Consider the following 57,671-nt stretch of genomic DNA (forward strand, 5'->3'; position numbering starts at 1 on the left):
GATTTCTCCAATTGATTTTCCGGTGTAGCGGTTTCCGACGTCTCGGAAAACCAAGTAGTTCTCTCAAAGTTACTTTTATTAACGGCTCTGATTTCATTTCCTTTAGAAAAAAATGGTGTTTTTTTGGAATTATTTAAAAACCAATAAAAAACAACAACTTAAAGAGGGATAAAAACTAAGATTACTGGATTTAAAACTAAGAAATGGAACTATTATGAAAATATGGTCTCAAGTTTGAGATAAAGATTGGCACGTTTTAAGTATATTGAGCGAGTGACATTAGGGGGAAAGGTACAATTGGTAGAATGCCAGAAAGAGAAAAGCCCCTTTTCCTTTGAGAGAACCGGGGCTGGTTGGTAATCAGATCCTATGAGGAGATCATCGAGAAATGAACATATTATCGTCTTACCGAGTGCATCCTTATCGTAAAAACAAATAGCGGTGAGAGATGAGAGGCTAATTATTCAATAATAAGCACGCTTGCCGAAGTTTCCCTTGCTGAATACCCACGTCTGAGCATGAACAGCAAGGTCAACCAATAACTACTGCAATAGTGACATCGCAGAGTTAGGCAACTGTTTAGCTTGGGCAAGTATCGAAGTACTTGCTTGCTGCAATATTTGAGCTTTCGTCATTTGCGTCGTTTCTTTCGCAAAGTCAGTATCTTTAATACGGCTGTTAGACGCGTCAACATTCTCTTGAACGTTCGCCAAGTTATTAATACTGTGGCTTAATCGGTTCTGTTTCGCACCTAAATCCGCACGTTGAGAATCCACATACGTCAGTGCTGAATCTAGAACACTAATAGCATTTTGAGAGCCAGCGACAGAAGTTAGGTCAATATCTTGAACAGTCGTATCACGACCTTCACTGCTAATACCTAGTTCAGATGCCAAGCCGCCAGAAATCGACATTGGGCCTTCTAAATCTGGTTCAGCAACGAACACTTGTAAGCGTCCATCTTCTGTGACAGAAGCGTTCACTAGGTGCGACTGACCATTAATGTATGTCGCAAGTTCTTCGATATCGTCACCAGCTTTGGTTTGGATATCTAGGCTGATTTCTTCACCTGCTTTGGTTGTGAATTCGAACTTCAAATCACGAGCGTTAGCAGGTACCTGCCAATCTTTATCTTTACCATTTTCAGAATCGAACGTTGTACCACCCATACGGAAGTCATCAGCACGGATACTGGTTAGTGCCATAATCATAGCTTCACCAGAGTTAGAACCAATCTGGAATGACGCTTCGCCGAATGAACCATTAAGAAGGCGTCGACCACCGAAAGACGTGGTTTCTGCAATACGGTTAAGCTCATCTTGAAGTGCCATAGACTCTTCATTCAGTGCTTCACGCTCAGCTGGTGAGTTAGTACCGTTAGCGGATTGAATCGCTAAGTCACGCATACGTTGAAGTACACTCGTTGACTCGTTCATCGCACCTTCTGCGGTTTGCGCAATTGAGATACCATCGTTAGCATTTCGCATCGCTACGTCCAAGCCACGTGACTGTGCTGTCAATCGGTTGGAGATCTGCAGGCCCGCTGCATCATCTTTTGCACTGTTAATTTTATGCCCAGAAGATAAACGCTCCATAGAAGTGTTTAACTCACTTGAGGCTTTATTTAAGTAACGTTGCGCTGTCATAGCGGATACGTTGGTACTTACGGTAATAGCCATTTTGCTCTCCTTATGAGTTCGCAAGCTTTCTGCGAAGCGGCCAGCTTTACTCTCATTTGGATAAGCACTGACCGTAAATTACTCGCTAAATCCCCTACGGGAATTTAAAAACTAGGTAAATATGTTCTGTTTAATATACATACAAGTTGTATGCCAAGTTTTAAAATAAGTAACAATAAAAAAATTAACCCTTTATATCAGGGAGTTATCATTCTCAATGATGATACAACTACACTTAATTTTGTTGTTTCTCACTTAAGGGGCAACTGCCGCTTCCCCAATTGCCGCTTTTTGCCGCTTTGGTTCCTAATCTCTATTCAAGGAACCAAAACATATGGCTTAGTTATCTCTATGCTCTTAAGGCTTTGCACATAAGGCGTTTAGAAATAATCCGAAGCGGCTTAGATATAATTAAACAATGTCAGGTCTTTGGTTTTACCAAATGCCTGCTGTGAAGCTTGTAATGCTCGAGAGTTCTCATTGAATTCAATGATGGCTTTTGAGTAGTCCAAATCTTCAAAATTACTTTTTGACTTAGCTAGAGATACTTTAAAGTCTTCGTGTTGCTGCTCTTGAATATCTAAAGTACTTAGCCTTGCACCTACATCCGTTCTCGCTTTGTTTAAGTGAATAAACGCAGCGTGAAACTCCTCTGTGGCTTGATGAAGCTTCGCAGTTGCAGACGCATCCGCAACCGATGAGTCCGCCCACTTCATCGCATCCTGGAACGTATCAAAAATGGTAAACGTTTCACGAGGCTCCAAAGTGATAGAGTCACCTTTGGTTATTTGGCCTTTAAACTGGATATTGATGCCTTCGTACTCGATTCCCGTTGATGGTTCGAATTCTTTGGCATCGACAACACTGCCATCTTTTTCAAGCTGGTAACCAAACTTACCGTTCTGCATATCTACAAAGGTGACTTTGTAAGTCGAGGGATCTTGATAAGTCGTGCTAGTGGCACGCTCTAAAAGCAATTCAGAGGCGGCCTGAAGATCGTATTGGGGCTCGAAATCACCGTATGGATTGTCAATTTCCATAAAGAGCTTGCTTCCAGGATCGTTCATCGCCATCTCAAAGCTGCTAGCGACACGCATTTTCCTCTGATAATCATCTCCAGCGTAAGTCACGTTACCTTCGTTATCTCTAAAGAAAGGCTGACTTTTCGGTTTGGTACCAGCAAAGGTGTAGTTACCTGACTCATCTTGCGTATTTGCTAGGTTCAAAAAGTTATTCGCAATTTCTTGAATCTCACGTTTCTTCGCGTAGCGGTCTTCCGGAGATAACGCACCATTAATCATTTCCATAACGGTACGCTTTGCTTCATCCGCAAAAGTTTCTGAGTTCGCAATAATAACTTCGTGATGCTCTAGACGGTTTCGAACCAAGATAATGGCATCAACGTACTGCTTTAACTGTTCAGACTGCTGCCCGATATTTTGCAGATAGTGTGTCGCAAGTGGATCATCACTTGGCGACATCAACTTTTTACCAGACGCGAGTTGCGCTTGATTATGATGCACTTTGTTCTCTTGTCGGCGCAGATCATTTTGTACCGACTGATAGTTATGGAAGCTTGAAATTCGATTTAACATTTAGCCTCCTTATCTCAGTGCCAAAATGGTGTTAAACGTATCGTTCGCCGCCTGCATAATTCTTGAAGACGCCATATAAGCTTGTTGAAACTTCATCATGTTAGCCGCTTCTTCATCAAGGTTTACCCCCGAAACCGAAGCGATACGTTCTTGCGCCGCTTGCTTTTCAAGCTCTGCGATGTCACTCAACCTAGTCGCGGTTGATGCCTTCAAACCAGTGTTGGTGTTGAGGTTGTGATATATGTCTAATACCGTAGATTCGTTGTTATCCAATTTCTTGTCTGTTTGGATATTCTGCAATTTACGCAAGTTACCGTTATCACCTTCCGATGGAACTAAGTTCGCGGTGAATTTATCGTTCGCAATGGCACCTTTCGTTAATTCAAACGTTGTGCCTTGTACTGTTACCGGCTCTGTTGGTGGGTAAGGCTGAGGTTGTAATAGCACTCGACCTTTTGTATCTGTCACAGCAAACTGATCGCCTTTTGGAGAAACAATAACTTCAAATTCACGTAAGTCACCGGCGCCTAAAATCTTGAATTTGGCGCTACCTTGAGCAAACGTTGTCGACGCTTCGTAACTTTGCGCTGCGATGGTTTTAGGATCATTCGTTTCCATTTTCATCATCGCTGCCGAGTTACGCGTAGGTCTAAGTAGTACTTTTTCACCAGCTGCAGGAGGATTACGAATCTCTACAAGCATGCCGTCGATATAAAAACCGTTACTACTGGAGTCGGTGGTAACTTTTACGGTTTCACCCGTTGGCTTAGTCACGTAATAATCTGAGCCGTCGTACTTCACACCGTACTCGCCCCCTTTCAATTGAGAGGTATCGGCAATGTAGACGGCAAGATCGGCTTGAGAATTGCCACTCGCGACAACACGAGATTTAGCAGACAGTTCAGAGTTAACATCAGTGAACATCAAGCCACCAATGTTGCCTCGCAAATCTAAGCCTTGTGATTGATAGCTGTTTACTTCGTGCGAGAAGGACAGTGCCAAACGGCCAATTTCGTCCATCACGCCGGGTATCAGATTGTCACGCATGTCTAGCATGGCACCGATTTTTCCATCGATATCTTTACTCGTGATAGGCTTAAGCACTTTGCCTTCAACAATCGCGAGGCGCTTTTGGTGAGCATCAGGTTTGCCATCAATCAGCTTTAATTGGCTTGCTTCAGAGCCAGACACTAGAGTATGACCATTGCCGATATGTACATTGTACCCTTCCGCATTCGAGCGAGGGGTAACCGTGACTTTGGTGTATTCAGATAATTCGTTGATCAACTTTTCATGTTGGTCGCGCAAATCATTATGCGGCCCGGGCGTTCTCATCATCAGCCGATGAATATCGCGAATTTCAACCGCCAGTTGGTTCATTCGCTCTACACCCATTTCCAACTTCTTATTGGTCACATCGGATTGCTTACGTACGGTTTCATGGAATTCGTTGACGGTTTGGCTAATCAGCCCCGCTTTTTCAAGTACCACTTTACGAGCACCAACATCATTAGGGGCGTCTGCCAATGTTTTTACGGCATCGAACCATTCATTCAAATGCTCTGGGATTTTCTTGGATGCGACAGAAGACAACATGCTGGAAAGCATATCGATGTTAACTTCCCCATCACTTTTATTGGCGGCATTAGTTGTCGATAGGTTGAGTTCATTAACGGCAAATTGGTCCCATGAGCGGCGAACATTTTCCACATGCACACCCATACCGTAGGTTTGACCACCATACTGACGAGGATCATTCACTCCCTGAATGACAGATTGACGGCTGTAGCCCTCTGTATTCACGTTAGAAATGTTATGACCAGTTGTATTTAACTGTCTCTGAGCAGTAAGAACACTTTGTGTACCTACATTCAGAAGATCCGACGCCATAATGCCCCCAAAAACTTAATAAAATCAGCGTTAACTGACTAACTAAGTATATAAAAGCAAAATATGTGCCAAGCTATAGTTCACAAGGGGTGAGGAGTTAATTTGGATAGAAAAAGACTCGCGAATGCGAGTCTTAGAAGTTATTTCATCTCATCAATTTTAGCTTTCACTCGAAGCACTTTGTCTGCGTAATTCGGGTCCGTTGCATAACCGGCTTTGTGTATGCCATTGATAAAAGATTCTGAACTCGCATTCTGTTGAAGTGCAGTTTCGTATCTTGGGTTCTCGTTCAAGAACTTCACATAATCTTTAAAGCTATCTTCAAATGATTCGTAAGAACGGAAAGAAGCTGATTCTTTGACTGCTGTTTTACCATGGAACTCTAAAGTTTGAGTAGCAACCTTATCGCCTTTCCAGCTACGATCCGCTTTTATATTAAACAGGTTATTGCTGTTACCAAGTGAGTTCTTCACCATTTTGGAGCCCCACCCAGTTTCAAGAGCAGCTTGTGCGATAAGTAATGACGGATCAACACCTAGTGCTTGCGCCGCTTTCTCTGCATATGGACGCATCGAAGACACAAATGATTCAGGCGAATCAAAAGATGCAGGCTGAGCTTTTTGAGCCTGTTTAATATCCAGGTTGGCTGCAATATTACGGGCTTTTTCTTCATCGGTTGGAAGGCGTAACGTTGTATCAAAGGCTTCGTTTCGCATTCTAACTTCCGTTTCATCGGTACCTTGACCGGCACTTAGCTGCGCCACGATCATATCCGCGAGCCCTAAAGAACCAGAAGCACTTAGTTCACTCGACATTTGGTCATCGAGCATTTGACGATAAAACTGCTCATTTTGACTGTTTAGCATGTCTGATTTAAAACTAGAATTCGCGTCGCGCATTGATTTGAACAACATTGAAGTAAAAATAGATTCAAATTGCTTCGCCGCTGCTTTAAGCGCTTCTTGCTCACTGCCATCTTCACCATTTACCGCTTGCTGACGAAGTCGGTCTAAACTGCCAATATCATGGATAAAACCGATGTCATTTTGATTCTTGATCATGTCATCGCTCCTTAAATAATGATCAGTTGACCTTCAATCGCACCAGCATGTTTAAGTGCTTGAAGAATTGCCATTAAATCAGATGGTGCTGCGCCGACTTCGTTGACTGCACGAACGAGATCGTCAAGCGTCAAGCCAGGTTCAAATTTGAACATTGTGCCGTCGCCTTCTGTCACCTCAATATCAGTATCAGGTACAACAACCGTTTGACCACCGCCAAAAGCGTTAGGTTGACTAACATTCAGATTTTCCTTAATCGCAACCGTCATACCACCATGAGTCACAGCAGCAGACTTAAGCCTTACATGCTTACCAACAACGATAGTGCCTGTACGTGAGTTAACGATAATTTTTGCTGAACCTTCGGCCGGATCAAATTCAATATTTTCAACCGCGGATAAGAAAGCAACACGTTGGCTGATTTCGCGAGGGGCGCGAACTCTAACTGAAGTCGCATCCACCGCGGATGCCATTTGTGGACCTAAGAAATTATTAACCGCATCAGCTAAACGTTGAGCCGTTGTAAAATCGGATTGAAGTAGATTAAAAGTAATATGGTCACCACGACCAAATGGCGTTGGTATCTCTTGTTCAACAATCGCACCGCTAGAAATCAAACCTACATTTGGGTTATTACCGACAATTTTTGAACCATCGGCCCCTTCAGCACTAAATCCACTGACCACAAGGTTACCTTGCGCCACGGCATAAACTTGCCCATCCAAACCTTTTAAGAACGTTTGTAACAAGGTACCGCCACGTAAGCTTTTCGCAGAACCAATAGAGGAAACCGTGACATCGACTTGTTGACCTTGCTTAGTAAAGGCAGGTAACTCCGCAGTAACGATAACCGCCGCCACGTTTTTTGTTTTCGGTTTCGTTCCTGGCGGAAGCTGAATACCAAAGTTCTGCAGCATTGCGTTAAAGCTTTGATCGGTAAAAGGAGTCGATTCACCAGTACCTGGAAGACCGGTGACAAGACCATAGCCAACTAATTGGTTACTACGTACGCCAGCGACTTTCGCAACGTCTTTAATACGTGCGGCTTGGGCACTAGTGGCAAGAAACATCATGCCGAGTAGTAGAAGTGTTAGCTTTTTCATAGTCATGACCTTGTGTAAATCTTAAGAGCTGACGTCAAAACATCGACATCTGCATTATCGCTATAAAGCTACATTAAAGAATCGTGCCAAGAATCCAGGCTCTTGCATATCTTGTTGAACGCCAGTACCAGAATACTGGATACGAGCGTTAGAGACGCGGTTAGAGGCAATCGTATTATCGAAGTCAATATCATCAGGACGAATTGTCCCGCTCAAGCGAATGTACTCATCACCCGTGTTAAAGCTCATCCATTTTTCACCACGAACGACCAAGTTACCGTTCGCCAACACTTCGATGACTTCTACCGTAATGTAACCGCTAATGCTGTTACTTTGGTTAGCCGATGCGTCACCAGCAAAAGTGTTAGAGTTGCTTAAATCGTATGAGAAGTTGTATTTATCGATGGTTAACTCTTGACCACCAACAGCCAACGGTTCCATTGATGAATCGTTCGATTTAGACATATCCGCATTGGCTTTTTTAGTCGCTCTAGTATTTTCATCTAGCGTTACTGTAATGATATCGCCAATACCGCGAGGCTTAGAATCGTCATACATGCTGCCAATGTAGTTGACGTTAAACAACGACCCCGTCGCTGCAGCGTAATGCTCCGGCTTTTCCTTTGGATGAATTGGCGCCCAAGCAGGGTCTCCTGCGATTGGATCCGTTCTACCGCGAAGTGTATCGACAATACCTGCACTTTCTTCTGAAGACTTATCACCTTCTACCGCATCCACAATCGTTGTCGCATTTTCAGTTTCCGGAGTTTCGATCGGCTCCAACATGGTACAACCTGTCATTGAAGCAATCATTGCTAAGCAAAGGAGTCGTTTCATAGCGATACACTCTCTGTAGATAAAACTAATCGTTATAGTTGTTGGTTAACGAAACTCATCATCTTATCGACAGATGAAATCACTTTAGAATTCATTTCGTAAACACGCTGTGCTTCAATCATGTTTACCAATTCTTCTGTTACGTTTACGTTTGATGTTTCGAGCATGGACTGACGAATATCACCTAAGCCGTCAATACCTGGGACCCCTTCCTGAGGATCACCACTTGCCCCAGTTGGTAGGTATAAGTTTTGCCCGATAGGCTCAAGACCACCGGGGTTCACAAAGTCAGTAATCGTAATTTGTCCCACCACTACGTTATTTTGCTCACCGCGGATTCGGACCGAAACCTCACCGTCATTACCGACAGTTATCGAAATCGCATCTTCCGGAATAACAATTTCAGGCTGAAGCAAATAACCTTGGCCAGTTGTCACAATTGAGCCGTCACCATTAAGTGTGAACTGGCCATTTCGGCTGTAACCAATATTCCCATCAGGCATTTCTACTTGGAAAAAGCCATCGCCTTCGATCATCATATCGAGGCTATTGGTTGTCGTTTGAGCGTTGCCGTGTGTATGAACTTTTTGAGTCGCCACGACTTTTGAACCAGCACCTAACATTAGTCCGCTTGGAAGTTCAGTATTCTGAGAAGACTGACCGCCAGGTTGGTTAATGTTTTGGTAGAACAAGTCTTCAAACACTGCGCGGCTTTTCTTAAAACCGATCGTTGACGCATTCGCCAAGTTATTTGAAATGGTTGAAATGTTGGTTTGTTGGGCATCTAAACCAGTTTTACTTACCCATAGTGCTGGATGCATAGCAATCCCCTTAAAAAAATCGGTTAGCTCATACGAAGCAGTGAATCAGACGACTTATCCATTTCTTCTGCTGTGCTCATCATTTTGACCTGCATTTCGAATTGACGCTGAAGGTCAATTAAGCTGGTCATCTCGCCTACGGCATTGACATTACTGCCTTCTATCGCACCAGTCAGCAGCTTCACTGCCGCATCTGCCTCGTATGCCTGATTTGGATCTTTTGAACGGAATAAACCATTCGTATCTTTAAAAAGAGTTTGGTTATCCGGTCGCACTAATTTAATGCGACCTGCAATTTCTAGCTCTTCAGCTGGAGCACCTTGAGGAAGAACCGAGATAGTACCGTCGGTCCCTACTTCAACTTTGCTCAAAGGAATAGGAAGTGTAATTGGAGCGTCGTTGTCACCTAATACCAAATGGCCGCTGCCATTGGTTAACAACCCGTTTTGGTCAATTTTGAGATTACCATTTCGGGTTAGGCCTTCTTGGCCAGTTTTATCCATCACCGAGATCCAACCGTCGCCTTCAACGGTAACATCTAAGTCACGACCAGTAGTCACAACACTACCCTGCGAGAAATTATGTCCTGGGCGTTCAGTCATGCTAAACACTCGAGTTGGCATGCCTTCACCATACGCCTGCATCGAACGAGCTTGTGCTAGATCTGCACGAAATCCCGTTGTGCTTACGTTAGCCAAGTTGTTTGCGCGTAACTGCAAAGCTTGCATATTTTGCTTTGCGCCACTCATGGCAAGAAACAGTGCACGATCCATAATTTGCTCCAAAAAAACATCTTCTGAAGGCTAAATAAGCAATAGGCATGCCACGTTTTACAATCTGTTGTATTTCAAACAGTTATGTAAAATTAGAGATAGATGTGAGGGTGTTCGAAGAGAATTATTGGAACTGAGTTGCCAGAGGCAATTAGGTGCGGCAATAGATTGCGGCAAAACCGTTCATAGCAAAAATGAACGATACTATGAGACGGTACTTGGCTTATTAAAGAAACCAAGCACCGCATTCGCAGATAATTGCTGTCAGAAAACGATTAACGAATCTGAAGAATATTTTGCTGTAGCTGGTTATGAACTTCCAGTGAACGCGAGTTCGCTTGGAAGTTTCGCTGAGCAGAGATAAGATCAACTAACTCTTGAGTCATATCGATGTTTGACTGCTCAAGGGAGCCGTTGTTAATGCTACCAAATGAGCCTTTATTCGATTCACCCCAGATTTTATCACCAGAGTAATTCGTTGAGTCCCATTGTGTACCGCCTTTCTTATCTAGACCTTGTTCATTTGGAACTCGAACCAAACCAACACGCCCTAGAATAACGTTTTCGCCATTCGAATAAGTACCTAAAACGCTACCATACTCATCGAAGTCGATTTTCGTTAAAAAGCCAGTTGTTGCACCATCTTCGTTGAACTTAGTCAGCTCAAACGGAGCCGCAAACTGAGTTGAAGAGTCTAAGCCAAAGTTCAGAATTTGTGTCACATCCGCACCATTTAGGTTAATAGGGTTTGCACCCGCACCTAGCGCTTCAGATGTAATTGGTTGGCCATTGTTTAGGCTTGCCAATGTACCATCGTTGTTAAACTTCATCGTATGTCCAACGTGACCCGTTGCATTCGCAGCATCACCACCCGTGATATTAAGTGGTTTCTCACCTACATCATCCGTCATAGTGTAATACGTTTGCCACGTATTTGGCTGTGTTGAATCTTTCAAGTAGTAGGTCGTTAACTTGTACGATTGACCCATTGAATCGTAAACCGTCGACGAAGTCGCGCGGTTGAACGTGTCTGGATCTTGGAAGTTAAACAGTGCTGGATCTTTCAAATCACCATTTGCTGGTAAATTCACCCCAACATCGATGTTTTCTGTCTGCTTTGGTTTACCAAACTCAGCAGGAATGTCTATAGGCTTTGGCGCATAAGACAGAACTTCACCACTGTTAGGATCTACATCATAGCCCAAAAGAAACTCATCGTTACTAGTAACCATGTAGTTATCTTTATTCAAGTGGAAGGCACCATTACGAGTCAGTTCATTGATCTCTGGAACCATACGATCTTTCGCAACTGCGAAGAAACCAGTACCGCTCACTCTTAAGTCCATTGGGTTATTCGTATAAATACTTGAACCTTCGTGGAATTGTTGAGCTACTTTGTTTGCTTGCGCACCGCCACCTGGGGTGGTTTTAGCATTAGTAAACAAAGAGCTAGAGTAAACATCGCCGAACTCAGCACGCGACTCTTTAAAGCCAAACGTGTTTGCGTTCGCAATGTTGTTACTGGTTGTATTCAGATCTAACTGAGCGGCGGATAATCCGCTTAAAGCAATATAAGACATTCCAAAATTCTCCTAAATCTAGCTAGCATAATTACTCGGTTAAGAGCTACGCTTTGCCAACTTCTAGTACTTCAGCAAGTCGAACTGGCGAAGAAAAACCAGCCAGATTGAGCAGTACGTTGCCATCACCTTTACCAAGAAGCACGCTGTTCACGTTCGCATAAGTCGAAACAGGGAACTCAGCAGTTTCTCCATCTAGTAAACCCGCAGCTTTCACATTGTATTTACCAGCCGGCAATGGATTACCGTTTTCGTCATTTCCGTCCCATTCAACACGTGTATCACCTGCAGGTTGAGCGCCCACTTCAAAAGTACGCACTAACTGGCCAACTTCGTTTTCAACACGGACCATTAAATTGTCCATCGCTTGAGGAAGTTTCACCATTGCCGCCATTCCAGCATCTGCCTGTTTCACACCCGCCGCACCAGGAACCAATACATCTCTACCAACTAATGAAGAAGCCTGTAATGCTTGGTTAGAGGTCATCGATGAATTCAAGCTTTCAAACTGTGTATTCATTTTCCCGATGCCATCAACGGTCGCAAATGAAGCCATTTGCGCAATCATCTGGTCATTACTGACCGGCTTAAAAGGGTCTTGTTGTGCAAGTTGCTTGGTCAACAACGATAAGAAATCTTCTTGATTAAGATCCTGCTTACCTGTTGTTTCGTCTGGCTTCTTGTTGTCTTGAAGACTTTTAAGCTGATCAACATAGGACAAGCCGCTTTGACCAACATTATTGATTCCGGCCATATGCTACCTCCTTATCCTTATTGACCCATCTGCAGCGTACGCAGCAGCATTTGTTTACTCGAGTCTGCTACCTGCACATTCGTTTGATATGCGCGAGAGGCAGAAATCATATTTGCCATTTCTTCCATAACATTAACGTTAGGTTTGTAAATGTAGCCTTCGTCATTTGCTAATGGGTGATCAGGGTTGTACTCCGCACTCAGCGGTTTATCACTTTCTACAATACCCAATACTTTTACAGGCACCGTGTGGTCACCGTTGTAACGCGCTTTGTTTAACTCAGCACCAAACACTGCATGGCGAGCTTTGTAAGTATCTTCAGCTGAACTACTTACGCTGTCTGCGTTTGCAAGGTTTGAAGAGGTCGTATTTAGACGAACAGACTCAGCACTCATCGCAGAACCAGTTACATTGAATACATTAAATAAGCTCATCTAATTATTCCCCTTTAATTGCTTTCGTTAAGTTCTTAAATTTACTTCCTAAGAAGTCCAGCGACGCTTGGTGTCTAATTTGGTTTTGCATGAAAAGGTTTCTTTCCAAATCCAAATCAACGGTGTTGCCATCACCAGTATCAGGTTGTGTAGGAATACGATAAAGCGTTTCCCCAGGCACATTAGTAGAGGCAGAAATATGCCGACCGTCCGTACGACTAAGACCAATGCTTGCCCCCGAACTTGCCGCTTGCAGAGATTTCTGAAAATCCATTCCCTTTGACTTGTAGCCGGGCGTGTTAGCTTGCGCGATATTGGTGGAGATCACCTCAGCGTTGCGCTCACGTACACCAACTGTGTGTTGGTGGATGCCTAATGCATTGTCAAAAGAAATAGCCATGTAAACCTCAACTCAAGAACTGACTTTCATAAAATAACTAAAGCAATCTTCATACCAACTTTAAATACAACAACTGATATTTAATGATTACTTCAATTTCACAGTGCAGCCTGCAATATGCAAGCCAAAAATTAGAGCTCTTTTGGAATGTCACTCTTGTTTAAAGATATATCGAATCCTACAAAAAAGAAAACCCAGCACTAGGCTGGGTTCATTTTTCTTACACTGAAGTGATTATTTTAACTTATAAATAATACCTGGATTACAACGTACCATTTCAAATCGATCGGTTAAGCCAGTCAATGACTCTGAAGCACCTAACAGTAAGTAACCACCAGGGTTCAAGCTATTTGCCATTTGGTTAAGCACTTTTGATTTCATATCAGGAGAGAAGTAAATCAATACGTTACGACAGAAAATAATGTCGAATTTACCAAGCAACGCATAACTATCCATTAAGTTCTGTGGCCTAAAGTTAACCATGCGCTTGACGTTATCTTTTACTTTCATCCGGCCATCACCTGCATCTTCAAAGAAAGTACGACGACGTTCAGGAGAAAGGCCTCGCCCAAGTGCTAGGTTGTCATAGATACCCGCACGGCACATATCCAACATACTTGCTGAGATATCCGTTGCGGTGATCGATACATTGGGCAACATACCAGGTTTACGCGATTGAGTTTCCAAAATCGTCATGGCCATTGAGTATGGCTCTTGGCCTGACGAACTCGCCGCCGACCAGATTTTGATTGGGCGCTTATTTGCCGCTATTTCCGGCAATAACTTATCCGCCAACACAGCAAACGGGTAAGTATCTCGGAACCAAAGTGTCTCGTTTGTTGTCATTGCATCTACAGCGGCAACACGCAACTCACGGTTTCTTCCTGTTACTACATCTCTTAGTAAGTCAGACAGCGAAGCCAATTTAAATTTTGCAACTAAAGGACTTAGTCGGCTACGAACTAGGTATTGCTTACTATCCCCTAACACGATGCCACATTGAGATTCTAAAAAACGGCTGAAATCGCGATATTCTTGATCACTTATTGTTATAGCAGTCATTAATGTCTCTTTTAGTTAGTTAACGCAGCTTTTACTGCAGCACCAAGCTCATCTGGATTGAATTTAGCAATGAAGGAGTTCGCTCCAACACGCTCAACCATAGCTTGGTTAAATACACCACTTAAAGAAGAGTGCAAAATTACGTATAAATCTTTGAGTTCTGCATGGCGTCTAATTTCGGCAGTTAATGTATAGCCATCCATTTCCGGCATTTCGATGTCTGAAATAACCAACGAAATTTGGTCATAGATGCTGCCTTCACCTGCCATCTCCACCAATTTTTCGTATGCTTCTTTGCCATCTTTCGCAGAAACCACTTCAAAGCCAATGGACTCAATCGCACGCTGAACTTGTTTACGTGCAACCGTTGAATCGTCAGCAATTAAAATACGACGAACAATTTCTTTTTCTGCTTCCACTTGCGCTATTGATTCACCAATAGATGCATCCATGGTTTCATCAACTGGCGAGATTTCTGCCAAAATCTTTTCTACATCAAGAATTTCTACAAGTTCGTTGTCAATATTAGTCACGGCTGTTAGGTAGTTTTCTTTACCAGAACCATCAGGTGGTGGAAGAATCGCTTCCCAGTGCATATTCACAATACGGTCAACAGAACTCACCAAGAAAGCTTGTATCGTTCGGTTAAACTCAGCAATAACAACAAAGCACTTATCAATATCCGTTGTCGGACGCCCACCAACCGCTAAACTCAAATCGATAACAGATACGGTTTGACCACGAATGTGCGCCACACCTTTAACTAAATGGTGTAGATTCGGCATAAGTGTCAACTTAGGACACTGTAATACTTCTTTTACTTTAAAAACGTTGATGCCGTAGCGCTGACGCCCCATTAGGCGAAAGGTTAATAATTCCAATCGGTTTTGACCGACGAGTTGTGTACGCTGATTCACCGAATCAAGAATACCCGACATAAGCTCATCTCCATATCAAACTTTTATGAGAAAAAGTGTTAGTCTACTACAGGCTACGAACCACCAGAGAAACAGAATGATGTATTATAATTCAAGTCTACATCCTTTTTCCATAACTAAGTGTAGAGCTTTCTATAAAACTTTTGCTAAGTCTATCGGCATTTTAGCAATTTTGTTTAGTTTTTTTGCCAATGCAGCGACTTCAGAACAGGTGGATGTGATCCGTGCCGCGGCAGAACAGCATATACTGGATACTGTCGAGCAACCTTTTGGTGGTGAGCTAGTGATTACTGCCGCAAACATCGATTCTCGCATCAAAGCAACTGATTGCCCAATTCCTTTAGAAACAAGCGCCTCTACAACCAAAGCAACAAGAAGCAGTATCACGGTTCTTGTTCAATGTATTCCCGATGAATGGCGTATTTATGTGCCTGTTCGCCTATCTATGTCTGTTCCTTTAGTCACCGCCAATCGCTCAATCGTCCGCGGTGAAATAATCGGACAATATGATGTCACTATGACAATGATCGAACTAAAACGATTCAGACGCGAAGGCTTTTCACTACCAGAGCAAGTCGTCGGAGCAAAAGCTAAGAAGAATATTAGACCAGGGAATGTCATCGAACGGGGTGACGTTTGTGTGGTATGTCGAAATGAAAAGGTTGTGATTCAAGCCGTGAAAGGTGGTATGACGATCACAACAAAAGGGACGGCACTCTCTGATGCCTCCGCTGGAGACCAAGTTAGAGTGAAAAATGATAAGTCTCAGCGTATAATTGAAGGAATAGTAACGGGGATTTCTGAAGTTACTGTGTATTTTTAGTCTGCCATTACCCAATATTCTTGTGTGGCGCACCGCTTAAAAGCTTGCCACTAATAATGAATGGTGTTTTATTAGCCTCATTGGTTGAATATTTAGCTAAAAAAAGACTAAAGTATTCGAACCTTATGTCGATATTGACTGTACAGGTTCCCATTTTTGTAAATAAGGCTTTTTTATATGGCAGGCATAGATAACATTCGTTCAGGACAAACTTTAACGACAACAAGTCGCAGTCCTGCACGTGCCGATTCAAACAACCAAACGGCTCGTTCAGATACCGCAGCAAAATCCCCGGCAAACAAAGACGCAGTATCTCTTAGCCAACAGAGTAAAGCGATTGGTCAGCTACACCAAGATATGGCTTCACAGCCAAGCTTTGACAGTGCAAAAGTTGCCGCTATCAAAGAAGCAATCGCTAACGGCTCTTATACCGTTGACCCAGAAAAACTAGCTGACAACATGATCAAGTTCGAAGATGAACTTAAAGGCCTTTAAGGCATAAGATTTAAATAGGTTTTGTTATGGCCGCGTTAGCAGATTTAGTCAATTTCCAGCTCCAAAGTGCTCAGTCTCTCGCTGAACTGTTGGAATCTGAAAAACACGCGATAACAAGCCGCAACTCCACTGAAATTGAGAAGATTGCCAAGGATAAAATGGGCTTGGTAAGTCAACTCAATCAGACAGACCAAAGAATAGCTTCCCATTCGAATGTGGCTGAATTATCCGAAAATCCTGAACTAAAAGCCTTAGTTTCACAGATTCAGTCCATCATTCACGATTGTCAGCAAGCTAACCTAGTCAATGGAGAAGCACTCAACCGTGCTCAACTGAGTTTCAATAAACTTAATAATATGATGCAGCAAAGCCACGGTAAGATCGGAATGACCTATAATGCCGGAGGTCAAACTCACACGGTATCCACTTTGGGCACTAATATAAAAGCTTAATTAACAAGTTTTCTTTAGACCGAATACAAAAGCGGCAAAGTAATCACTTACTTTGCCGCTTTTCTTTTTGCTTCATCGATGCGCTATCTGGAGGAGCGCATCGTCGGTAACTAGCTAGCCAACATTAGAATAGAGTTTGTTGCCTTTTCTCTGGTACTTGCTGTACTTCACCATAATCACGTAGCTTTTCCATCTTCTTAATATCAAGCTGCAATTCGGTTACATAGCTGTCGCCAACAGGGTAACTACGGACGACTTCTGCACCACGAATAACGCCATCAACGGCTCCTGACGTCAACTCAGTCCCTAAGCGTTGATCTTCTAATGCTGCACGCCCGCTGACACGCATGCCATAAACTTGTTCAGCGAGTTCACGGTATGCGTCAATTTTTGAAGCTCGCATTGCGCGAATACGTTTTTCTTCATCATTACGCCCAGCTTGTTCGCTAATACTTGCATAACCAACCGCAACCAAAAAGTCATCCGATCTCATGCTTTGTAATGGCTGACAGCCAACGAGCAGTATGGCGGCTAAAACAAATATTACCTTCTTCATGTGACGAACTCCTAAGGGCGAAGAATAACTGTGTATGGCTGTGTAAGCGTTGGATCTGAACGAATAATAACGCCATCTTGAGTACGAATGCTATTTAATGTGTCCAAATCGCGACCTATACGATCGGCAGGCAAGAAGCCTTGTGCAGTAGCAACCACCACTCGGGTTTGCATACCTACAACACGTGCGTTAACCAATACACCACCTTCTTGTCGAAGCATAGTCCCAGTTAATACATATTGTACATCTTGCTCCTGCGCTAGGTTTTTCCAATCACGACTGATGGCAAAATCGCCTTGTTGAGTAACCTGAATCGAGCCTGTCGTTTTAAAGTCGACAACTTTAAATCCACGACGTTGAAATTGATGGATAAAACCTTCAGAGACGGAATTCCCTAGCCAATTCGTTGCATCCATGTTCTGTAAATCAACGAACGAGGTAATCGCAATTGGAGTACGAGCGGAAACACTGGTGTTCGATAAGATCAGATCTTCCGTCATGCTCTCCACAAAGAAATCCATGGTGTGGCGAGGACTGTCCATTAACATAAATTGGCTGCCTGAATATTCAGACTTACCGTTATAGATGGGTGAGTATGCGCATGATGTTATTAGCATCACGGTCACCACAACAAACCATTTTTTCATTGTACTAATCTCCAGATAGTATTTAGTGCTTACCGCGCCAATGAGTTCTCTACATTCGATTCTTCAATGGATTACAATGTTGGAACGGTCTTTGCTTTTCGTTACTTGTCGAGTTAAGAAAAACAACACCAAAATCAGCTTACAAAACATAAGCAATATTTATACCCAACTGGTAACAACAAATGAAAAAAATATTTTCTTTTTTATTTTCAATAACTTTAGTGACCTTTGCATCTTTTGGTGCGAAAGCATCTTGGTATGAAGTTACCGGGGTTGCCGCTATTGTCTCTTCAGAGAAAGCGGCAAGAATGCATGCATTAGAAGATGCATTGTATAAGGCTGTTCAATTTTCTGGCGCAGATATAGGCAGTATTAGCAATATCATGCCCCTTCTAGAAGATGAGCGAGAAGAGTATCAATTCACCAATCATGAAGTTCGTTACATCTTAATTGAAGAAGTGAAGACTCGTGGCGGCAACATGCAGATCAAAGCCAGAGTCGATATCTACCCTTCGGCAAATGGTTGCCATGTCAATCAATACAAAAAAACCTTTCTGGTCGGGAATATTGATGTGGCCTCACCACAGCAAGCGGTAATGGGTAAGATTTACAAAGTAGGTGATGACTTCAGCCATGTGGTTAATCGCCAATTGTCGCAAGAATCTCGCAGTTTTGTTTCGGTAGGCACAACCGACTATGAAATAAACAAGCGCCAACCTGAAATCTTAAAAATGATTGCGCAAGATACCGGTGCCCAATACATCATTGGTGGTGTGATCACCGATCTAACCGCGACAATAGAAAGTAAACTTCTCCAAGACGACATCATTAACCGACAATTTGCCTTGGAAATGCAGGTATTCGATGGAAAAACAGGCCATGAGGTATACAACAAGGCCTACCGAGAAGTCGCAAAGTGGCCGTTCCCTAAGACCAGTGAAGTCGATACCCGAAGCGCGCGTTTTTGGGCGTCCACATACGGAAGCATGATGCTACGTGTCAGCCGAAACATCATGCTAGACCTAGAATCACAAGTATCCTGCAAAATTACACTTCCAGAAGTGTCTGCGGTATTCGGCAATACTGTCACGATGAGCCTAGGACGAATGCACGGAGTGAAAGAAGGCGACAAACTTCAACTATGGCACACCGGCTCTTTTATTGACCAAAATGGCTTACCTCGTAATAAGGTATCGCAAAGTGGCATGACTTTAACGGTGTCACGTGTATACGAAAATGAAGCAGAATTAACCGTTGATAGAGCCAACCTAGCCGCAAGTATTCAAATAGGTGACGTTTTACAAAAGGTCATGTAAATACCACCAGCATGACATCATTCATCAATACAAATAGTGGGCACCTTCAGCCCACTATTTTTTGCAATCAACAGCTCAGCCTACCTGACTGATTTTCCTAGATATAACAATTTACTGACATCCAAATTGCTTACACTTGAAGCAAATTTTTTGGCTAAAGCTATACTTACTAATCATATACGCAATTAGTACGCTTTCCGTTTTACGTGATTTGTCGTAATCTGCTATTAATATAATTGTTAGTTAAATAGATATGAGCCAAAACAACTTGATTGGCAGTACTGGCCACCGATTTATCTCTAAAGGCAAGACAGCCTATAAAATTCACATCCATACACCTGACGATACGGTATTACACCGTTCAGTTGGGTTTGTGCGTATGGGGGAGCAAAAAGCGCTCAAAAAAGCACTCAAAATGAGGAATGAACTCGGAAAAGAAATGTGGGGGAAATTTTGGAATAGAGTGCTTAAAGAGCCTTACCTCATGACAAGATTACCGCATAGCCTAGAGCCCAAAATCGTTTTTAAACCTAACCCCACTCTTGCAGACCCTGAGCATAGGGATGAATGTTATATCGCGAAATGGCGTGTCTTCAGTGAAGATGGGAAATACAAATACAAAACGAAAGTCTGTTCAATTAAGAAACACGGTAAGCTTGCTGCTTATTCTCAAACCAAAAGAGCCCTGCTCGAAGCCTACAAAGATTGTATCGATTTACTGATTTTTATGGGCCGCTTAAACAGCATAGATTTGAAATAGCCGATCTCTCGGCTATTCAATATCTGGTTAGCTGCGACAAACTTCGGATAATGCCGCTAACCGCCGGCGAGACTCTTTCACATAAGGGTTCGTCTGATCCCACGCATAGCCAGCCAAGATCGAGCACACCATTTGCTTAATTTTCGGGTTTGGATCGTCATAGAAAATGACATCTTGCAGTTCACCTGAATACCACCCTTCAACATAAGTTCTAAAGGTATCCACTCCAACCATCAAGGGTTGAGCGTATTCAGTTTGCCAATCGACCGTTTTTCCAGAAAGCTGCTTCACCAGGCACTCTGTCGCAATATCAGCAGACTTCATCGCAATAGTGACCCCTGATGAAAAAACAGGGTCAAGGAATTCTCCCGCATTTCCAAGCAGCGCATAACGATCCGTTGCAAGATGCTTTACATTCGCAGAATAACCACCAATCTCACCAACCGTGTTAGTAAACTCCGCTTTATTCAGCACTTCTGCCAAACCAGGTTCTTCGTTAGCAATTTGTATTAAGGCTTCTTTTAAGTCTGTAGGATATTTTTCAAAGAACTCCGGTTCCCCCACCACTCCAAGCGATGCCGTGCCGTTACTGAACGGGATCAGCCAATACCAAACGTCCGAGTTCTCAGGGTGAACAGAAATCAAGATTTTTTCTCGGTCATATTCAACATCAATTGAATTACAATCGATGTTATCTGTTACATGAGTAAAAATGGCTTTTCTCGGTGGCAAACATGAGGACTCTTCCAGCTGAAGCATGCGTGGTAATACACGGGCAAAACCGCTTGCGTCTAATACGTACTCGGCCTCCAGCAAATAGTCATCCCCACCTTCAACTCCAACTCTAAGCACAGCATGAGATTTCGTGAATGAGATTTCTTTAAGCTCGTGTTGATAGTCAATATCCACACCTTGACGTGATGCCTCATCAGCTAAGACTTTATCAAACGTTCCCCTCTGCACTTGGAACGTCGTGCCAGGCCCTGTAGAAAACTTGTCTGTAAAGTCAAAACTGGTATAAATGCCGCGCTTTCGAAAAGTCGCGCCATCCTTAAATTGAAACTTAGCGCGATTAACCGCCTCGGTCATTCCCGCTTTTTCAATGACTTCCATACAGGCTGGAAGCAGGCTTTCACCTATAGAAAAGCGAGGGAATACGCTTTTTTCAATCACTTTTACCGCGATGCCCTGTTTATGTAACAGTACTGCCGCGACAGAGCCCGAAGGCCCTGCTCCGATAATAACGACCTGAGTTGAGATTTTTTTCATATTCTTGGCCTACGATTCAATCTTTAATTGCGCTTGCAGACAGCTCCAACAACGTGTGTCCAAGACCAATATTGTCTGCTCTTGTACTAACTTTAAAGCCTGCTTCTTCCACGATCTCTAGGAAGTCTTCACTGCGGTAGAAACGGCTATTACCATTCGCCAAACATGTAAAATACAAAGACGTCGCGTTCAAGCTGTACTCGGCTGCATCATACTTTTGCGCATCCCAAAACAGCTCTAAGATGTAAACACGATCACTCTCACCCACGTTGGCTCGAACTCGTTTTAAAATACTTAGGATCTCCATCGGAGAAAAACAGTCTAGAAACTGACTCATCCACCAAACATCGGCGCGCTCAGGCAGAGTTTGCTTCCTATCCAACATGTTGGCAGGAAACGGGGTCACTCGATCTTCAAAGCCATTCGCTCGAGCATTGCTCATTGCCATCTCAAGTTGCTGTGGCAAGTCAACAATCGTGATATCGACACTTTTATCATGGGTGCAGCATTGCATCGCCCATTTTCCGGTATTACCGCCAATATCAACGATCGTTTTAGGCTTATGCTTAAATACCGTTTCTAACAAGATAGGAAATGAACGATCTGAATAGAAATGATCAAATTTGAACCAGCTTTCTTTCGCTTTTTCAGGAAGTTGAGAAAGGCCTTGATAGATCGTTTCCCAATGCCCTAGCTCTTTCAGCCCCGCAGGTTCACCCTTCTCAATAGATTCAGTCAAATGCATCATTGCTGCATAACAAACGTCGGCTGTGAAATCCATATTGGCATTCGTCATTCCATCATGAAGAAGGAAAAAGCCTAAATTGCCCAATGAATAGTTCGGTTTAGTCCACAGCACGATATTGGCGCTAATGGCCATATCAAGCAGCACTTTTACTCCGTATTCTGATACACCCGTTTGTTCAGAAATTTCGGCCGCAGACAAACCGGACTCTCCAGCTTTATCTAACGCTTCAAAGATTTTCAGATCACGTAGGGTTCTTGCGGTATGAAAGACAATCGGCGCAAAAGATAACTTTTGAGCTTCAGTTTTAGCTTCTAGTGCGCTAAATGGATCGATATGATGTTTAGTAGACACAAATAACCTATCTAATTGAGTGGATTACTGGTTTGCAGCTGCTCTAGCCAGTTTATTTTTAATATCAGTGTTCAGGTTATTAATCCAACGGTTGTAATTACGGTGTATATTGCCGTCACTGTATTTTAGGTTTTCAGACTCAACGTAGGTAATTGAATAGAATTTGTCTGAATACATAATATCGATAACCGCATGATGGCTACGTACAAACAACTCACCACGCATAAGCCCTGGTTTGATTTCAGACACTAACCAGCCGCGATCAACCGCAGCATCATAGATAACTGATTTAACTTGTTTACTTTGAAGATTATACGCAACTGGAGTATCCTCAACGTTCAAAACAGGCTGCACTCGCCCACATCCCGCGAGTAATAAAACTAACAGCAGTGATATCGCCACTTTTAAGTGTTTCATATAATTTCCTCATTCGTCTTATTATATAACGCTGTAAGTATTCAGTCAGACTCAAACTAAATCAATATCCTATGTCAAATCAGTCACATTTATTGTCCTTTAATATTGAAAGTTGGAATGCTTGCGCGCTAGAGCTTACAGAGACCACTCAATGGGAAGTCTGGGCCAAGACTTTAGAGTGGCCGAGTGAAGGGAAAATCGATGCGTCGCTTATTCCTCCAATGATGCGACGCCGCATGAGCATTCAAAGTAAGCTAGCAGTACAAACAGCACTGAGCGTACTCAACAGCCAAGATATTGATTATTTAGTTTTTTCGAGTCGACATGGCGAACTGCATCGCACCGTGACCATTATTGAGGACATCCTCAACGGTGAAGACGCGTCACCAATGGCGTTTGCTCAATCAGTCCATAATACGGCAGCAGGGTTAACCACTATTGCCTCGAAAAAGCCTATACCGGTGACCTCTATTGCCGCTGGTGAAAATACATTTCACAACGCTCTACTCGACGCCTTCATTTTTCTTGATGAAAACCCAGAGCGCAAAGTACTACTGATTGATTTCGATCAGCCGCTACCTTCAATTTACCGAGAATTTGAAGAGCAAAGGTTTTCAGATTACGCAATAGGCTGTGTTTTATCTTCCGGAGATCAATTCAAGGTTCAACGAAAAGCCAGCCGCGATAATGCGTCATTCGAAATCTCACCTCTTCCACAAGGGCTACAATGCTTTCAACATTTCCTTCTACATAGCGACTCTTGGGAAGTGAATAGCCCTAAACAGCAATGGTTGTGGAGCCGTAATTCATGATGGTTAAGCTCAATCAATACTGGCGTGTTTTTGCCACAGGGCTTTGTTTCAGTATTTTTGGCTTAGGGGGGCTAACACTTAGCTTTATCGTCATTCCTGTCATCGCCTTGTTTAACCCTGTTGGTGTCACTACCGAATTAAGAGTACAACGCCTTATCCAAATAACGTTTGACTGGTTTTGCCGAGTGATGAGGTTCACCGGCGCCATTGACTATAAAATTTCAGGCGCTGAGCTCATGCAATCGGATCGCCATTGCCTCATCGTCGCCAATCACCCTAGCTTGATTGATTATGTGTTAATCGCCTCTCAATTAAAGCAATGCGATTGCTTGGTCAAAGCCGCTATTTGGTCTAACCCTTTCATGAAGCGCATTGTTCAAGCTGCAGGGTATATCCCCAATAAAAATCCAGATGACCTAATGGCGCGTTGTGATGAACGTTTTAAGCGCGGCAATGTGCTCCTCGTCTTTCCAGAAGGTACCCGAACAACTCCCGGAGCCGAACCAAGCCTACAACGAGGTGCTGCTCAAATCGCAACACGCACTTCAACGGATTTAAGAGTTGTAAATATAACCGTTTCGCCTAGTTTTCTCACAAAAGAGAAAAAATGGTATCAAGTACCAAAAACGAAACCCTTTTTTCATGTCGAAGTCAAAGGTACTATAGAGGTTGAGCCCTTTATTGAGCAATCCAATAATTTAACGACTGCAGCGCGACGCTTGAATCGCCATTTGTCGGAAGTTATTTTCCCCGAAGATTGCCATATTACGAATAAAAAGTAGGTCACAGTGGAAACATTACATAACGAGTTAAAACAATTAATCATTGATGCTTTAAACTTAGAAGATATGTCAATTGAAGAGATCGAAACCGAAGCTCCATTATTTGGTGATGGCTTAGGGTTAGATTCTATTGATGCATTAGAACTAGGTTTAGCAATCAAGAAAAAGTACAACATCGTTATTGATGCTGATGACTCTAATACTCGACAACATTTTGCTTCAGTGGCTAATTTAGCTAATTACATTTCGTCTCAAACTGATAAATAGAAAGAATTTGTTATGACAGCAGTAAACAAACAAGACGTATTCGTACAGGTACAAGATGCACTGGTTGAGCTATTTGAGCTGGAAGCAGACGAAATCACACCTGAAGCGCACCTATATCAAGATCTTGACCTAGATAGCATTGATGCAGTTGACCTCGTTGTTCACCTACAAAATGTGACTGGTAAGAAAATCAAACCTGATGAGTTTAAAGCCGTTCGCACCGTTGATGATGTTGTAGATTCTGTAGTTGAATTGCTTAAGGACGCTTAATGCGACCTGTATTGGCTGCGCTTTCGGCACTGATCCTATTTGCGTATCCACTTGCCGTTTACTTCGGCATTAATAAATTTGGCATTCAGTCCGTTGGAGCGGTGTTAGTCGTTTTCTTTGTTATTCGAATTTTTTCAAGTTCGCAAGCAAAGATCAAAGAACTTAAGCAACTGGCTTGGATTAGTGGACTAGCAGGCATCACGCTGCTTTCCTTAGGGATGCTATTCAAACAACACGGCTGGTTAACTTATTACCCAGTCGTTGTTAGTTTGTATATGTTGGCTGTATTTGCGAGTAGCTTAAAGCAACCACAAACCATTATTGAGCGGCTCGCCAGATTACAAGAGCCCAATCTACCGGAGAGTGGCGTAAGTTATACAAGAACCGTGACCAAAGTTTGGTGCGCATTCTTTATTATCAACGCTTCCATAGCCTTATACACTTGCTTCCAATCATTAGAAGTTTGGACACTTTATAACGGCCTCATCAGCTACTTGCTCGCGGGTTCCCTCTTTGCCATCGAATGGCTTGTTCGTCAAAAAGTACGTCACAGCGAATAACTATGAAATCAACCAATTCTAAATTTTGTACCTTAGATCAGATCATGGTTACGCATCGAGATGTCAACGATGTGGTCTCGTTCGATGAAACCGAACAACAAACCTGGCAAAACTTTTGTCACAGCGTTAGCGAGTTATCGGAACGACTAAGCCAATTACCAACACAGAAATTCGCCATTTGTGCGCAAGACAGCTATTGGTTTGCTGTGGCATTTATGGCCTGCACTCAAGCAAACAAGCAGATCGTGTTACCAGGGAATTACCAACCCTCGGCGTTGGAAGAACTCTCGGTTCATTTCGATGGATTGCTGCATGACCAAGCCGTCGCCCCTATTCCAAACGTTGTTAATGTTGACTTAGGCGACCTATCCAGCAGCAATTCAAACTTTAGATTCAAAGCTCTGGATTTAGAGCATACTTCGTTAACGCTATTCACATCGGGTTCGAGTGGCATTCCAAAGGCCATCTGCAAGTCTCTAAAAGAAATATCTATCGAGTTAGAGCAACTGGAGTCCCAATGGGGAAACCAAATAACAGGTGCTCGTATTCATAGCACCGTTTCTCAGCAGCATATCTATGGCCTTTTATTCCGACTGCTTTGGCCGCTGTGTGCTCGTCGTCCTTTTTCTCGACAGAACTTAGAATTCCCCGAGCAAGTCACCCGAATCGCTAATGACGACTGCGTGCTCATCAGCAGCCCAGCGCTAATCAAACGTATGACCGAAGACGACTCAAGCGACAATATGAGAGCGGTGTTTTCATCCGGTGGGCCATTGAGTCACGACGCGTCCCGCCAGGCTAAAGGCTTGTTCGGCACTCTTCCCTACGAAGTCTTTGGCAGTACAGAAACAGGAGGCATCGCTTTTAGGCAACAGCTGACTCCCACTACGCCATGGACGCTGTTTGATTGCATTGAGGCAACCTTAAATCAAGAACGCTGCTTACGCTTAAAATCCCCCTACATTGATGACAACCATTGGTACCAAACCGCTGATGAATGCGAATTGATCAACGACCGACAATTTGTTCTTAAGGGCAGAACGGATCGCGTTATCAAAATTGAAGAGAAAAGAGTGTCGCTCGTCGAAGTGGAAAAACGTTTGGAGCAATTAGACTGGGTATCTGAATGCGTTACCGTTCCACATGAACAAGATAACCGGTTAATTTTGGCGTCTGTTTTGGTTCTTTCTGAAAATGGTAAAATCAAATTAGAACAACTAGGAAAAGGCAAGTTTTGGCTGCTACTTCGTAAAGAACTACGAGAATGGTTAGAGCCTATCGCCATTCCTAGGCGGTACCGCATACTTGAAGAGATCCCTTTAAACAGCCAAGGGAAACGCTTAATGTCGGTTATAGAAAAACAGCTTACTGACGATTAATAAGACCATTAGCTCAAGTCAATCCACAACCCGAATGATGAAGATTATGAACAAAAGAAAGCCTACACTGCTGTCGCATCAACTCTCTGAGTTTCACGTAGAGTTAGAACTTCGAGTGGATGAAGACATCTTAGATTTCAAAGGGCATTTCAAAGATTTCCCTATCCTTCCAGGGGTGACACAGATCGACTGGGCAATCCATTATGCGAATGAGTTCCTCCAGGTTCCGACAAGCTTCAAAGGGATGGAAGTCATCAAATTTCAAGAGCCAATACTGCCAAACGCCATCGTTGCTTTACGACTAACGTGGGATGCCAGCAAACAAAAATTAGCGTTCCAGTACGCTTCCAAGTCCAAGGCTGACGACGGACATACAGAGACGATCCACTCTTCAGGGAAAATGAAGTTGGGGTTCAAAGGTGAATAGTTTCACTCCGAATGCAGAGCAAGGTTACCACGGGTGTTTTATCATACCTTGCTACAATCACGGCTCCACGATTCAAGCCGTCGTAGACTCACTCGCCACCTTTGAACTGCCCATCATTTTGATTGATGACGGGAGTGACATTGACACTCAAGACGCACTACAAAAGGCATCAAAACCGGATCATATCACTCTGGTGTCTTTAGCCGATAATCAAGGTAAAGGCGGAGCAGTCAAAGCTGGAATTCGCCGAGCTCACGACCTCGGTTTTAGTCATGCAATTCAGATAGACGCCGATGGGCAACATGACATAGAGGCCTTGCCAAATCTTATTTCGATGTCTCAGCAATACCCAGAAGATATGATTTCTGGAAAACCGGTATATGACGAAAGCGTACCGAAATCGAGACTTTATGGCCGCTACATCACTCATGTGTGGGTGTGGATTGAAACCTTGTCACTATCGATTCGTGACAGCATGTGTGGCTTTAGAGCGTACCCAGTTAACCAGACTTTAGAAGCGATTAACCAATACGCCATTGGCCTTCGAATGGACTTCGACACTGAAATCATGGTCAGAATGTACTGGGACGGGTGCGATATTCGATTCATTGACACTCGTGTGATTTACCCTGAAGACGGGATCTCACACTTTGATGCCTTATGGGATAACGTCAAAATCAGCTGGATGCACACGCGCTTGTTCTTTGGCATGCTACCAAGGATTCCCAAATTACTCAGTCGTAAACCGCCGACTCATTCCGAACCAACTGCAGCGGATGCACATTGGTCTCGCACTTCAGAAAAAGGGACGGTGCTGGGGATCAAGTTACTACTTTTCGTCTACTCATTACTTGGCCGAAAAGTCTTTAATGGCCTCCTTCGTCTGGTTATGGGTTATTACCGCATAACAGGCACTCAAGCACGTTTAGCGTCAGAAGAGTACCTAGAAAAATTAACCCATTACGCCAATCAGAATGACGTTAAGCTTCCGAACAACCTAACGACTTATAATCATATGCTTTCTTTCGGGCACACCATGCTCGACAAACTTGCGGCTTGGAAAGGTGATTTCTCGGTAAAAAACCTCACCATTCATGGGCAAGAGCATTTTGAGTCCATGATTGAACGCCAGCAAGGGGTCGTTATTCTTGGCTCACACTTAGGTAATATTGAGCTTTGCCGCGCCCTCAGTCGCAGACATGCCCATATCAAGATCAATGCGTTGGTATTCACTGAGCACGCTGAGCGATTTAATAGCGTGATGAAGGCGGTTAACCCGAGCTCTGAGCTTAACTTAATTCAAGTCAATCAAATGGGGCCTGATACCGCAATTTTGCTACAGCAAAAGCTAGAACAAGGTGAATGGATAGTGATTGTGGGGGATAGAACTTCCACCAGCAAAGAGACTCGCTCCGTATGGGCGAACTTCCTCGGGGAAAAAGCGCCCTTTCCGCAAGGGCCATTCATGTTAGCATCCGTGTTGAAAGCACCGGTTTTCTTACTCTTCGGCTTAAGAGACGACAGTAAAAAAGAGCCACACTTTAATGTATTTTTTGAACGTTTTAGCGACAGAATCGAACTTCCAAGAAAAGAGCGCCAACAAGCTCTAACGCAAGTGGTTCAGCAATATGCTGATCGCTTACAACACTACACTTTGCAAGCTCCACTTCAGTGGTACAATTTTTTTAATTTTTGGAAATTAAGCAGCCAGCACAATGACAACGACCAAACAAAATAACATCATCTTCGGTGCTGAGCGCCTAACCATCGAAGACGTCGTCGCGATCTCTCAAGGCGCGACAGCGAGCATGAACCAAGACCCTGAGTTTATTGGGAAAATAGACCGAGGTGTCGCTTTCTTAGAACGCCTTCTCAAAGAAGAAGGAGTGATCTACGGGGTCACCACAGGTTACGGAGACTCGTGCACAGTCGCCATTCCACCAGAATTGGTGGACGAATTGCCGCTTCATTTGACTCGTTTTCACGGCTGCGGCTTAGGAGAGATCCTTGATCACGAGCAGGCGCGTGCGGTTTTAGCGACCCGTTTATGCTCACTTTCTCAAGGCGTTTCGGGTGTCACTCACGATCTACTCAATCAAATCGTAACCTTAATCAATCACGATATTTCTCCGCGGATCCCTCAAGAAGGTTCTGTCGGTGCAAGTGGCGATTTGACTCCGCTTTCATATCTTGCTGCGGCGCTGATTGGCGAACGTGACGTCATCTACAAAGATGAAGTTCGCCCGACAAGCGAAGTCTTTGCAGAACTCGGTATCAAACCCATTAAGTTAAAACCGAAAGAAGGTTTGGCGTTGATGAATGGCACTTCAGTCATGACAGCGCTGGCTTGTATTGCTTACAAACGTGCTGAGTACTTATCACAATTGTGTACCAAGATCACCGCCATGGTATCGGTAGGAATGCATGGTAACGACTTCCACTTTGACGAAACTCTGTTTGCCGTCAAACCTCACCCAGGCCAACAACAAGTTGCGGCTTGGTTACGTGATGATTTGCAAGCCGATCGTCCACCACGAAATAGTGATCGCCTACAAGACCGTTACTCACTGCGCTGCGCCCCTCATGTGATCGGAGTGGTTCAAGATTCACTTCCTTGGCTACGCCAAATGATTGAAAACGAACTGAATAGTGCGAATGACAACCCAATTATTGATGGCGACAACGAACGTGTTCTACACGGTGGTCATTTCTACGGTGGTCACATTGCGATGGCAATGGACACTCTAAAAACAGCAGTCGCAAACTTAGCGGATTTACTCGATCGCCAAATGGCTCAGCTCATGGACTACAAGTTCAACAATGGCCTGCCGTTCAATTTAACCGGTGCAGAAGGCGAACGTAAGCCAATTAACCATGGCTTTAAAGCGGTACAAATTGGCATTTCAGCATGGACTGCTGAAGCATTAAAACACACCATGCCGGCGAGCGTTTTTTCTCGATCTACTGAGTGCCATAACCAAGACAAAGTCAGTATGGGCACCATCGCTGCCCGAGATTGTTTGCGCGTACTCGAGTTAACCGAGCAAGTGGCTGCCGCATCACTATTGGCTGGCACACAAGCGATTGAACTGCGCCGACGCCACAAAGAACTCGATGAGCATCATATGAGCGAAAACCTAAAGCACATTCGTGATGCGGTGTTAGAAGAGTTCGAGTTTGTGATTGAAGACCGTCCATTAGAAAACGATCTTCGCCATTTTATTGAGCATATCCGCGCCCAGCGTTGGACGCTTTATTAATCATATAAATCAACAAGGGTCACTATGACTGACATCCTTCATCCTATTGAATCACAAGTAGTCATCACGACATCCTTTCAAGATGCCGATCCTATGGGTGTGATTTATCACGGAAATTACTTCAGATTTTTTGAAGAAGCTCGTCGTGTACTGATGGATCAGCTTCAATACAACTACATAGAGATGAAGGACTCAGGCTATATGTGGCCTATTATTGATACTCGAGTAAAATACGTTAAAGCCATTCCTTTCAATCATGAGATCAAAGTTTCAGCTCGCCTGACAGAATGGGAAAACCGCTTGAGAGTGGACTATCAAATACATGATGCCATCACAGGGGTAAGAATGTGCAAAGCGCACACCACACAAGTTGCTGTCGAGATAACTACAGAAGAAATGTGCTTTGCTTCCCCTAAGGTCTTAACCGATAAAATCGGCTATTGGCATCAATTTGGTTGCTTACCGAACTCAAAGGCGAATCAACATGCTAGCTAAGTTCCCACTCCCGATTTTGTTAGTCTGCGTCTTGAGCTTATTGCCAGCCATGGCTTTTGCTGACGCCACCATCGATGGCCACTCAACTGAATCGAAGCAGCACACTGTGACTCTTGCTGAAGTACAACAAACTTTGGCGAGCAAGAACGTGGTTCGTGGCGCGTTTACACAAACACGAACCATGGAAATGTTTTCTCAGCCATTAGTCTCTAACGGCCAGTTCCTATTAAGTAAAGCGCATGGCTTATTGTGGGATCAAACCGACCCATTCCCCGTTAGACTGATTCTGACCCAAGATAAACTTAGCCAACGCTTTGCTAGTCAACCTCCTCAGGTGATTACAGCGAAAGAAAACCCGATGGCGTTTTACTTCAGCCATGTATTTCTTTCTGTTTTTCATGGAGACACCCAGCAACTTGAGCAGCAATTTGACCTGTCATTCCAATCAAGCCCGCATCATTGGACATTGACGCTTGTACCAAACTCAGCCCCGCTGAATTCAGTGTTTCAAAATATAACCCTAACCGGCAATACTGATATCGAAGGTGTAACGCTTTTAGAAGTGCGCGGGGATAGCACCACCATTGAATTTTCGCAGCAAACTCATCAACCGGATTCCTTAACGAATGACGAACAAGCTCAGTTCCAGTTCTAAGATAGCGTACCTATGGCTGGCGTTCGTGGTTGCTTGCAGTCTGTTGCTTGTTAAGCAGTTTGCTCTGTCGAACGCCTCTCCCATTGAAACTAATATTCTTAAATTGCTCCCTGAAAACCGTCAAAATCCTCTGGCGGAACAAGCTTTTCAGCAAATAGCAGAAAGCATGGGAAATAAAGTTATTTTTCTGATCAGCGCTAACGATCCCAAACAAGCGACGCGTGCGGCAGAGTTTTTTGAAACAAAGCTAAACCACCTTGATCTGTTAGCAAACGTGAAAGGAAAAGTCAGCCACGATGAGCAATCAAAATGGGCTGAGTTTTATTTCAACCATCGCGCCCAACTACTCACTCAGCATCAAATAGATACTCTGACCGTCTCACCAGAAAGTCGCGTCCAATATGTGCTTCAGTCACTGTACAATCCCTTTTTGGGTGTCACATCAACAGAGCTAAGTAACGATCCTTTCTTGTTATTTCGAGACTTTTTATCGGATTTAACCGCTAAGTCTGGGGAGTTTTCTATTGTGGAAGGCTTTCTCTCGAAATCTGATAAGAGCGCAACACACATCCTGATTACGGCTGAATTATCTGGTTCGCCCTACCAATTATCTGTTCAACAGCAATTGCCTCTATTACTGAAGCTCGAAAGTGACGTTAAACAACAATTCGATGTCGAGATCTCACATACTGGTGTGATTTTTTATGCCGATTACGGCACCAAAAGCGCTAAATCGGAAGTCAGCACTATTGGGGTTGGATCTCTAGTTGGCGTCGTATTACTCATCTTCATCGTATTTAGAAGCGCCCTTCCACTAACATTAGCTTTGCTGTCCATTAGCACCGGGTTAATCGTTGCTCTAGCAGTGACGACCGCTATTTTTGGGCAAGTTCATCTATTCAGTCTAGTGTTTGGTGCCAGCTTAATCGGTGTCTCTATTGATTACGCATTCCACTTCCTCACAGATAGATTGGCAGCAGGAAAAGCGTGGAATAGTAGGGTTGGATTGCAGCATATTTTTATTGCGATAACCTTAGGCTTAATAACAAGTTTGATTGGCTATTTAGGGTTACTGATTGCGCCTTTCCCAGGCCTTCAACAGCTCGCACTGTTCTCTGCAATCGGCTTGTTTGCAGCTTACGCAAGCGTCGTCTGTTGGTATCCTATATTGGCTCGCACTCCGTCTGATTCCCGCCCGCTTCCAGCCATGAATATTTGGAAATATTGGTTAGCGCTTTGGGGACACAAGAAGTTTTCCTATGGGCTTCCAGCCATTGTGTTGCTGTTAAGTACTCTTGGCCTAACTCAGCTTCACTACGATGACGATATACGTCAACTTCAAGCAATGCCTGAGCACCTTAAAGCTCAAGAGCACAAGATCAGTCATTTGTCCGGTGTGAGCAATTCGCAGCAAATGCTATTGGTCACTAGCGGCTCTGAACAAGGCCTGTTGAAAAAGCTTGAAATGACTTCGAAACAGCTCGGTGTACTCAAAGATAAATCAACGATTTCTGGATTCCAGAGCATTAGCCAATACCTACCGACAATTGAGCAACAACAAAACAACCACTCCCTCATCAGCAAGCTCTACTTAAACCAAGGCGAATTGCTTCAAACTACATTGGAGTGGAACACTAAACCTGAGCTTAACGAATTTCGTGCAATTACAATCAAAGAGTTCCTAGAATCTCCAGTTTCAGAACCAGTTCGCTTCATGTGGTTAGAACCATTAGATGGGAAGTTTGCGTCAGTAATTCTGATCAACAGCATCAATGACTCTGCGGGCTTCAAACAATGGTTAGCATCGGGTCAAGCAGCATCACTCAACTTAAACTACTTAAACAAGTCTGAAGAAATTTCATCACTTTTCGCAGAATATAGAGTCAATGTCGCGGAACTTTTAACATTAGCTCTCATCACCATTTATTTGGTTCTGGCTTGGCGATACGATTGGAAACATAGTTTGAAAATGGTTTTACCGTCTTGTATTGCAGGCATTGCAGCGTTATCCATTACGGTGTTAACGGGATCATCGCTCAATTTATTCAACTTGCTCGGGCTGATACTAATATTAGGAATAGGCATTGATTACACACTGTTTTTCTCCGAACAAAAACAGAGTTACAGCACATTACTTGCCATCACATTATCGGCCATGACTACATTGCTATCTTTTGGCTTGCTCGCATTGAGCCAGACGCACGCGATTCATAGCTTCGGTATAACGGTGCTAACCGGTATTTTTGTCGCATGGCTTCTCGCACCATTAGCCATCCAACCATCATCACTCAATGACTCCACTCAAGGGAAGTAACATGATGCACTTTCTCATTATCTGCTTGTTGGGATTCAGCTTAATCGGCTGCAGTCTAAAGCCGACGTCATTAAACGCTCCAAGCGTTGAGGTCTCTAAAGGAGTCCAACTCCAGCTGCCAACTCCTGAGCAACTTGGCTACAAAGTCAGCGCATCTCAATTAGTGGCGGCGACTTGGGAGGGCCAAACTCAGCAGTTGCCCGTGCAACTAGAAGTCTCTAAAGATAGCGTCGTTCTTGCTGGGTTTTCTTCTTGGGGGACGCGCATTTTGTCTTTGGAATACCAAAATGATCAAATATCAGCCAACGTCTTAAAAGGGTTGGAGGAAACTCTGCCCAAACCTGAGCAAGTGCTTTTCAATCTAATGTTAACCTTGTGGCCGATGGAAGCGTGGTACCAGCCTCTTTCTCAAATTCAATGGTATATGGTGGAGTCAGGAAATATTCGTACCATTAAAGACGAGACGGGCTCCAACATTATCGTGATTACCTATCAAAAAGACTCAAATATCAACGACCGCTTATCAGGGGTCATTGAGTTTCAGCATGCACAGCTTGGCTACACTATCAACATACAAACACTGAGCTATACCAAGAACGAATTTACTGAGCAGAGCAACTAACCATTATGCAAAAATCAACATTCTCGCCGCCGATTTATGTTCAAGCGTGTGGGCTGCATTCGGCATTAGGAAGCCCTGCCGATGATGTCCGCGCCAAGCTACAAACCGGCGAAAACTCAAACATGGTACTCGACAACCATACGTTAAATGATGGCAGCGAAACGATTGTTGGCCGTATTTCACACGCACTGCCAAACGTCCCTTCTCATTTATCCAGTTATGACTGCCGAAACAACCAGCTCGCGGTTTCGGCTCTTACGGCAATTAAGCCGCAAATTAGCAGTGCCATTGAACAATACGGAAGTGAGCGTATCGCCGTGGTTATCGGCACCAGTACTTCTGGGATATCAGACGGTGAAACCGCATTCCAAGAAAAGCAAAGCACGGGGCAATTTCCTGAAAGTTTCCATTACTCAAAACAGGAACTGGGTAATGTTAGTGAATTTGTCAGTGAGTACCTTGGCGTGGCGGGGCCCAACTACTCAATCTCCACTGCCTGCTCATCCAGTGGGCGTGTTTTCCTGACAGCCAAAAGGTTACTGAAGTCTGGATTGGTTGACGCTGTGATTGTGGGTGGCGTCGATACGCTATGTAAGCTCACATTGAATGGTTTCCATAGCCTAGAAGCGTTGTCGTCTTCTCTATGTCAGCCTTTTGGTGAAAAGCGCGATGGTATTAACATTGGAGAGGCCGCTGCTTTTATGCTGCTTTCACTCGATAAGCCTACCGACCAAGCAACGGCTCCTATCGCGCTACTCGGCGCCGGTGATAGCTCTGATGCGCATCATATATCAGCACCTCACCCGGAAGGGAATGGTGCTGAACAAGCCATGCTAAAGGCACTACAAGATGCAGCACTTGCCCCTTCAGACATCGGTTATATCAATGCTCACGGCACCTCGACACCGCTGAATGACAGTATGGAATCCAAAGCGATTCATCGTATTTTTGGTGAGAATGTCCCAGTCAGTTCGACAAAACCGCTTACCGGGCACACGCTAGGTGCAGCCAGCGCGGTAGAAGCCGCTATTGCTTGGCATATTTTGAAAGATGACTTAGATCTTCCCTTACAAAAAACTCAGGATAAAGCTGAAGATATTCAAATTCATTTGGTAAACTGTTCGCAAAAATTACAATCAAAAGCCATCCTAAGCAATTCGTTTGCTTTTGGTGGTAACAATATTAGCCTTATATTTGGTATCGTAAATGACTGATATCCCGCCAATTCAGCAGCTACTCCCCCATGACGAGCCAATGATCTTAATTGATCGTGCGATTTCGATTGAGGAAGAGTCTATTCATTGCCAAGTCGACATTGGTGAGCACTGCATCTTTTTCAATAGAGAGTCTCAAACCTCCCCAGCCTATTTGGGTATTGAATTTATGGCGCAGTCTGTTGCGGCATGGTCTGGCTATCACGCGTTAGCGAAAGGCCATCAGCCTCCAATTGGATTTTTACTCGGCAGCCGTCGTTACAAGGCACTTTGTGATGAATTCACACAAGGGCAGACGTTAGACATCTACGCTGAACAACTCATGGAAGACAACGGGATGGCGGTGTTTTCTGCCAAAGTCGAGTATCAAGGCGAACTCGTCGCCCAATGCCAATTGAATGTTTACGTACCAACAGAACAAAAATTACAAGAAATGAAAATTAGGAGCCAGTCATGACACGTCAGGTTTTAGTCACTGGTGCTAGTAAGGGCATTGGTAAAGCCATCGCAATCCAACTAGCCAAAGATGGATTTACTATTGCGGTTCATTATATGGGTGACAAGCAAGGTGCGCTTGATACCTTAAACGACATCCACGAAGCTGGTGGACAGGGCCGTATCATTCAATTTGATATCAGCAACCGCGAAGAATGCCGCTCAAAACTAGAAGCTGACATCGCTGAAAATGGTGCCTACTATGGCATTGTGAACAATGCAGGCATTACTCGTGACACTGCTTTCCCTGCAATGACAGAAGAAGAGTGGGATGGCGTGATCCACACCAACTTAGACAGCTTTTACAATGTTCTACACCCGTGCGTTATGCCAATGGTACAGAAACGCAAAGGAGGCCGTATTGTTACTCTGGCCTCTGTATCAGGCATCATGGGTAACCGCGGTCAAACGAATTACAGCGCAGCCAAAGCAGGCGTAATCGGCGCAACAAAATCACTCGCGCTGGAGCTCGCCAAACGTAAAATAACCGTTAACTGTGTCGCGCCAGGTTTGATCGATACCGGTATGGTTGATGAACATGTAAAAAAACATGCTCTTCCGCAAGTTCCCCTCCGCCGTATGGGCGAACCAGAAGAAGTAGCGGGCCTTGTGAGTTACCTCATGTCAGATATCGCCGCCTACGTGACTCGCCAAGTGATTTCAGTAAATGGAGGCTTAGTATGAGTCGTCGCGTTGTCGTCACCGGCATGTCTGGCGTGACCGCTTTTGGTAACGATTGGGAAAGTGTCGAACCTAAGTTACGCGCTTGCGAGAATGCCACTCAATACATGCCTAGCTTCGAGCAGTATGATGGCTTGAACACAAAATTAGCCGCGCCAGTTGATCATTTTGAATTGCCTAAACACTATAAACGTAAGCAAGTTCGCGGCATGGGCCGTGTTTCTCGCCTAGCAACTGTCGCGACAGAAAATGCGTTAATCCAATCAGGGCTAATTGGCAACGACGTTCTCACCAATGGCCAGACCGGTATCGCCTATGGTTCATCTACCGGTAGTACAGATGCCGTAGGTGCATTTGGTGTCATGCTAAACGAGAAGTCTACTCGCGCGATCACAGCAACCACCTATGTACAGATGATGCCTCATACGGCTGCGGTTAATGTCGGATTATTCTTTGGTTTAAAAGGCCGCGTCATTCCAACCAGCAGTGCTTGTACGTCCGGTAGCCAAGCGATCGGTTACGCATACGAAGCCATCAAACATGGCTATCAAACCGTTATGGTTGCGGGCGGCGGCGAAGAGCTCTGCCCTACCGAGTCTGCGGTATTTGATACCCTTTTTGCTACTAGCTTGAAAAATGAAACCCCGAAAAAATCTCCAAGTCCATACGATAAAGATCGCGATGGTCTTGTCATCGGTGAAGGTGCCGGGACACTGATCCTTGAAGAGTATGAACACGCGGTTGCGCGAGGGGCAAAAATCTACGCGGAGATCATTGGCTTTGCCAGTAACTGCGACGCCGCACATGTCACCCAACCGCAAATGGAAACCATGCAAATCTGTATGGAGATGGCTCTGAATGACGCAAAGTTAGCGCCTGAAAAAATCGGTTATGTTTCTGCTCACGGCACCGCGACTGACAAAGGTGATATTGCTGAAAGTAATGCCACTGCCAACATTTTTGGTGAAGTCCCTATCAGCTCTCTCAAGAGTTATTTTGGACACACCCTTGGCGCATGTGGTGCGATTGAAGCATGGCTAAGCCTAGAAATGATGCACACAGGCTGGTTCAGTCCAACCCTCAATCTTGAAAGTGTTGATGAACAGTGCGGAAAACTCGACTACATCACCGGACAAGGTCGTGAACTGGATGTTGAATATCTAATGAGTAACAACTTTGCGTTTGGCGGGATTAACACCTCACTCATTTTTAAAAAAATCGACTAAAAACGGTTAGCGGCAATCTCGTTTGCCGCTTATTTTTCCCCTCCTATCCCTTTTCCTTACCTTATTACACTTAATTATGCATTTCTTTTCATAAAACTACGACCAACCTCTCACCTTTCCCTTCCATACGTCCTTATGCAATAATTTTACTAGATAAAGTAAAAAACCTGATCTAGATCAAATTGTATAACCTATTCATTTACTGAATTGATAGGAATTACAAGCAATCGAACACTCTCGAGTATTACGACTGCAATTCGGCTAGGTGCGCTCTTTTAGGCACTCAAACAACTCATCTTAGCAAGCATGGTCATCAAGCCGATGAACCTCATGCGCTGTAAGCTTTGTTGCTTGGGAAGGACATCATGACACTAAAGTACAAAATGCTAATCACGCTGCTGGTTATTGGCTTATTTCCTGCCATTATTATTTCTTCGTGGGCGCTGTATGTTGCCAATAAAAACTTCGAGAAACAGACGTTTAGTCAATTAGTCGCCTTAAGGGAAGTAAAAAAAGCAGCCGTCATTGACTACCTAGAAACAAGGGTTGAGCAAGCCAATTCCTTATCTCGTAACCAAACCATTATCAGCGCCGTCCAAGGTCTATCCAATGCATTCCATAGCGCCGCACAGCGAAACAACCAAACTGACTTTTCTCCTGCTCGTCTGCAAGATACATTAACCCGATATTATCAATCTAACTTCATTCCGAAGCTGGATAGCAACTCACCTCAACTCCAAGGGACTATATCCGCGAATAGTCTCGTTGAACCAATAAGCTACAGCGGTCAACTGGTTCAAAATGCTTATATCGTTGAAAACCCAAACCCTATTGGTTCAAAAGAAAAACTAGATAACTCGACTCAACTAGCGGGCTACGATTGGGAACATTCGGCCATCCACCCTTACTTAAGAGATCTACTTGAAAGGTTTGGTTATTACGACATCTTCCTATTAGATATTAATACCGGGGAAATCATTTATTCAGTATTTAAAGAGGTGGATTTCGGGACATCTATGCTCAATGGCCCTTATGCTGACAGTGGCCTAGGTGAAGCTTTTCGTGCCGCAAGATCGGCTTCCTACGGAGAGGATGCTAAGCTGGTCGACTTCGCGAGTTACGTTCCTTCCTATAACGCGCCAGCTGGCTTCATAGCGACTCCCATTTTTGAAGGTGGTCAGAAAGTGGGAGTATTAGCACTCCAATTTCCAATTGATCGGCTCAATTTAATCATGGCTGAGCGCTCAGGGTTAGGTGAGACTGGAGAAACCTATCTGGTTGGCCCTGAAATGCTGATGCGCTCTGATTCGTATTTGGATCCTGAGTTTCGTAGTGTTAATGCCTCCTTTCAAAACCCTCAAACCGGCACAGTAGAAACCGCCTCTGTACACAACGCACTATCTGGGAACTCTGGGGTTGATGAAATCACTGATTATAACGGTAACCTCGTGCTTTCTGCTTATGAGCCTTTAAAAGCATTTGGGCTGAACTGGGCCATCATTACCGAAATTGATGAAAAGGAAGCCCTAAGTGCTTTTTATCAATTGCGTGAAGTGTTGTTATTACTCGTTGGTGCTGCTGTGATAGTGATAATCGGGGTATCCTTCTACTTCTCTCGCAGTATTTTAAAGCCTTTAGGTGGCGAACCAAGAGTCATGGAAAACATTGCCAGCAACATTGCACAAGGTAACCTAAGCATGACTTTTGAGACAAACGCGAAAGACGGCGGCGTATATTTGTCCATGCAAAAAATGGCGCATAGCCTTAAGCATATGTTAAGCCGTATTAATGATGCAGCAACTCAACAGTCCAATGCATCACAACATCTTTTATCTGTCACCACGGACACCGATCGCAGCGTCAATCAACAAAGAGAAAGCACTGAGCAAGTCGCCACTGCCATGAACGAGTTAGCCACTACGGTTAATGAGGTCACTCAAAACGCGAACCATGCAGCTCAAGCAGCATCTCATGCCAATGACAAAGTCAATTTCAGTGTGAAGCATGTACAAGATGTCTCCACTGAAATCAAAAACCTTTCTAAAGGGTTAAGCGACTCAGGTGCAAAAATCGATCACCTCAATACCAGTGCAGATAACATCTCCAATATTCTAGTGACAATTGAATCTATTTCAGACAAAACAAACTTGCTTGCCCTCAACGCAGCAATTGAAGCGGCGCGAGCGGGAGAACAAGGACGAGGGTTCGCAGTCGTGGCGGATGAAGTCCGAGCTTTAGCCACCAGCACCAAAGATTCTACCGAAGAAATCACCAAGATGATTGATGCGCTGCAGAAAGATGCCAAGGCATGCCAAGTGGTGATGGAGAAAGGTATCGAGCAAGCAAGTTTCGTGGCAAAACACGCTGAAGACTCGACAGAATCATTAAATGAAGCCGCGAGTTCAGTCGAAACTATTGCCGATATTACGGTTCAGATTGCCACCGTCGCTGAGGAGCAAGCCGCAGTAACCGAAGAGATCAATCGTAACATTCAAGAAATAAGTCTGATGTCAGTGGAAGCGGAAAAATCGGTTCAAAAAATAACTCACTCAAGTTCACAGCTAGATGAACTCTCTTGCTCATTAGAGGAGCTCGTCGGAGAGTTTAAAGTTCAAGTTTAAATCATATGTTTTGAGCATAAAAAAGGCCACACCTATACAGGTGTGGCCTTCCAATTCTTCGCAATAAAAAATTATGCGTTTGCTTCACGCTCCGCAATGAACTGTAGAGCCATCTTGATGCGAGCGATTACGCGCTCTTTACCAACAAGCTCCATCACTGCATCAACAGATGGTGATTGACCACCGCCAGTTACCGCTACGCGAAGTGGCATACCGATTTTACCCATGCCGATTTCTAGCTCTTCACATACTGCCGCAATGATGCCTTCTTTGATGTTCACTGTAGTGAAGTCTTCTAGAGCTTCCGCTTTAGCTAGTGCAAGCTCTAGTGGGCCTTTAGCCACACCACGTAGGTGTTTCTTCGCAGCGCCCGCTTCAAACTCAGAGAAATCTTCGTAGAAGTAACGTGATTGCTCAGCAAGTTCAATTAGCGTGTTACAACGCTCACCCACTAGCTTAATCACTTCAGTGATTGCAGGGCCGTTCGAGATATCGATCTTCTGATCGTCTAAGTGCCATTGTAGGTATTCAGCTACGTACTCAGGCTCTGAAGTTTTAATGTAGTGGTTGTTCAACCAAAGTAGCTTTTCAGTGTTGAATGCAGAAGCAGACTTGCTGATAGCGTCTAGCGCGAACAGGTTGATCATCTCTTCTTGAGAGAAGATTTCTTGGTCACCGTGAGACCAACCTAAACGTACTAAGTAGTTGTTTAGTGCGTTTGGTAAGTAACCTTCGTCGCGGTATTGCATTACCGATACTGCGCCGTGACGCTTAGACAGTTTCGCGCCGTCATCACCAAGGATCATTGCACAGTGAGCGAAAGTTGGTACTGGTGCGCCTAGTGCTTCGTAGATGTTGATTTGACGAGGTGTGTTGTTGATGTGGTCTTCGCCACGAACAACGTGTGTAATGCCCATATCCCAGTCATCCACTACCACTACGAAGTTGTATGTTGGAGAACCGTCAGTACGACGAATGATCAAATCATCAAGCTGGCTGTTCGCAATTTCAATGCGGCCACGGATTTGATCATCAAAAATTACGCTACCTTCTTTCGGGTTGCGGAAGCGAATCACGCATGCATCACCCTCTTGTGCCGCTTCGTTCGCTGCAACAATTTTCGGGTGGTTAGCATCGTAACGAGCCATTTCTTTGTTTGCTTCTTGCTCTGCGCGAATTTCATCAAGCAGTTCTTTAGACGCGTAACACTTGTACGCTTTGTCTTCAGCCAGAAGCTTATCAACCATTTCGTTGTAACGGTCAAAACGCTTAGATTGGAAGTAAGGACCTTCGTCCCATTCCATACCCATCCACTGCATTCCTTCTAGGATCGCATCTACCGCTTCTTGAGAGTTACGCTCTAAGTCAGTGTCTTCGATACGTAGAACGAATTCACCGCCTTGGTTTTTAGCGAAAAGCCAAGAGTATAGTGCTGTACGTGCACCACCAACGTGAAGATAGCCAGTTGGGCTAGGAGCAAAACGAGTTTTAACCGTCATTTAAATACCTTAGAGATGGATGTGCAGCGGCTTTAACGGCGCCGTCTGCGGATACAAGGATAAAAGTGGCGACATTTTACCACCCTAAGGTAAATCTACAATCCTAGAAGCTACTTTAAATTTCGCATCGCCCATTGCATGAATTCTTGCTGCTGCTCCGCATTCAAATCAGCAAACTCACTTTGTAATGCTGCGACACTTTTCACTGACGATTTAGGTACTACCGTTTTTAGTTGCCCTGTTACTTCATTACCCGCTTTAGCATTGTAATCCGCGACTTCACGTTCGAAATCACGAAAGCCTTGTAAGCCCCCTTTGCTCATCTGAACTAACTCAAACTGAACCGCTTCTCCGCTCTCTGTCGTAAATGTTAGTTCAGGTGAACGTTCAAACTTTTTAGCATCATCGATTGTTCTGAACGTCTTATAGTGAATCGACAAAGATTGATCTTGTTCGGCTTCAAAATTCAATAAAATAGGCTGTGAATCGAACTTCCTACGTTTACCGTCTTCAAACACAATTTGTCCCACAGTCAGGGCGAGTTGGTTCTCTCCCTCTTTTAGCGACAGCGTGTTTTGCGCTGTAAAGTGAGAGGACGTGATGGCCTCACCATTTAAGACTTGAGGAACAATTTCTTTTTGAAGCGTCAATGTCCCACTCGCCAACGCAAGGGAAGAAAATAGCAGTGGAATAGCACCTAGCATTAAAGAGTTTTTCAATTTCATAATGATTACCAATATTGAACGAGGAAAGGGTATGACATGCATACCCTTGATTTTAATTACATTAATCTACAATGTTCATCACTAACATTTGTCAGGTTTGGATTAGAAGTAGTACTCAACACCAACAGAGAACTCGTCGTAATCAGCTGACTTCCAACGAGTTGTGCCACCATTTGCATCTGTCGAACCATCAGAGTATGTTGCGCCATCTCCGAAATCGAGAGTACGAGCACGCGCATAAATTACTGCTGAAGGGTCAACGAAGTACATGACTTGTGCAGATAACACATCATCAGCTGTGTTATCGATAGTGCGGCCATTGCGCTCTAAATCAAAGTTCGCTGCGTAACCCAACTTGTATTGCCAATCGCCTGTTGTGTACATGATTGCCGAAGACATCGCATTTTGTTTCTCATCAGTGCCAGATGTCGATGCTTCCATCATTTTGTATTGTGCGAAGAAAGAGATACCGTTGTCGAACCAACCTTGAACACCCACTAAGTAAGTGTCATTCGACCACATTGAGTCTTCATAATCGATATTGCGGTTCGCTTCATACGCAGCGTCTAATTGAATAGGACCTAATTTGTAGTGCGCAGCTAAACCACTCCAGTAGTCATTGCCTTCACCCAGTCCAGCTTTATCGCCAGCACCGACCGCTACATCGAAAGATAGTGCGTCGTTGTACATTGGGCTGTCCCAACGAATAGTGTTAGATTGACGGTCTTGATACTTAGCACCACCAATTGCGCCGCCCCAGTCATAAACATCACCCATACCTGGGTTCGATGCTGGCCAGTCGACCAATTCGTACATAGGCGTTAATACACGGCCTAAACGAACTTGACCAAATGACTCGCTCTCAAAACCAACGAATGTATCACGCTCTCCAAGACCAGCGCCTTCACCGCCGAAGCTTGGGTCTACATAACCACCTTCGATTTGCCAGATAAAGGTTGGACCAAAGTTTGCGAAGTCTTTCTTACCACGGAAACCAATACGTGATTCATTGTTTAGCTGTGTGCCACCCAAGTTGTCATCTGTCGCGCTGCTACCTGAATCGTAATCACGATACGCCGCTTGCATTGCGATGATGCCGTACACTTCGTATGCAAAAGAATCTTTAGTTAAGTAATTTTTTGCTGCGTCGCTATTCGCGCCATCTGCGTAAGCACCACCGCTTAACATTAGCGTTGAAACTGCTGCACCTAGCAATGTCTTTTTAAAAGTAGACATAAGATTAACCCCTGTTATTTTTTTGTTTTTCCGTTACCAGCCAAAGCTTTAAACGAACGTTCTATTTATGGACGAGGCAAATATGGCAAACTTTTTTTTCTTTAAAAAACATTACGATATAAAATCAGACACCCATCAAAATTCACTTTTATAAAAACAAATAAAACCAATAAAACCAATAGCTTAAGTTGGAAATATCAAGAAAAATTTTGTCGATTTGATTTTGACGTGTGAGCACTCTCTTTATTTGAAAGACTTTGGATTGGAATCTAGCGATCTAGATCACTAAGAATTTTTTCTGTTTAGGGGAACTTTATTTTCCTTGAGAAGGAACTTTGAAGTGAATCGCAATATAAAACGTCAAAATCAATGTGAATTCGAGGAAATTAACGTTTTGTTTATTTGTCTTAATTGAAAGAAGCACTATTGACCTTCCCCTTGAGGTAAGGTTTATCTTAAGCGGTAGATTAGCTTTGGAGAGTTAAAATGAATCATTACTCAGTCCCTTTATCAGGATTAAATTGCATGGGTTGCGCTAATAAGCTTAAACAGGCCCTGCTCCAGTATGAAGGAACCCAAGTTCTCGATATTTCCCCGGATGCTTTAGATGTTTCTACGCCTCTGTCTTATCTATTACTAAAAAATGCCATTGAAGAAGCCGGCTACCGAATGGGGCAGCAAGTTCACCTTTCTCTATCCGGTCTAAATTGTGGTAAATGCGTCTCAAAGGTAAGAAACCGACTTATCGACCTCGAAACGGTTGATTCTCTAGAGGTCTCCAAAAGTGAGCTCGCGGCTTTTACATCTCTCACACCTAAACAGCTCATCCAAATCATTGATGAGCTGGGGTTTAGCGCAGATAAATTTGAACCGATCACCTCAAAACCTGAGGCTAAGGAAGAATCGGGAAAAACCACCTCTTCTATTGTGACCAGTCCTTTCACACATAATGTTCTCATCCATGGGATGACTTGTGCCAGCTGCGTATCTTCAGTTGAGAAAGCAATTTTAAGCTTAGAATCCGTTGATAAAGTCCAAGTAAACTTGGCAGAACAAAGTGCGATTATTTTCAGTTCTTCAGAACGAATAAAGCTAGAAACGCCCTTAATCGCTGCCATCACTGATGCAGGATACGGCGCGGAATTCATTGACGATCCCAAAACTCAACAACTCAAGCAGCAAGCCCAACAACTCAAAGTTCAAAATGCTTTTAAACGAGATGCTTTTACCGCTTTAGCGCTCGGCGCACCTCTTATGGCATGGGGAGTTTTCGGCGGATCCATGATGATTCACTCCGTATCCGATCAAGTTGGCTGGGGGGTAGTTGGCTTGCTGACGCTGCTACTGCTCTCAACGTCCGGCAAAAGTTTTTTCATCAACGCTTGGAAGTCCGTTCTTCATAAGCGTGCCACAATGGACACACTCGTTGCTCTCGGGACTGGTGCCGCGTGGCTTTATTCGATGCTTGTCGTACTGATGCCAACTTGGTTTCCAGAAGCGTCCCGCCATGTCTATTTTGAAGCCAGTGCGATGATTATAGGTTTAATCTCTTTAGGCCACTTCATCGAAGCAAAAGCAAAAGCAAGAACCACTCAATCCCTACAAGCCCTTATCGATCTTCAGCCACAACAAGCAACGGTTGTCATAAACGGTGAAGACCACGACATTCCAGTGGAAGCGATAGAATTAGAGATGTCGGTAAAGATTCGGCCTGGTGAAAAAGTGCCTGTTGATGGGGTCGTCACTCAAGGGGAATCTTACTTGGATGAGTCCATGCTAACCGGCGAGCCACTTCCTGTCGTCAAACGAATCGATGATTCAGTTTCAGCAGGGACGATTAATGGTGACGGTAGCATTGTAATCAAAGCGACCGGAATCGGCGCGGATACCATGCTTGCGCGAATTATTCATATGGTTAGACAAGCGCAAAGTAGTAAACCCGCCATTGCGAAACTCGCCGATTCTATATCAGCGGTATTTGTGCCCGTGGTTGTAGCGATCGCGGTTGTTTCCGCACTCATTTGGTATTTCGTTGGCCCGCAGCCAAGTGCAAGCTACATGCTTATTGTGTCAACAACCGTTCTCATTATCGCGTGCCCTTGCGCATTAGGCTTGGCCACTCCACTTTCTATAACCGTTGGAATAGGGAAAGCTGCCGAATTTGGAGTGCTTATAAAAGATGCCGATGTTCTACAATCTGCAAGTAAAGTCCAAACGGTCGTTTTCGATAAAACCGGCACCTTGACCCAAGGAAAACCTAGCGTACAAGCTGTCTTTAGCCACCACCTCGAAGAAGCTGAACTTATCAAGCTTGCCTTCTCTGCTGAACAACTTTCTGAACACCCGCTTGCTCAAGCTATCTGTGATTATGCAAAATCAAAAGCGATTGAAAGCTATGAAGTAGACCGTTTTCAAAATCAAAGAGGGAAAGGGATTGAAGCGTCAGTCAATGGAAACCTGTTGCAAGTTGGCTCTTTAAATTACCTACGAAGCCTTAACATCGACACTCAAGTGGGTGATGAGTTTATCCAAGAAAGTGTTAATGCAGGCTGCACACCTATTCTTATTGCTGTCGATGGGCAACTCCAAGGCGCGATCCGTATTGCTGACACATTGAAAGAAGACAGTCAGCAAGCGATTACCGAGCTAAAAGCCGCTGGCATTCACACGGTATTACTCACGGGTGATAATAAAAAAGTCGCGACAATTCTCGGCCAATCCCTAGGAATCGATGAAGTTATTGCAGAAGTATTACCGGATCAAAAAGCCCAACATATAGAGGCTCTACAACAAGGGAAAAAAATTGTTGCCATGGTCGGTGATGGCATTAATGATGCGCCAGCTCTAGCAAAAGCGGATATCGGAATAGCCATGGGAAGTGGCAGTGATGTAGCTATTGAAAGCGCACAAATGACCCTGCTAAACTCCTCGCCCGTCGCAGTGAGCAATGCTATCAAACTGTCTCAGGCTACCGTCAAAAATATGAAGCAAAATCTATTTGGAGCCTTCGTGTATAACTCGCTAGGGATACCGATTGCTGCAGGTGTTTTATACCCATTCTTTGGATTCTTATTGAGCCCGGTATTTGCGGGAGCGGCCATGGCACTCTCTTCAATTACCGTCGTAAGCAATGCGAATCGACTTAGATTATTTAAGCCACAACATTCTAAATTTAATCAACAACACAGTCACAAATGAGGTTAATTATGTTCAATAAAGCAATCACGATTGCAGCACTGACTATTGTATCTGGACAAGCTTTGGCTACTGACGTTTTAAATCACAAGTCTCCTTACTGTGGCTGTTGCACTGAGTGGACAGAACACATGAAAGAAGCTGGATTTAATGTAGAAGAAAAGCTTCACGAAGACATGAATCCAATCAAGCGAAAGCTAGGCGTAACTTCTGAGCTTGCCTCTTGCCATACCGCAGAAATTAACGGCTATGTCTTTGAAGGCCACATTCCGGCAAGCGACATCAAAGCATTTTTAGAAAACCCACCACGTAATGCGAAAGGATTAGCCGTTCCGGGTATGCCTATGGGCTCTCCTGGCATGGAGTATGGTGATAAACAAGATGAGTACTCTGTCTATGCCTTCAACGAAAAAGGCCAAGTATTTGAATACCGTCATTACAAAGGAAACTAACCTTCTAAACTAAAAAAAGAGCCTCGCGATTGCGAGGCTCTTTACTTTAGGACAGTAGAACAAAATCTATTGAGTGCAGATTAGAATCCGTAAGATGCACCGAATACGAATGCGTTGTTAGTGTTGTCACCTTGGTTACGGAACTCAAAGTAAGGTTGAACGCCTTGACGAGTCCAAGTGGCACGTAACTCGTGATCCATTGAGCTGTCTTTTGACGCACCTGAAGAATCAGTGTCGCCAGCCATTACGTATACGTTGTTGTAGCTTAGTGCTACATCATCATTTAGTGCGTAAGCAATGCGAGTATCAAAACGAAAATCGGTATCGTTACCGCTCTCTTCATGCATGTGAGCACGAGTACGGTTGCTTAGCTGTAGACCGTTATCGAAGTTGTAGCCAATTTTAACTAATGGGCGGTATTGAAGCGTGTCACCTTGGTAAATAACGTGTTGGTAACCCGCAGCAACCCATAGGTTATCGTTAATGCTGAATGACTGCTCACCACCTACAGTTGTGTAAACAGAGTCTTGCTTAGATACACCATCTACTTCAGCAATATTACCCAATTGAATGCCGTCAAACTCGGTGTAAACCGTAAACCCACCAAGAGAGTTATCAAACGTATGGCCTGCTTCAAGAGTAGAAGTCACATCTGAGCCATGCATTTTATCACTATCAGAATGTAGCTGAAGGTTACCTGTTACGTAAGAAGAACCAGCAAAAGCACTAGAAGCGAAAGCAAGAGAAAGTGCACTTAAAGCGATAATTTTTTTCATAATAAACTGCCTTTATTTTAAATCGTTGCGGTATTTCACTGGTATATCATTCACCGACACCGCTAATAATGGGGTTGCCTCCCTGGCATGAAATCTATATTGCCCCATTTAATTCGCCCTGAAAAATAAAAGTCAGCTATCAGTGATCTTCCTCACCGTCAAAAAAGGACAAGATATTTTAAACTTTAAAAACAACAACTTAAAAATATAACTAAATCTAAAAGGCTTTTCACAAATCTAAAAAGAGAGATGGATCACATTAAAGTTCTGATTAGTGAAACAATTGAGTGCCAGCATCACGCCAGCTTTAGAGGTTTTTATGAGGGGCTTAATTTCTGATGAGAATAATGAGATCTATATCACTAACTTAATGATTAGACCGGTTCATTAATAATGATGAATAATGATTGGCTCCTCTATATTAAGAGGAGCCATAAACAGTACGGGTTTATTGAACAGTGGTCACGCGGCTGCTTCGCTCACCCGTTGCAGACACCGAACGGATTTTGACTTCACCTGACACGGCTGGTTTCTCACTATCAGAGTAAGTATTCCATGTATTACCACCATCGGCAGAGTATTGAAGCTCAACACCAGGGAACTGACTATTCATCGCCAATTTTCCTTGCTCTATCTTCGCTCCAGGAACTGGAAGGCGGTAATCGATGCCGTACCTTTCAAGTTTCGCTAATTCGCGCTGACCAAGAATATTCGCGAATCGATTGTAATCAGCATTCAGCGCTTTCTGATCGACTAAGTCAGTATCTTGAGAGTATTCCACACCGACTTTGTACTCATTTTCCCAGCTTGCATTGTGCCATGCACGCTCAGCAGCAGCCAATACTCGTGGGAATACCATGTATTCGTACTGTTCGTCAGTGCGAACGGTTTCTGACCAAAGCTGAGCTGAGAGCCCATGGAACGGCTTAGCTTCAATTTCACCTTTGCCAGTAAAACCATTGCCATCTCTGTCTAGTGATGTTTCCGCGTTTTGAGGCATATTTTCAGGCGCAAAACCAAACATCTTACGAGTATCTGTCGCACGAGTCGCCCAGTAGTAGCCACGCTCTTTCGGGTCTACTTCATATGGCATATCCATATAGACATAATCTGGGTTAGACACAATCACGTCGTAACCTTTCTTAGACCACTCATACACAGATGAAGTACCGCCCCAGTAAAGCACATCCCAGAAGTTCACGCGCTTGTTTTCTGTCGCAAAAGCATCGGAACCTTCGCTGTATTTCAAGCCATCTTGCCACGCTTGGAAACTCGGAATGCCCTTCTCTGCCACAATCTTAGAGACTTCTTCGGCGAAGTAACTAGGTAGGTGGCCAAAGTCGCTTACTGTACCGTCTGCGATCAAAGTCTGACATTGTGGAGACTGAGCAAAAGGCTTGTCTTGTTCAGATAAATCAATAGTCCCTTTCCAGCTCACTTTTTCTTGAGCATTGGTATCTTGGAAACCCGCACCCAACTTGATATTTTTCGCTTCATCTCCACCAAAGTGCCACGTTGTTAGCGGCGCACCGGCTTCATTATGCATGGCTGCTACTTCAGAAATGACTTTATCCACAAAGCGAGTCGAAGACTCCATACAAGGGTTGATGAAGCTTTGCTTATCGTAGAACTGTACCGTGGTCACGTTCGATGCATCTTGCGGGTCCATCAAGCGGAACTCATTCGCTTCGGTTTCTTTACCGGCTTCCATTAAGCGATCGTAGCGAGCTTCCATCGACACAACCGCCGCACGCGCGTGAGCAGGCATATCAATTTCCGGAATAACCTCAATGTTACGAGCGGTTGCGTACTTTAAGATTTCAACATAATCAGCTTTGCTGAAATAACCAGAACCAAAATTATCGGTTGTCGGGCCTGAGCCAAGTTGAGGCAATAAACAACTCTTCTCATCTAAATCAAAACAACGATTACTACCAATATCTGTTAGTTCTGGTAATCCAGGAATTTCAAGACGCCAGCCCTCATCGTCTGTTAAGTGAAGGTGCAACTTATTCATCTTATAAGCCGCCATTTGATCTAATGTCGCCAGAATCGCTTGTTTGGAGTGGAAATTACGAGCAACGTCGACCATGATTCCACGATATTCAAAGCGTGGTGCATCTTCGATGGTGACTGATGGCAGAGTCGGTTCATTTTGGATATCGACTAAGCCAAAAATAGATTGAACCGCATAAAACGCTCCGGCATCGTCAAACGCGACAATCTCAATGCCTTCCTTAGCAATAGATAGCTGGTAGGCACCAGACACGGCTTGATCTCCAGAGAAAGCTTTCGGATTGATTTTGGCGTTTACTTCTAGGCCACCATCAGTCTCAACACCAAGTAGCTCTGCTCGGTCGTTAATGACTTTTTGCTGTGACTCAGTGAAACCAACAAACTTTAAGCCCGCTGCCACGGAAAACTCGTCGCCCACATTTTCAATACTTGTCGGTGTCGGAAGTAAAGTTGAAGACACATCTTGCGTCATTAAATCAGCGTTCTTTTCAAAACGGCTGATCGCGTTCGCCATAACATTATTGTCATCTGGAGTACGTTTGAGGTTATTCCCCTCTAAGCCATTCACAAAAGAAGCAGTATCTTCCGTATTTAAAGAAGCAATCAGCTGTGGCTCAGCATTGGGGGCAGCTACAAAAGCACCTGGCATGAAGTCCGTTTCAAACAACTGCCAGTATTCACCAACAAGCGGCAATACCACCTCTTCACCGGCAGCGAAACCATCAAACTTTTCGGTTGGCTCAAGTTTATGCAAGTCACCCGTTAAACGAGTGATTTTGAACTGATCACTGTCTACATCTAGGATTAAGCGAATGCTGTGGAAGTAAATCGCCCAATCTTGGGAGGTAATCGCTTCTCCATCATTCACCAGTGTCATGTTCACTTGATTACAAGAAGCCCACTCTGCACCTAGGTCTTGACACGCTAGCCCTTCATTAGCACCGTGATTCGTTAATACTGTGTATTGAATATCAAGGTTTTCAGCCAACGAGTTAACCACTTGCTGCTCAGAAGAAGGTGTCACCGCACACCCAGCTAAGCCCGCTAATACCGATACCGCAATTAAGTTTCTCTTTAACATCTCAACGTACCCATAAAACAAATTTAAAAGTCAAAACGAGAAGCCCTCGCTTTGGAATATGGAGAAACTATATTGAGTTATTTTTTAGCGTGAATTTAATCAATTCAAGAAAGTGATCTTGTTCAAACCTAAAAAAATCAGCGTTCAAAAATCACATTTAAATTAATCACTTAGAATCCATGTTGATTACGTCACTTTTGAATTGACGTAATTTATGCGCTTTAGATCACAACAAATAGTGAATTTTGTTTAGTAATCACTCTCTAAAATACAAACTGATTTTATCTTGATTATTCTTGTTATAAATTTGCCGATAATTTTGTGAAATGCATCCCAGAAAAAACGTCAAAATATTCTCGATAAAATCGATATTAACGAGATACCTTAAGAAACCCATACGCTCAGGAGTACAAAGTGAAACCGTCCCCGCGATTCTTTATCGGCTTATTGAGCCTTTTTCTTTTTATTAGCCATGCTAGTTCAGCGGAACCGCTTTACTGGAAAGCACAAAAAGGTGGAAAAGAGCTTCTCATACTAGGTTCGGTACATGTTGGAGACCAAAGCATGTACCCACTTCCTAGGGCTATCATCGACTATCTCAAACAAAGTGACGGATTAATTGTAGAGGCTGATATACGTCAAGCTGAGAACCTGCAATACCCAAAGACGAAATACACGAGTGCACAAGTACTCTCTCCTCACCTTAAAGAAAAGCTTATTGAAGCAAGCCGAACACTAAAATTAAATTCGCACAGCTTATTGGTGTCTCCACCTTGGGCAAGCGCTCTAACACTCCAGATGAAGCAATTTGAATCGATGGGCTATCAAACACAATATGGCATCGATAGCTTCTTGATTACTCAAGCAGAACAACATGATATTCCGGTTCTTGGGCTCGAAAGCCTTCAGTTTCAAATAGACTTGCTGACCAAGCTGCCTAATGACGGAGAAGATTTACTCATTAGCGGATTAGAAGAATGGGACAAGGCTGTAGAGACGACCCAATGTATGATGACCAGCTGGAAAAAAGGTGACAGCCACAACCTAGCCTCGCTAGGTGTTAGCAGTGAGATCTCTCCGGAATTAAGTGAGCGCTTTGTCTATTCTCGAAATCATAATTGGGTAGAGCAATTAAATAGCGACCAGTTTATTGCAGACAAGAGTAAACACTTACTAGTGGTTGGCTCTTTACATACAGTCGGAGAGCAAAACTTGCTGGCTTTACTTAAAGGTAAGGGCTTCAAAGTGACACAACTTTCAAGCAGCAGTAAAGCCGATTGCGCTTTCTAACTACTCATAAGTGAGCTGTTACAGATACGAGAAAGCCGTAACATTTCTACTACGGCTTTCTTCTATTTTACACCGGAAAATACTTCAAATATCAAGTGAACCTTGAACCCTCATATTCTCAGCGATAAATGCGAAAAAGGCTTCTCATTTCTGAGAAGCCTTTTTCTAAAAGTGGTCGGTGAAGAGGGATTCGAACCCCCGACCCTCTGGTCCCAAACCAGATGCGCTACCAAGCTGCGCTATTCACCGAGATATCTAACTGGCTCATTGCCTGTCGATGGAGCGTATAATACGGATTCTGAGTGTAGGCGCAAGTGATTTTATTGAAGTTTTTTCAAATAACCATTCGTTCGCTCAATTAAGCAGCAAGCACTGCTAAAATGTGACCAAAAACCCATAGTCAGAAACATAGATTTCACCTATGCAACAAGATTGATCCAGATCAGTGTGTGATTGCTTGCGAAATCTTAACGTTAAGTACGTATTCTAACTTTAAGGAAAAACACATGGACTTTTGGCTTGATCTTCTATTCGGTAATGCAGTAGGTCTTTCATCAATGATAGTGATATTTGGCGCTATCGGTCTAATGATGTTTTACGGAGGCTTCTTCATCTACAAAGTTATGAATGCGAAATCTCCTCACTAAAATCGCTAAGCCTCTATTTAGTTATCGAGCAATAATCAAATAGTGAATACGCTTTGCACCGGGGTTGGCTCTTTGCCTACTCCGGTTTTTTCGTTGATTCCTTCCTAAAATTACACACTTCTATTTTGGTCTTGGGTATACTCGAAACATTCAATAAAACTTGAGATGAACGCTATGTCTCATGACGATGATCTAGATTTATTCCAACAAATGATGGGCGATGTAAAACGCATTGATCAAGATACTGCTGAACATCAGAAAGTGCATCGAGTCACTGAATCTCACCTTGCCAAGCGTGAAGCCGCTATGTGGTTATCAGACAACGACGAAGATTACCTTTCTTTGGATTATTGCCCGATGATCAAACCCGATGACATTATCGAGTATAAAAAAGATGGTGTTCAGGATGGCGTCTACAAAAAGCTACGTTTAGGTAAATACCCAATCCAAGCGAAGTTGGATTTACACCGCAAAACGTTGAAAGACGCTCGCAATGAGATCCTGTCCTTCTTACGTCAATGTTTAAGAATGGACGTGCGAACCGTCATTATTGTTCACGGCAAAGGTGAGCGCTCTAACCCACCCGCTTTAATGAAAAGCTATGTTGCGAATTGGCTCAGTCAAATCAATGACGTGCAGTGTGTGCACTCCGCTCAGCCTTTTCACGGCGGTAGCGGCGCAGTCTATGTCATGCTTCGAAAGAGCAACGACAAGAAACTAGAAAACCGTGAGCGCCACCAAAAACGAATGAGTTAGTGCTCATCATCACACTTAGTGGTAAAATTAACTCAATATATAAGCAACTATTCATTAGTTGCTTTTCTTTTACCTAAAAACGTTGTGAAACGCTAAGAGAAGATCATGTCACAAGATTCCCAAGCAAAGCGCCTTAATAAATACATCAGCGAAACTGGTTTCTGCTCACGCCGAGAAGCCGATAAACTGATCGATGCAGGCCGTGTAACCATCAACGGAAAAATTCCCGAAATGGGAACGAAAGTGCTACCCGGTGACGATGTGTGCATCGACGACAAACCTGTCCGTTCAAAAGAGAAACCCGTTTATATTGCTCTGAATAAACCAACCGGCATTACTTGTACAACTGAACGAGATATTCCTGGGAACATTGTCGACTTCATTGGCCATCACAAACGTATCTTTCCGATTGGACGTTTAGATAAACCTTCAGACGGCCTAATTTTCCTGACAAATGATGGTGACATCGTAAATAAGATTCTACGAGCGGGTAACAATCACGAAAAAGAATACGTTGTTCGTGTCGATAAACCGATCACAGGTGAATTTCTCAAAAAAATGGCCGCAGGTGTACCGATTTTAGACACAGTGACTTTGCCATGTCAGGTAGAGAAAGAAACTAAGTTTTCTTTTCGCATCACGCTAACTCAAGGGCTCAATCGTCAGATTCGTCGCATGTGTGAAGCATTAGGCTACGAGGTATTCAAGCTTCGTCGTGTTCGCATCATGAACATCTCGCTAGATGGCATCCCGAATGGAAAATGGCGCTACCTCAGTGATGAAGAAGTGTCTGAAATTCTAGCGATGTGTGAAGGTTCAAGCAGCACTGAAGAGGCGTCTAAGCTAGACGCAAAAGGTAAGCGTATCCGTAAAGCGACGGATGCTAAGCTGTTTGATAGCCGTGATGAAAATCGCGACTCAACTGCGCGCCGCAATCAAAAAGATCGTAAACCACGTACCTTCCGAGGTAATAACGCGGACGAGTTTCGCCATGCGCCTAACTCTAAGCGCGGTAAAAACAGCGGTGGACGCTCGAGTGATGACTCAAAATCTCAACGCCCAAATCGCTCATACTCAAAGCCAACGACAGACAAAGCGCCAAGCAAGCCAGCGAAACGTACCTCTGGCACATTAGGGCTTAAGAAGTAATCCTAGAAATAGAAAAGCGTTGATCTAATAATTAGAGGAACGCTTTTTTTATTCTTCCATTCCACAACTTGCCTTAATCAAGGCAGAGTTCAACAAACTGACCGCGTGTTAAGCTTGAAAGGTCATTCGGCGCTAACTCAATTTCCAAACCGCGTTTCCCAGCACTCACACACATTACACCTAACGCTTTCGCACTTGCATCGATAAACGTGGGTAACGCCTTTTTCTGACCTAGAGGGCTAATGCCACCGACTACATAGCCTGTCGTTTTCTGGGCAATTTCTGGATCCGCCATTTCTGCTTTTTTGCCGGCTGCAGCTTTAGCTGCTAATTTCAAATTCAACTTACTCGATACCGGAATCACTGCCACCGCTAGGTTCTTGGCTTCTCCATTAATACTGAACAACAAAGTTTTAAAAACGGTCTTAGGATCTTGGCCTAACGCTTCAACGGCCTCTAGTCCATAGTTCGTATTGTTTGAGTCATGGTGATACTGATGAAGCTTGTGTGAGATCTTCTTTTTCTTCGCGAGATTAATTGCAGGTGTCATGATGAATTCCAGAAGCCAAATAAACAAAAAAGCGATGCCGAAGCATCGCTTTTAGTTAAATTTATCAGAGAGCTAGAGTCAAACGCTTTCTATACCCTCTCACAATTTATTATTTGTAAACCATTTCACCTGAAGGCGCGTACTTGTTTACGTCTACTGGGCTGTTAGCTTCTAGGTACTCTTTCAGTACTTCTGCATCAACAAAACCAGTGTTTACGAAACCAGGGTGACCTGTCAGTTTAGGGTAACCGTCACCGCCTGAAGCATTGAAGCTTGGCACTGTGAAACGGTAAGTTTCGTCTAGACGAAGCTGCTTACCACCGATGAATACGTTAGACACTTCACCGTTAGCAACTGTCATTGAGATACCAGCAAACTGAGCGTAAGCACCAGAATCTACAGGCTTAGTCGCAACAACGTTTAGGTAATCTAGAACTTCTTTACCAGACATATCTGTGTAAGTCAGGATGTTTGCGAAAGGTTGTACCGTTAGAACGTCTTTGTACGTTACGTCACCCGCTTCGATAGAGTCACGTACACCACCAGAGTTCATCACAGCGAAGTCAGCTTTAGCGCGCTCCATGTGAGATGTTGCGATTAGACGGCCTAGGTTAGTCTGTTGGAAACGAACTACGTTACGATCACCTTCAAGTTTGCCGTTCGTTTCTGCGATATTAACGTTCAGCTGAGCTTGACCTTGCTCTTGGAAAGGACGTAGGAATTCTAATAGCTCTGGATCTTGTGCAATTTCGTCTTCGATAAGTACACGTTTCTTCTTACCATCTACCTTAATTTTCTTCTTAAGGTTAACTGGGATTAGATCGTAGCTCACCATTTCTAGTTCGCCGTTACGGAATTCGTAATCAGCACGACCTACATATTTGCCCCACTCATGAGCTTGAACAATGTAAGTGCCGTTTTGTACGTCTGGCTTACACTCGTCAGAAGGCTTGAAGTTCTTCTTAACTACGTTTGGCGCTTCCATACATACAGGCTCTTGAGAGTGACCACCAACGATCATGTCTAGAGAACCTTCATCTAGGTAGCGAGCCAAAGCAACGTCACCCGGAGCATTCACACCACGTTGACCATTTTCGTAGTGGCCCATGTGAGTTACAGCGAAGATTAGGTCTGGCTTTTCAGTTTCTTGAAGTTCAGCAATTAGTTTTTTCGCTTCTTCTTTAGGGTCACGGAAGTCAATGCCACCGATAAACTCAGGGTTACCGATCTTCTGTGTATCTTCAGTCGTTAAACCAATTACAGCAATCTTAATACCTTGCTTGTTAAACATTTGATATGCTTGGAACTTACGCTCGCCCGTTGCTTTATCGTAAATGTTTGCCGAAAGCATTGGGAAATTAGCCCAGTCAATTTGCTTGTTCAGTACTTCAAGAGAATTATCAAATTCATGGTTACCTAGTGCCATCGCATCGTAACCAATCTTGTTCATACCTTTAA

The 57,671-nt window shown here is 43.8% G+C and carries 55 protein-coding genes and 1 tRNA gene (1 of these 56 running past the window's edge); 29 read left to right on the forward strand and 27 right to left on the reverse strand.

Going from position 1 to position 57,671, the window contains the following annotated elements; translation table 11 throughout:
• Positions 1-542: 542 nt before the first annotated feature.
• The 14 genes from ACHUFI_RS20305 to ACHUFI_RS20370 all read right to left on the reverse strand — a co-directional run bounded on the left by ACHUFI_RS20305 (position 543) and on the right by ACHUFI_RS20370 (position 14,927).
• Positions 543-1,679: a flagellin gene (locus ACHUFI_RS20305; RefSeq protein WP_394252486.1), complete on the reverse strand. Its 1,137-nt coding sequence runs from the start codon at positions 1,677-1,679 to the stop codon at positions 543-545.
• A gap of 401 nt (positions 1,680-2,080) precedes the next feature.
• Positions 2,081-3,274, reverse strand: a complete 1,194-nt coding sequence (gene flgL, locus ACHUFI_RS20310) for a flagellar hook-associated protein FlgL (RefSeq protein WP_394252488.1) — start codon at positions 3,272-3,274, stop codon at positions 2,081-2,083.
• 9 nt (positions 3,275-3,283) lie between these two features.
• Positions 3,284-5,164: a flagellar hook-associated protein FlgK gene (gene flgK / locus ACHUFI_RS20315; RefSeq protein ID WP_394252490.1), complete on the reverse strand. Its 1,881-nt coding sequence runs from the start codon at positions 5,162-5,164 to the stop codon at positions 3,284-3,286.
• Positions 5,165-5,304: 140 nt separating this feature from the next.
• Complete coding sequence (flgJ, locus tag ACHUFI_RS20320; protein WP_394252492.1) at positions 5,305-6,225, reverse strand: flagellar assembly peptidoglycan hydrolase FlgJ; 921 nt, start codon at positions 6,223-6,225, stop codon at positions 5,305-5,307.
• A gap of 11 nt (positions 6,226-6,236) precedes the next feature.
• The gene (locus ACHUFI_RS20325) at positions 6,237-7,328 is read right to left on the reverse strand and encodes a flagellar basal body P-ring protein FlgI (RefSeq protein ID WP_394252494.1); all 1,092 of its coding nucleotides are present in this window, start codon (positions 7,326-7,328) and stop codon (positions 6,237-6,239) included.
• Positions 7,329-7,388: 60 nt separating this feature from the next.
• Complete coding sequence (gene flgH / locus ACHUFI_RS20330) at positions 7,389-8,165, reverse strand: flagellar basal body L-ring protein FlgH (protein ID WP_394252496.1); 777 nt, start codon at positions 8,163-8,165, stop codon at positions 7,389-7,391.
• A gap of 32 nt (positions 8,166-8,197) precedes the next feature.
• Positions 8,198-8,986, reverse strand: a complete 789-nt coding sequence (flgG, locus tag ACHUFI_RS20335) for a flagellar basal-body rod protein FlgG (protein ID WP_394252498.1) — start codon at positions 8,984-8,986, stop codon at positions 8,198-8,200.
• Between the two features lie 23 nt (positions 8,987-9,009).
• Complete coding sequence (locus tag ACHUFI_RS20340) at positions 9,010-9,759, reverse strand: flagellar basal body rod protein FlgF (protein ID WP_394252500.1); 750 nt, start codon at positions 9,757-9,759, stop codon at positions 9,010-9,012.
• Between the two features lie 275 nt (positions 9,760-10,034).
• Positions 10,035-11,339: a flagellar hook protein FlgE gene (flgE, locus tag ACHUFI_RS20345; RefSeq protein ID WP_394252502.1), complete on the reverse strand. Its 1,305-nt coding sequence runs from the start codon at positions 11,337-11,339 to the stop codon at positions 10,035-10,037.
• Positions 11,340-11,385: 46 nt separating this feature from the next.
• Positions 11,386-12,093, reverse strand: a complete 708-nt coding sequence (gene flgD, locus ACHUFI_RS20350; protein ID WP_394252504.1) for a flagellar hook assembly protein FlgD — start codon at positions 12,091-12,093, stop codon at positions 11,386-11,388.
• Positions 12,094-12,110: 17 nt separating this feature from the next.
• On the reverse strand, positions 12,111-12,527 hold the full coding sequence (flgC, locus tag ACHUFI_RS20355) for a flagellar basal body rod protein FlgC (protein WP_137357585.1): 417 nt from the start codon (positions 12,525-12,527) through the stop codon (positions 12,111-12,113).
• Between the two features lie 4 nt (positions 12,528-12,531).
• Positions 12,532-12,927: a flagellar basal body rod protein FlgB gene (gene flgB, locus ACHUFI_RS20360; protein WP_394252506.1), complete on the reverse strand. Its 396-nt coding sequence runs from the start codon at positions 12,925-12,927 to the stop codon at positions 12,532-12,534.
• Positions 12,928-13,161: 234 nt separating this feature from the next.
• The gene (locus ACHUFI_RS20365) at positions 13,162-13,989 is read right to left on the reverse strand and encodes a protein-glutamate O-methyltransferase (RefSeq protein WP_394252508.1); all 828 of its coding nucleotides are present in this window, start codon (positions 13,987-13,989) and stop codon (positions 13,162-13,164) included.
• 11 nt (positions 13,990-14,000) lie between these two features.
• On the reverse strand, positions 14,001-14,927 hold the full coding sequence (locus ACHUFI_RS20370) for a chemotaxis protein CheV (protein ID WP_394252510.1): 927 nt from the start codon (positions 14,925-14,927) through the stop codon (positions 14,001-14,003).
• A gap of 76 nt (positions 14,928-15,003) precedes the next feature.
• Between ACHUFI_RS20370 and flgA the strand changes: the two genes are divergently transcribed.
• The 3 genes from flgA (at position 15,004) to ACHUFI_RS20385 (ending at position 16,697) form a co-directional block, all read left to right on the forward strand.
• Complete coding sequence (flgA, locus tag ACHUFI_RS20375) at positions 15,004-15,750, forward strand: flagellar basal body P-ring formation chaperone FlgA (protein ID WP_394252512.1); 747 nt, start codon at positions 15,004-15,006, stop codon at positions 15,748-15,750.
• Between the two features lie 177 nt (positions 15,751-15,927).
• Positions 15,928-16,245, forward strand: coding sequence for a flagellar biosynthesis anti-sigma factor FlgM (flgM, locus tag ACHUFI_RS20380; protein WP_394252514.1), 318 nt, complete (start codon positions 15,928-15,930; stop codon positions 16,243-16,245).
• A 26-nt stretch (positions 16,246-16,271) separates the two neighbouring features.
• Complete coding sequence (locus ACHUFI_RS20385; protein ID WP_394252516.1) at positions 16,272-16,697, forward strand: flagella synthesis protein FlgN; 426 nt, start codon at positions 16,272-16,274, stop codon at positions 16,695-16,697.
• Between the two features lie 124 nt (positions 16,698-16,821).
• Here the strand turns inward: ACHUFI_RS20385 and flgP are convergent, their stop codons facing one another.
• Both flgP and ACHUFI_RS20395 read right to left on the reverse strand, forming a co-directional pair.
• Positions 16,822-17,253 carry a flagellar assembly lipoprotein FlgP gene (gene flgP, locus ACHUFI_RS20390; protein ID WP_394252517.1) on the reverse strand — a complete coding sequence of 144 codons (432 nt, stop codon included), beginning with the start codon at positions 17,251-17,253 and terminating at the stop codon, positions 16,822-16,824.
• Positions 17,254-17,264: 11 nt separating this feature from the next.
• Positions 17,265-17,900 carry a FlgO family outer membrane protein gene (locus tag ACHUFI_RS20395; RefSeq protein ID WP_394252519.1) on the reverse strand — a complete coding sequence of 212 codons (636 nt, stop codon included), beginning with the start codon at positions 17,898-17,900 and terminating at the stop codon, positions 17,265-17,267.
• A 182-nt stretch (positions 17,901-18,082) separates the two neighbouring features.
• On the opposite strand from ACHUFI_RS20395, the gene ACHUFI_RS20400 reads away from it, so the two are divergent.
• Complete coding sequence (locus tag ACHUFI_RS20400; protein WP_394252521.1) at positions 18,083-19,216, forward strand: flagellar assembly protein FlgT; 1,134 nt, start codon at positions 18,083-18,085, stop codon at positions 19,214-19,216.
• A gap of 253 nt (positions 19,217-19,469) precedes the next feature.
• The gene (locus ACHUFI_RS20405; protein ID WP_394252523.1) at positions 19,470-19,976 is read left to right on the forward strand and encodes a Fe3+-citrate ABC transporter substrate-binding protein; all 507 of its coding nucleotides are present in this window, start codon (positions 19,470-19,472) and stop codon (positions 19,974-19,976) included.
• Between the two features lie 27 nt (positions 19,977-20,003).
• Here the strand turns inward: ACHUFI_RS20405 and ACHUFI_RS20410 are convergent, their stop codons facing one another.
• From ACHUFI_RS20410 to ACHUFI_RS20420, 3 genes are read right to left on the reverse strand one after another with little or no spacing between them, the layout of a single operon-like run.
• On the reverse strand, positions 20,004-21,245 hold the full coding sequence (locus ACHUFI_RS20410; protein ID WP_394252525.1) for an NAD(P)/FAD-dependent oxidoreductase: 1,242 nt from the start codon (positions 21,243-21,245) through the stop codon (positions 20,004-20,006).
• A 16-nt stretch (positions 21,246-21,261) separates the two neighbouring features.
• Entirely contained in the window at positions 21,262-22,344 is a 1,083-nt protein-coding gene (locus ACHUFI_RS20415; protein ID WP_394252527.1) for a methyltransferase, read from the reverse strand.
• Positions 22,345-22,368: 24 nt separating this feature from the next.
• Positions 22,369-22,761: a hypothetical protein gene (locus ACHUFI_RS20420; protein ID WP_394252529.1), complete on the reverse strand. Its 393-nt coding sequence runs from the start codon at positions 22,759-22,761 to the stop codon at positions 22,369-22,371.
• A 71-nt stretch (positions 22,762-22,832) separates the two neighbouring features.
• On the opposite strand from ACHUFI_RS20420, the gene ACHUFI_RS20425 reads away from it, so the two are divergent.
• The 18 genes from ACHUFI_RS20425 (at position 22,833) to ACHUFI_RS20510 (ending at position 40,841) form a co-directional block, all read left to right on the forward strand.
• Complete coding sequence (locus ACHUFI_RS20425) at positions 22,833-23,573, forward strand: beta-ketoacyl synthase chain length factor (RefSeq protein WP_394252531.1); 741 nt, start codon at positions 22,833-22,835, stop codon at positions 23,571-23,573.
• Complete coding sequence (locus ACHUFI_RS20430) at positions 23,573-24,355, forward strand: lysophospholipid acyltransferase family protein (protein ID WP_394252604.1); 783 nt, start codon at positions 23,573-23,575, stop codon at positions 24,353-24,355. Before ACHUFI_RS20425 ends, ACHUFI_RS20430 begins: the two co-directional genes overlap by 1 nt.
• Positions 24,356-24,361: 6 nt before the next feature.
• Positions 24,362-24,622 (forward strand): phosphopantetheine-binding protein, encoded by a 261-nt coding sequence (locus ACHUFI_RS20435; RefSeq protein ID WP_394252533.1) that lies wholly within the window; start codon positions 24,362-24,364, stop codon positions 24,620-24,622.
• A 12-nt stretch (positions 24,623-24,634) separates the two neighbouring features.
• Positions 24,635-24,892, forward strand: coding sequence for an acyl carrier protein (locus ACHUFI_RS20440; RefSeq protein ID WP_394252535.1), 258 nt, complete (start codon positions 24,635-24,637; stop codon positions 24,890-24,892).
• Positions 24,892-25,452: a COG4648 family protein gene (locus ACHUFI_RS20445; protein WP_394252537.1), complete on the forward strand. Its 561-nt coding sequence runs from the start codon at positions 24,892-24,894 to the stop codon at positions 25,450-25,452. The genes ACHUFI_RS20440 and ACHUFI_RS20445 overlap by 1 nt, the downstream gene beginning before the upstream one ends.
• A gap of 2 nt (positions 25,453-25,454) precedes the next feature.
• Complete coding sequence (locus ACHUFI_RS20450) at positions 25,455-26,831, forward strand: AMP-binding protein (RefSeq protein ID WP_394252539.1); 1,377 nt, start codon at positions 25,455-25,457, stop codon at positions 26,829-26,831.
• 46 nt (positions 26,832-26,877) lie between these two features.
• Entirely contained in the window at positions 26,878-27,258 is a 381-nt protein-coding gene (locus tag ACHUFI_RS20455) for an ApeI family dehydratase (RefSeq protein WP_394252541.1), read from the forward strand.
• On the forward strand, positions 27,251-28,996 hold the full coding sequence (locus ACHUFI_RS20460; RefSeq protein ID WP_394252543.1) for a glycosyltransferase family 2 protein: 1,746 nt from the start codon (positions 27,251-27,253) through the stop codon (positions 28,994-28,996). Before ACHUFI_RS20455 ends, ACHUFI_RS20460 begins: the two co-directional genes overlap by 8 nt.
• Positions 28,974-30,518, forward strand: coding sequence for an HAL/PAL/TAL family ammonia-lyase (locus tag ACHUFI_RS20465; RefSeq protein ID WP_394252545.1), 1,545 nt, complete (start codon positions 28,974-28,976; stop codon positions 30,516-30,518). The genes ACHUFI_RS20460 and ACHUFI_RS20465 overlap by 23 nt, the downstream gene beginning before the upstream one ends.
• Before the next feature lie 24 nt (positions 30,519-30,542).
• Positions 30,543-31,013 carry an acyl-CoA thioesterase gene (locus ACHUFI_RS20470; protein ID WP_394252546.1) on the forward strand — a complete coding sequence of 157 codons (471 nt, stop codon included), beginning with the start codon at positions 30,543-30,545 and terminating at the stop codon, positions 31,011-31,013.
• 49 nt (positions 31,014-31,062) lie between these two features.
• Positions 31,063-31,668 (forward strand): outer membrane lipoprotein carrier protein LolA, encoded by a 606-nt coding sequence (locus ACHUFI_RS20475; RefSeq protein WP_394252606.1) that lies wholly within the window; start codon positions 31,063-31,065, stop codon positions 31,666-31,668.
• On the forward strand, positions 31,640-33,982 hold the full coding sequence (locus tag ACHUFI_RS20480; RefSeq protein ID WP_394252548.1) for an MMPL family transporter: 2,343 nt from the start codon (positions 31,640-31,642) through the stop codon (positions 33,980-33,982). Before ACHUFI_RS20475 ends, ACHUFI_RS20480 begins: the two co-directional genes overlap by 29 nt.
• A 1-nt stretch (position 33,983) precedes the next feature.
• On the forward strand, positions 33,984-34,604 hold the full coding sequence (locus ACHUFI_RS20485; RefSeq protein ID WP_394252550.1) for a DUF3261 domain-containing protein: 621 nt from the start codon (positions 33,984-33,986) through the stop codon (positions 34,602-34,604).
• A gap of 5 nt (positions 34,605-34,609) precedes the next feature.
• A complete protein-coding gene (locus ACHUFI_RS20490) occupies positions 34,610-35,818 on the forward strand; it encodes a beta-ketoacyl-[acyl-carrier-protein] synthase family protein (protein ID WP_394252552.1) in 1,209 nt (402 codons plus the stop codon).
• Positions 35,811-36,275, forward strand: coding sequence for a hotdog family protein (locus ACHUFI_RS20495; protein ID WP_394252554.1), 465 nt, complete (start codon positions 35,811-35,813; stop codon positions 36,273-36,275). The genes ACHUFI_RS20490 and ACHUFI_RS20495 overlap by 8 nt, the downstream gene beginning before the upstream one ends.
• A complete protein-coding gene (locus ACHUFI_RS20500) occupies positions 36,272-36,997 on the forward strand; it encodes a 3-ketoacyl-ACP reductase FabG2 (protein WP_394252556.1) in 726 nt (241 codons plus the stop codon). Before ACHUFI_RS20495 ends, ACHUFI_RS20500 begins: the two co-directional genes overlap by 4 nt.
• Positions 36,994-38,220, forward strand: coding sequence for a beta-ketoacyl-ACP synthase (locus ACHUFI_RS20505; RefSeq protein ID WP_394252558.1), 1,227 nt, complete (start codon positions 36,994-36,996; stop codon positions 38,218-38,220). The genes ACHUFI_RS20500 and ACHUFI_RS20505 overlap by 4 nt, the downstream gene beginning before the upstream one ends.
• A gap of 365 nt (positions 38,221-38,585) precedes the next feature.
• On the forward strand, positions 38,586-40,841 hold the full coding sequence (locus tag ACHUFI_RS20510) for a methyl-accepting chemotaxis protein (protein WP_394252560.1): 2,256 nt from the start codon (positions 38,586-38,588) through the stop codon (positions 40,839-40,841).
• Between the two features lie 71 nt (positions 40,842-40,912).
• Here ACHUFI_RS20510 and gltX read toward each other — a convergent pair whose 3' ends face one another.
• From gltX to chiP, 3 genes are all read right to left on the reverse strand, one after another.
• Positions 40,913-42,340 (reverse strand): glutamate--tRNA ligase, encoded by a 1,428-nt coding sequence (gene gltX, locus ACHUFI_RS20515; protein ID WP_394252562.1) that lies wholly within the window; start codon positions 42,338-42,340, stop codon positions 40,913-40,915.
• A gap of 110 nt (positions 42,341-42,450) precedes the next feature.
• Positions 42,451-43,065, reverse strand: a complete 615-nt coding sequence (locus ACHUFI_RS20520) for a YccT family protein (RefSeq protein ID WP_394252564.1) — start codon at positions 43,063-43,065, stop codon at positions 42,451-42,453.
• A gap of 102 nt (positions 43,066-43,167) precedes the next feature.
• Positions 43,168-44,301, reverse strand: coding sequence for a chitoporin (chiP, locus tag ACHUFI_RS20525; protein WP_394252566.1), 1,134 nt, complete (start codon positions 44,299-44,301; stop codon positions 43,168-43,170).
• Positions 44,302-44,787: 486 nt separating this feature from the next.
• Here chiP and ACHUFI_RS20530 point away from each other — a divergent pair, with 486 nt between their 5' ends.
• Together ACHUFI_RS20530 and ACHUFI_RS20535 are read left to right on the forward strand one after the other, a co-directional pair.
• The gene (locus tag ACHUFI_RS20530) at positions 44,788-47,499 is read left to right on the forward strand and encodes a heavy metal translocating P-type ATPase (protein WP_394252568.1); all 2,712 of its coding nucleotides are present in this window, start codon (positions 44,788-44,790) and stop codon (positions 47,497-47,499) included.
• An 8-nt stretch (positions 47,500-47,507) separates the two neighbouring features.
• A complete protein-coding gene (locus tag ACHUFI_RS20535; protein WP_394252569.1) occupies positions 47,508-47,948 on the forward strand; it encodes a DUF411 domain-containing protein in 441 nt (146 codons plus the stop codon).
• An 80-nt stretch (positions 47,949-48,028) separates the two neighbouring features.
• Here ACHUFI_RS20535 and ACHUFI_RS20540 read toward each other — a convergent pair whose 3' ends face one another.
• The gene (locus ACHUFI_RS20540) at positions 48,029-48,724 is read right to left on the reverse strand and encodes an oligogalacturonate-specific porin KdgM family protein (RefSeq protein ID WP_394252571.1); all 696 of its coding nucleotides are present in this window, start codon (positions 48,722-48,724) and stop codon (positions 48,029-48,031) included.
• Between the two features lie 448 nt (positions 48,725-49,172).
• Positions 49,173-51,821: a beta-N-acetylhexosaminidase gene (locus ACHUFI_RS20545; protein ID WP_394252573.1), complete on the reverse strand. Its 2,649-nt coding sequence runs from the start codon at positions 51,819-51,821 to the stop codon at positions 49,173-49,175.
• 414 nt (positions 51,822-52,235) lie between these two features.
• On the opposite strand from ACHUFI_RS20545, the gene ACHUFI_RS20550 reads away from it, so the two are divergent.
• Complete coding sequence (locus ACHUFI_RS20550) at positions 52,236-53,111, forward strand: TraB/GumN family protein (RefSeq protein ID WP_394252575.1); 876 nt, start codon at positions 52,236-52,238, stop codon at positions 53,109-53,111.
• A gap of 172 nt (positions 53,112-53,283) precedes the next feature.
• Here ACHUFI_RS20550 and ACHUFI_RS20555 read toward each other — a convergent pair.
• A tRNA-Pro gene (locus ACHUFI_RS20555) sits at positions 53,284-53,360 on the reverse strand.
• Between the two features lie 257 nt (positions 53,361-53,617).
• Here ACHUFI_RS20555 and ACHUFI_RS20560 point away from each other — a divergent pair.
• From ACHUFI_RS20560 to rluF, 3 genes are all read left to right on the forward strand, one after another.
• Positions 53,618-53,758, forward strand: a complete 141-nt coding sequence (locus tag ACHUFI_RS20560) for a DUF3149 domain-containing protein (protein ID WP_394252577.1) — start codon at positions 53,618-53,620, stop codon at positions 53,756-53,758.
• A 174-nt stretch (positions 53,759-53,932) separates the two neighbouring features.
• Positions 53,933-54,514, forward strand: a complete 582-nt coding sequence (gene smrA / locus ACHUFI_RS20565) for a DNA endonuclease SmrA (protein WP_394252579.1) — start codon at positions 53,933-53,935, stop codon at positions 54,512-54,514.
• A gap of 105 nt (positions 54,515-54,619) precedes the next feature.
• Entirely contained in the window at positions 54,620-55,663 is a 1,044-nt protein-coding gene (rluF, locus tag ACHUFI_RS20570) for a 23S rRNA pseudouridine(2604) synthase RluF (RefSeq protein ID WP_394252581.1), read from the forward strand.
• A gap of 73 nt (positions 55,664-55,736) precedes the next feature.
• Here the strand turns inward: rluF and ybaK are convergent, their stop codons facing one another.
• Together ybaK and ushA are read right to left on the reverse strand one after the other, a co-directional pair.
• Positions 55,737-56,213, reverse strand: a complete 477-nt coding sequence (gene ybaK / locus ACHUFI_RS20575) for a Cys-tRNA(Pro) deacylase (RefSeq protein WP_394252583.1) — start codon at positions 56,211-56,213, stop codon at positions 55,737-55,739.
• A 109-nt stretch (positions 56,214-56,322) separates the two neighbouring features.
• Positions 56,323-57,671 carry the 3' portion of a bifunctional UDP-sugar hydrolase/5'-nucleotidase UshA gene (ushA, locus tag ACHUFI_RS20580; protein WP_394252585.1) on the reverse strand. It continues 313 nt past the right edge of the window, so 1,349 of the gene's 1,662 nt are visible here — the last part of the coding sequence; the start codon falls outside the window, past its right edge; its stop codon occupies positions 56,323-56,325.

Source organism: Vibrio profundi (genome assembly GCF_043642225.1).
GTDB classification, from domain to species: Bacteria; Pseudomonadota; Gammaproteobacteria; order Enterobacterales; family Vibrionaceae; genus Vibrio; species Vibrio profundi_A.

Coding starts and splice junctions, on each gene's coding strand:
- ACHUFI_RS20305 (WP_394252486.1), bottom strand. CDS start 1,679: ATGGCTATTACCGTAAGTACCAACGTATCCGCTATGACAGCGCAACGT.
- flgL (WP_394252488.1), bottom strand. CDS start 3,274: ATGTTAAATCGAATTTCAAGCTTCCATAACTATCAGTCGGTACAAAAT.
- flgK (WP_394252490.1), bottom strand. CDS start 5,164: ATGGCGTCGGATCTTCTGAATGTAGGTACACAAAGTGTTCTTACTGCT.
- flgJ (WP_394252492.1), bottom strand. CDS start 6,225: ATGATCAAGAATCAAAATGACATCGGTTTTATCCATGATATTGGCAGT.
- ACHUFI_RS20325 (WP_394252494.1), bottom strand. CDS start 7,328: ATGAAAAAGCTAACACTTCTACTACTCGGCATGATGTTTCTTGCCACT.
- flgH (WP_394252496.1), bottom strand. CDS start 8,165: ATGAAACGACTCCTTTGCTTAGCAATGATTGCTTCAATGACAGGTTGT.
- flgG (WP_394252498.1), bottom strand. CDS start 8,986: ATGCATCCAGCACTATGGGTAAGTAAAACTGGTTTAGATGCCCAACAA.
- ACHUFI_RS20340 (WP_394252500.1), bottom strand. CDS start 9,759: ATGGATCGTGCACTGTTTCTTGCCATGAGTGGCGCAAAGCAAAATATG.
- flgE (WP_394252502.1), bottom strand. CDS start 11,339: ATGTCTTATATTGCTTTAAGCGGATTATCCGCCGCTCAGTTAGATCTG.
- flgD (WP_394252504.1), bottom strand. CDS start 12,093: ATGGCCGGAATCAATAATGTTGGTCAAAGCGGCTTGTCCTATGTTGAT.
- flgC (WP_137357585.1), bottom strand. CDS start 12,527: ATGAGCTTATTTAATGTATTCAATGTAACTGGTTCTGCGATGAGTGCT.
- flgB (WP_394252506.1), bottom strand. CDS start 12,927: ATGGCTATTTCTTTTGACAATGCATTAGGCATCCACCAACACACAGTT.
- ACHUFI_RS20365 (WP_394252508.1), bottom strand. CDS start 13,989: ATGACTGCTATAACAATAAGTGATCAAGAATATCGCGATTTCAGCCGT.
- ACHUFI_RS20370 (WP_394252510.1), bottom strand. CDS start 14,927: ATGTCGGGTATTCTTGATTCGGTGAATCAGCGTACACAACTCGTCGGT.
- flgA (WP_394252512.1), top strand. CDS start 15,004: ATGATGTATTATAATTCAAGTCTACATCCTTTTTCCATAACTAAGTGT.
- flgM (WP_394252514.1), top strand. CDS start 15,928: ATGGCAGGCATAGATAACATTCGTTCAGGACAAACTTTAACGACAACA.
- ACHUFI_RS20385 (WP_394252516.1), top strand. CDS start 16,272: ATGGCCGCGTTAGCAGATTTAGTCAATTTCCAGCTCCAAAGTGCTCAG.
- flgP (WP_394252517.1), bottom strand. CDS start 17,253: ATGAAGAAGGTAATATTTGTTTTAGCCGCCATACTGCTCGTTGGCTGT.
- ACHUFI_RS20395 (WP_394252519.1), bottom strand. CDS start 17,900: ATGAAAAAATGGTTTGTTGTGGTGACCGTGATGCTAATAACATCATGC.
- ACHUFI_RS20400 (WP_394252521.1), top strand. CDS start 18,083: ATGAAAAAAATATTTTCTTTTTTATTTTCAATAACTTTAGTGACCTTT.
- ACHUFI_RS20405 (WP_394252523.1), top strand. CDS start 19,470: ATGAGCCAAAACAACTTGATTGGCAGTACTGGCCACCGATTTATCTCT.
- ACHUFI_RS20410 (WP_394252525.1), bottom strand. CDS start 21,245: ATGAAAAAAATCTCAACTCAGGTCGTTATTATCGGAGCAGGGCCTTCG.
- ACHUFI_RS20420 (WP_394252529.1), bottom strand. CDS start 22,761: ATGAAACACTTAAAAGTGGCGATATCACTGCTGTTAGTTTTATTACTC.
- ACHUFI_RS20425 (WP_394252531.1), top strand. CDS start 22,833: ATGTCAAATCAGTCACATTTATTGTCCTTTAATATTGAAAGTTGGAAT.
- ACHUFI_RS20430 (WP_394252604.1), top strand. CDS start 23,573: ATGGTTAAGCTCAATCAATACTGGCGTGTTTTTGCCACAGGGCTTTGT.
- ACHUFI_RS20440 (WP_394252535.1), top strand. CDS start 24,635: ATGACAGCAGTAAACAAACAAGACGTATTCGTACAGGTACAAGATGCA.
- ACHUFI_RS20445 (WP_394252537.1), top strand. CDS start 24,892: ATGCGACCTGTATTGGCTGCGCTTTCGGCACTGATCCTATTTGCGTAT.
- ACHUFI_RS20450 (WP_394252539.1), top strand. CDS start 25,455: ATGAAATCAACCAATTCTAAATTTTGTACCTTAGATCAGATCATGGTT.
- ACHUFI_RS20455 (WP_394252541.1), top strand. CDS start 26,878: ATGAACAAAAGAAAGCCTACACTGCTGTCGCATCAACTCTCTGAGTTT.
- ACHUFI_RS20465 (WP_394252545.1), top strand. CDS start 28,974: ATGACAACGACCAAACAAAATAACATCATCTTCGGTGCTGAGCGCCTA.
- ACHUFI_RS20470 (WP_394252546.1), top strand. CDS start 30,543: ATGACTGACATCCTTCATCCTATTGAATCACAAGTAGTCATCACGACA.
- ACHUFI_RS20475 (WP_394252606.1), top strand. CDS start 31,063: ATGGCTTTTGCTGACGCCACCATCGATGGCCACTCAACTGAATCGAAG.
- ACHUFI_RS20480 (WP_394252548.1), top strand. CDS start 31,640: ATGACGAACAAGCTCAGTTCCAGTTCTAAGATAGCGTACCTATGGCTG.
- ACHUFI_RS20485 (WP_394252550.1), top strand. CDS start 33,984: ATGATGCACTTTCTCATTATCTGCTTGTTGGGATTCAGCTTAATCGGC.
- ACHUFI_RS20490 (WP_394252552.1), top strand. CDS start 34,610: ATGCAAAAATCAACATTCTCGCCGCCGATTTATGTTCAAGCGTGTGGG.
- ACHUFI_RS20495 (WP_394252554.1), top strand. CDS start 35,811: ATGACTGATATCCCGCCAATTCAGCAGCTACTCCCCCATGACGAGCCA.
- ACHUFI_RS20500 (WP_394252556.1), top strand. CDS start 36,272: ATGACACGTCAGGTTTTAGTCACTGGTGCTAGTAAGGGCATTGGTAAA.
- ACHUFI_RS20505 (WP_394252558.1), top strand. CDS start 36,994: ATGAGTCGTCGCGTTGTCGTCACCGGCATGTCTGGCGTGACCGCTTTT.
- ACHUFI_RS20510 (WP_394252560.1), top strand. CDS start 38,586: ATGACACTAAAGTACAAAATGCTAATCACGCTGCTGGTTATTGGCTTA.
- gltX (WP_394252562.1), bottom strand. CDS start 42,340: ATGACGGTTAAAACTCGTTTTGCTCCTAGCCCAACTGGCTATCTTCAC.
- ACHUFI_RS20520 (WP_394252564.1), bottom strand. CDS start 43,065: ATGAAATTGAAAAACTCTTTAATGCTAGGTGCTATTCCACTGCTATTT.
- chiP (WP_394252566.1), bottom strand. CDS start 44,301: ATGTCTACTTTTAAAAAGACATTGCTAGGTGCAGCAGTTTCAACGCTA.
- ACHUFI_RS20530 (WP_394252568.1), top strand. CDS start 44,788: ATGAATCATTACTCAGTCCCTTTATCAGGATTAAATTGCATGGGTTGC.
- ACHUFI_RS20535 (WP_394252569.1), top strand. CDS start 47,508: ATGTTCAATAAAGCAATCACGATTGCAGCACTGACTATTGTATCTGGA.
- ACHUFI_RS20540 (WP_394252571.1), bottom strand. CDS start 48,724: ATGAAAAAAATTATCGCTTTAAGTGCACTTTCTCTTGCTTTCGCTTCT.
- ACHUFI_RS20545 (WP_394252573.1), bottom strand. CDS start 51,821: ATGTTAAAGAGAAACTTAATTGCGGTATCGGTATTAGCGGGCTTAGCT.
- ACHUFI_RS20560 (WP_394252577.1), top strand. CDS start 53,618: ATGGACTTTTGGCTTGATCTTCTATTCGGTAATGCAGTAGGTCTTTCA.
- smrA (WP_394252579.1), top strand. CDS start 53,933: ATGTCTCATGACGATGATCTAGATTTATTCCAACAAATGATGGGCGAT.
- rluF (WP_394252581.1), top strand. CDS start 54,620: ATGTCACAAGATTCCCAAGCAAAGCGCCTTAATAAATACATCAGCGAA.
- ybaK (WP_394252583.1), bottom strand. CDS start 56,213: ATGACACCTGCAATTAATCTCGCGAAGAAAAAGAAGATCTCACACAAG.